Raw genomic sequence first — 56,425 nt, 5'->3', positions numbered from 1 at the left:
CGGCCTGCTCCGGTGCCGGCAGATAGCAGGCGTCATGCCGCCCGAACCAGCGATAGCGGTTGCGGGCCAGCGCACGGTACGCCGCGTCGCGCCAACTGCGCGGCAGCACGCGCAATGCACCGGTCAGGCGCCAGCCACCGCCCAGTCCTGCCAGCACGCGCAGGATCGCATCTGTATCGATCCAGGCGCCCTGTTCGTCCAGCAACAGGAACGACATCGGGTCCTGCGGGTCCAACCCGTGCGAACGCAGCAGCGCACTGCCCCGCTCGCCCTGCATTGCCGCGAAGCGATAGCGTTCCTTGCGATCAAAGCGCAGCAGGAAGCGCACCCAGCGGTTGCACAGTGCGCAGACACCATCGAACACGATCACCGCGCCGCCCGCTTCGGTGGCGGCTTCACTGCGGTTCGAGCCAGCCTTCATAGCGGATCAGGGCTCCTGCCCAGGGCAAGGTCACATCGACCAGGAAAGTGTAGCGCTGGTCATCCCAGGCCTCGCGGCAACGTACGCCACCAAACCAGCGCGTCGGCAGCGGCAGCAGGCCAAATGCCCAGACCCGCCGCACCGACCAGTCGATGCCACCGTCGCGGGCCTGCAGGTCGAATTCAAAACGCACCGCACCCAACTGCTCGCGCAGATACCCTTCGTGCACCCACAGCCTCGATACCATCGGCCAGCGGCCGAAGCGTCGTGCCCAGCGTTCACCCTGCCCGTGTGCGCTGAACGCCACCTCGGTCGGCAACGCCTCGCCATCCCTTGGCAGCCGCGCCAACGCAGCCAGCAGCGGCACCAGCCAGTGCCGCCCCCTCACGATTCGCGCCTGCCCCACGTAGCGGCAGGGCAGCGGCGCGGCATGCAGTGCCTGCACCGGTGCGGCCAGGGTGGCGAAGGCTGGCCCCAGCACGCGCGCGAACAGCGGCACGCTCAGGGCGCGATCCAGGCCAGCGTTGCCATGCGTCCGGTACGACGGTCGCGCCGGTGCGAATACAGGTCCGGATCGGCCATGGTCGACACCGTGCCGCCGTGAATCTGCGCCGGGTCCATCCCCGCCGCCTGCAGGCGCTGCCGGGCCAGGGCGAACAGGTCCACCTTCCAGTGCCCAGCACGGGTTGCCACGAATGCAGCCTCGGCGGCCGGATCGTGGCCGACGAAGGCGTGATAGACCTCCTCGCCGATCTCGTAGTCGGCAGGTCCGGCCGCCGGGCCCAGCCACGCGCGCAGCTGCGTCGGCGGGGTGTGCATGGCGGCCACGGTGGCCTCCAGCATGCCGTCGGCCAACCCACGCCAGCCGGCGTGCGCAGCGCCCACCTCGCTGCCATCGACGGCGGCGAATACCACCGGCAGGCAATCAGCGGTCAGGATCGCCAGCACCACGCCCGGCACCGAGGTCACCGCGGCGTCGGCGACCGGTTCGCTGGCACCGGCCACTGGCGGCGCGTTGAAGCGCAGTACGGTGCTGCTATGCACCTGGCGCAGCCAATGCGGTGCCGACGGCAGCGCCAGCCCCTGCTGCAGCAGCTGGCGGTTGTGCTCGACGTTGGCCGGGGTGTCGCCATCGGCCGCGTGGCGGTTGCCAAGGTTGAACTGCGCGAAGGGCGCCGGCGAGATGCCGGCACCATGCCGCCGCGTGGTCAGCGCGTGGACGCCCGCAGGCGCCGGCCAGTCCGCCTGCAGCAACGGCAGCGCGGCAGCCATCACCAGCGGTCCCGCTCGCGTGCGGCGAAGGCGTCGCTGTCTTCGCGCAGCACCTTCAGCAGGTGCAGCATGTCGGCCGGCACCGGCGCGGTGTTGCGCACCGTCTCACCGGTGATCGGGTGTACGAACTCCAGCGTCTCGGCATGCAGCGCCTGGCGCTTGAAGCCGCGCAGCGCGGCTACCAGCTCGTCGCTGGCGCCCTTGGGCAGCTTCAGCGCGCCGCCATACAGCGGATCGCCCACGATCGGGTGGCGGATGTGCGCCATGTGCACGCGGATCTGGTGGGTACGACCGGTTTCCAAACGGCATTCCAGTGCGGTATGTGCACGGAAGCGCTCGCGCAGGCGGTAATGGGTCACCGCTTCCTTGCCATCCTCGCGCACGCCCATCTTCAGGCGGTCGCGCGGGTGGCGGTCGATCGGCGCATCGGCAGTGCCGCCGGCCACCAGTGCGCCCATCACAATGGCCAGGTACTGGCGGTGCACGTCGCGTGCGGCCAGCTGCTCGACCAGCGCGGTCTGCGCCTCCAGGGTCTTGGCCACCACCATCACGCCGCTGGTGTCTTTGTCCAGGCGATGCACGATGCCGGCGCGCGGCAGCACCGCCACCGACGGGTCGCGGAACAGCAGGGCGTTGACCAGGGTACCGCTGTGGTTTCCGGCGCCGGGGTGCACCACCAGGCCGACCGGCTTGTTGATCACCAGCAGGTACTCGTCCTCGAACAGCACGTCCAGCGGGATGTCCTCCGGCTGGGCGTCGGTCTGGGTTTCCAGCACCACGGTGAGGGTGACCACCTCGCCGCCGCGCAGCGGATCGCGCGGGCGGGCCTGGGCGCCGTCCAGCAGGACATCGCCGGTCTTGATCCACTCGGTCAGGCGCGAACGCGAGTATTCGGGGAACAATTCGGCCACGACCGCGTCGAAACGGCGGCCGGCAGAGGTGTCGGGGACGATGGCCTGGCGGGCCGATTCAGAGGGTTGTTCAGACATGGCAGGGGGCATTCTTTGAAATTTTGGGGTCCCGGCGGCCGGTTTCAGTCGCTGGACAGGACACTAGGCTATCATCGACCCTTCGTATTCCAGCCGCGTCCCGCCTCGACCTCATGATCCGACGCTCCGTCATGCTCTCTGCGCCCGTCCGCCTCACCGCCCTGTTGCTGGTGCTGGTCATCGCTGCCACCGGCTGCCACCGTGGTGCCAAGAAGGGCGATCGCCCCGATGAAGGGACGCCGGTCGAACAGTTGTACGAGAAGAGCCACAAGCTGATGCAGGGTGGCAACTGGAGCGGTGCTGAGTCCAGCTTCCGCCGCCTGGTGGCCCAGTATCCGTACGGCCCGTACACCGAACAGGCGATGATCGAAACCGCCTATGCCCAGTACAAGGCCGGCAAGCACGATGACGCGGTGTCCAGCATCGACCGCTTCATCCGTACCTATCCGACCCACCGCAACATCGCCTACCTGTACTACCTGCGCGGCCTGGCCAACTCCAACCGCAGTACGGTTTTCCTGCGCCGCGTATGGTCGCTGGATGCAAGCCGCCGCGACCTGTCCACGCCGCACCAGGCGTACTCGGACTTCAACATCGTGGTCGACCGCTACCCGAACAGCCGCTACGCCGCCGATGCGCGCCAGCGCATGCTGGAGCTGCGTGACGTGTTCGCCCAGCATGAGCTGGACAACGCCCTGTACTACATGCGCCGCGGCGCCTGGGTCTCGGCCGCGGGCCGCGCCAACTACCTGCTGGAAACCTACCCGCAGAGCGCCTTCCAGTACGACGCCGTCGCCGTCCTGGCTGATTCCTACACCCACCTGGGCAACAAGACCCTGGCCGACGACGCCCGCCGCGTCCTGCAGCTGAACCAGCCGGACCACCCGTGGCTGGAAGGCAAGTGGCCGAAGTACCCGTGGATGATCCGCAAGCTGAACCCGTTCGCCGGCGAGAAGTCCGCCAGCACCGGCCAGCGCAACGCGCGACTGGAAAAGAAGTAAGAAAGGGCCCCGCAAGGGGCCCTTTCCTTTTGTAGAGTCGAGCCATGCTCGACTGCTCTCCCAGCCCGCCTCCCCGCACCGGGATCGGCATCTAGGAATTCTCCGAATCCCCGGTGGATGCGACGCCGGTCCCAATCGGCGCGGGCAAGGCCCTCCACACTGCGGCGCAACGGCCATCCCGGCCGGCAAGGAGCGCCCCATGTCCCGACCGTCCCGCCATTTGCGGCCGCTGCCCGCCCTGATCGCCTGTGCCGTGCTGGCGCTGGCCGCTGGCCCGCTGGGCGCCAGCCCGGCCGCACCCGGCGACCTGCTCTCTGCGGCGCCCTACCGCGCCAGCTGGGTGCCGTCCAAGGCCGCCCAGGCCTACAAGCTGCACTACCGCACCCCAGACCACCGTGGCCAGTTGGCCGAAGGCACCGGCCTGCTGTACCTGCCGGCCGGCGCGGCTCCGGTCGGTGGCTGGCCGGTGGTGTCGTGGGCACACGGCACCCAGGGCATCGCCGATCGCTGCGCCCCCTCCGTGTCCGGCCCCTACCAGCCTGAACGCGACGGGCGTTTCCTCGACCTGTTCCTGGCACAGGGCTATGCCGTGGTCGCCGCCGACTACCAGGGCCTCGGCAGCCCCGGTGACCACGCCTATCTGCACGTACGCACCGCCGCACGCAACGCCATCGATCTGGTCAAGGCCAGCCATCAGTACCTCGGCCGCACCACGCTGTCGCCGCGCTGGGTGTCGGTCGGCCATTCGCAGGGCGGTGCCGCCGCGCTTGCTGCCGGCCACATCGCAGATGCTTACGGCGGACCATCACTGCGGTACCGCGGCAGCTTCACCACCGGCACGCCCACCGCCGTCGAACTGACCGCGCTGGTGATGAAACCGGACAACCGCACCGCCAATCCCGGCGCGCTCAACGCCTATCACGCCTATCTGCTGGATGGCCTGCTGCAGGTCGCCCCGCGGATCGACCGCGTGCTCAGCGATGAGGGGCGTACACGGGTCGCGCTGGCGCGCAGGCAATGCCTGGGCGAACTGGCCGCCACGCTGGAAGGCGCCGATACCGGCGCGATGTTCACCGCACCGCTGACCGACGTGGCGGGCATCTGGACGTTGCTGCACGACTACCTGGGCGTGCCGCGCCGCGGTTTCAGCCAGCCGCTGATGCTGGGCCATGGCAGCGAGGACCGCGACGTGCCGTACCTGACCACCCTGCTGTATGCCGCGGGGCTGGCCCTGCGTGGAGAGCCCGTGGCATTCCGGCGCTATGCGGTCGACCACCGCGGCACGCTGGATGCGGCGGCAGCCGATGGGCTGGCGTTCGTGCGTGCGCGGTTGGGGGACAGCCCGTTCGACGAAGCCACCGAAACCGCTGGCTTCGAACAGCTGCTCGACGAAGCCCGGTAGATCCATGCCGTGCGCGGATACGCGGTGTACGGGGTTGCCGGCCAGCGGCCGGCACTACCAGATAGCGCCGGGCCATGCCCGGCGGTCTGCCTCAGCCCTTGTAGCCGTTGCTGATCGGGTAACGGCGCTCACGGCCGAACGCACGCCGCGAGACCTTCGGCCCGGGTGCGGCCTGGTGCCGCTTCCACTCACTGATGCGCACCAGGCGCAGCACGCGGTCGACCACGGCCGCGTCGTAACCGGCCGCAACGATCTCCGTGCGCGACTGCTCCTGGTCGATGTAGCGGTACAGGATGCCGTCCAGCACGTCATAGGCCGGCAGCGAATCCTGGTCCAGCTGGTTCTCGCGCAGCTCGGCCGACGGCGGGCGGCTGATCACGGCCGGCGGGATCACCGGCGCACCGCCCACGGTGTTGCGCCACTTCGACAGGCCGAACACCTCGGTCTTGTACAGGTCCTTCAGCGGCGCGTAGCCACCGCACATGTCGCCATAGATCGTGGCGTAACCCACCGCGTACTCGCTCTTGTTGCCGGTGGTCAGCAGCAGGCCGCCGAACTTGTTGGCCAGCGCCATCAGGATCACGCCACGGCTGCGCGACTGCAGGTTTTCCTCGGTCACGTCCGGGGTGGTGCCTTCGAACATCGGAGCCAGCGATTCCATCAGGCCCTTGAATGCCGGCTCGATCGACACCGCTTCCAGCTTCACGCCCAGCGCCTGGCACTGTTCGGCGGCCAGGTCGTTGGACAGGCCAGCGGTATAGCGCGACGGCAGGCGCACCGCGGTGACGTTTTCGGCACCCATCGCGTCCACGGCCATCGCCAGCACGATCGCCGAGTCGATGCCGCCGGACAGGCCCAGCCACACCTTCTTGAAGCCGTTCTTGCGGCAGTAGTCCTGGATGCCACGGGTCACTGCGCGCCACGCCAGCGCGTCCATGCTCTCGTCGCCATCGTCCATCCACACGTGCGGCAGGAAGCGGCGGGTTTCACCGTCGTACTCCACCACCAGCCACTGGTCGACGAAGGCCGCTGCGGCCGGGTGCACGGTGCCGTCGCCATCGGCCACCACCGAGGCACCATCGAATACCAGCGCATCCTGGCCACCGACCACATTGAGGTAGGCGATCGCCGCCCCGCTCTCGCGGGTACGTGCAGCCAGCACGGCGTCGCGCTGGGCATGCTTGCCGCGCTCGTAGGGCGAAGCATTCGGCACCACCACCAGCTGCGCACCTTCGCGCACGGTGTCGGCCAGCGGCTCGGCGAACCACAGGTCTTCGCAGATCAGCAGGCCCACCGGAATGCCGTTGACCTCGAACACGCAGCTGCCGCCGTCCGGGTCGACATCGAAGTAGCGACGCTCGTCGAACACCGCGTAGTTGGGCAGCTCGCGCTTGCGGTAGGTCTGCTCGACCAGGCCATCGCGCAGCACGCTGGCGGCGTTGTAGACCACCGCACCAGCCGCCTGCGGCCAGCCGACCACGGCGGTGATGCCACGGCAGGCAGTCGCGATGCGGGTCATCGCCTGCTCGCATTCGTACAGGAAACCGGGGCGCAGCAGCAGGTCCTCCGGCGGATAACCGCTCACCGCCAGCTCGGGGAACATCACCAGCTCGGCGCCGTACTCGTCGCGCGCCTGGCCGATCATCTCGATGATGCGCTCGGTGTTGCCGGCGACATCGCCGACCGGGAAGTCGAACTGCGCCATCGCGATGCGGATCGAAGCCATGGGAATCCAGCCTGTGGTTGCAATGCGCTCATTGTAGCGCTGCGCGTTCGCCGGGCATGGCCCGGCGGATGTTCGCGCGACACCAGACGCAGAAAGGCCGCCCGGAGGCGGCCCTTCTGTTTCAAGCAGCCGGCCAGCGGCCGGCTCTACAGAATCGTCTGCCAGAGGCAGTCGATCTTATTTCACCAGCTTGGCGATGGCAGCACCCAGGTCGCCCGGCGAGCGGACGGTGACAACACCAGCGGCTTCCATGGCAGCGAACTTGCCTTCAGCAGTGCCCTTGCCGCCCGAGGCGATCGCACCGGCGTGGCCCATGCGCTTGCCGGCCGGAGCCGACGCACCGGCGATGAAACCGACAACCGGCTTCTTCACGAACTGCTTGATGTACTCGGCACCGGCTTCTTCAGCGTCACCGCCGATTTCGCCGACCATGATGATGCCTTCGGTCTGCGGGTCTTCGTTGAACAGCTTCAGGCAGTCGACGAAGTTCAGGCCGTTGATCGGGTCACCACCGATGCCGATGCAGGTGGACTGGCCCAGGCCGACTTCGGTGGTCTGCTTGACCGCTTCATAGGTCAGGGTGCCCGAACGCGACACGATGCCGATCTTGCCCGGCTTGTGGATGTGGCCCGGCATGATGCCGATCTTGCACTCACCCGGGGTGATGACGCCCGGGCAGTTCGGCCCGATCAGCACGGTGTCCGGATGCGAACGGGTCAGCACGTTCTTGACGCGCAGCATGTCCAGCACCGGGATGCCTTCGGTGATGCAGACGATGACCTTGATGCCGGCAGCAGCGGCTTCCAGGATCGCGTCAGCCGCGTACGGCGGCGGCACGTAGATGACCGAAGCGTTGGCGCCGGTGCTCTGCACGGCGTCGGCAACGGTGTTGAAGACCGGCAGGTCGATGTGGGTGGTGCCACCCTTGCCCGGGGTCACGCCGCCAACAACCTGGGTGCCGTACTCGATCATCTGAGTGGCGTGGAAGGTGCCCTGCTGGCCGGTGAAGCCCTGCACGATCACCTTGGTGTTCTTGTTAATCAAAACAGACATGGGAATTCCTTGGTGTCGAATCAGGCAGCGTTCTTGACAGCTTCAACGATCTTCTTGGCGCCATCGTTGATGTTGTCAGCCGGGATGATGGCCATGCCGCTGTCACGCAGCAGCTGCTTGCCTTCTTCCACGTTGGTGCCTTCCAGGCGCACCACGACCGGAACCTTGACGCCCACTTCCTTCACGGCGGCGATGATGCCTTCGGCAATCATGTCGCAGCGGACGATGCCGCCGAAGATGTTGACGAAGATGCCTTCGACCTTGTCCGAGGACAGGATCAGCTTGAAGGCTTCGATGACGCGCTGCTTGTTGGCACCGCCGCCCACGTCCAGGAAGTTCGCCGGCTCGCCGCCGTTGAGCTTGATGACGTCCATGGTGGCCATGGCCAGGCCTGCGCCGTTGACCATGCAGCCGATGTTGCCGTCCATGGTGACGTAGTTGATGTCCAGCTCCGAAGCGATCACTTCGGTCGGATCTTCCTGGGTCTTGTCGCGCATGGCGACCAGGGCCTTCTGGCGGAACGCGGCGTTGTCGTCGCTGTCGAACTTGCCGTCCAGCGCGTACAGGTTGCCGTCGTCCAGGATGGCCAGCGGGTTGATTTCAACCAGCGCCAGGTCCTTTTCGTTGAACAGGCGGTACAGGTTCACCATGATGCTGGCGAACTGGCCGGCCTGCTTGGCGGTCAGGCCCAGCTTGAAGCCGAAATCACGGCCGTGGTAACCCTGCACGCCTTCGACGAAGTCGACGTTCAGCGAGTGGATCAGCTCCGGGGTTTCAGCAGCGACCTGCTCGATCTCCACGCCGCCTTCCGAAGAGGCGATGTAGGTGATGGTCTTGGTGCCACGGTCAACCAGCACCGACAGGTACAGTTCCTTGACGATCTCGCCAGCGGTGGTCACCAGCACCAGGTTGACCGGCAGTTCAACGCCAGCGGTCTGGTAGGTGGCCATCTTGGTGCCGAGCATCTTGGCCGCAGCGGCCTTCACGTCGTCGGTGGTCTTGCAGAACTTGACGCCGCCAGCCTTGCCGCGGCCGCCAGCGTGGATCTGCGCCTTGACCATCCAGGGGCCCTGGCCCAGGGAGTTGGCAGCGGCAACCGCTTCGTCCGGGGTCGCAGCGACCTTGCCGGCCGGGACCGGGATGCCGTACTCGGCAAGCAGTTGTTTTGACTGGTATTCGTGGAAATTCATGCGTCACCGTGGGAATAGGAACGACCGCACGCAATTCCTCAGGGCCCCGGCGGGGCGCCGGCATGGACCGCGGCGGGCCCACTATTGTGGCCGAGCCAGCGCCGGGGCGCAAAGAAGTCTGTACAAAACGCCAGACCCGGCCAGATTTCCACCATCATTCAGGCAGTTGCGCCCCGCCCGACGCTGGCCACCGGTATCCACAGCGGGCCAAATGCGCGATCCGGGTGGCTCCGGCGGCGTCCTGCCGGGGGCCCTATACTGGTCGTATCGAGCAAACTCGACGCCACATCGACGCGACGTGCCGGCCGGCTTCAGGGGACGCCAGGCAGGCCCGCCGCAGATTCCAGACCCAGGCAGCCAGAAGGGGAGTTCCGGCGTGTCACCCAGTGCTTCATTGATCGACCGCATCGAATCGATTCCGCGGCGTGAGCTGTACTTCTTCGCGCTGTACCGGGTACTGATCGCCGCAGTCATCGCCGGCCTGCTGTACAGCCCGTTGTCGGCCATGGTCGGCGAAGCCCATCACCCGCGCCTGGCCGATACCGTCGCGGCCATCTACCTGCTGCTGTCGCTGCTGGCCCTGGCCATCGGTCGCAACGAACGCTGGCTGCGCCCGATCGTGGTCAGCGGCGTACTGGTGGACATCGTCGCCGCCACCCTGCTATCGCATGCCCTGCCCGGTGCCAGCGCCGGCATCTCGATGTCGCTGCTGTTCAATATCGCCGCCGCCGCCACGCTGCTGCCACTGAGCTGGGGCCTGGGCCTGGCGATCGCCGCCAGCGTGGCCACCGGTACCGAATACCTCTGGAAAGTACTGGAAGGCGGCGACCCCACCCGCACCCTGGCCGAACTGGCGATGTTCGCCACCAGCTACCTGGCGCTGGCCTTCATCAGCTTCCAGGTGGGCAACCGCGCGCGCCGCAACCAGCAGCTGGCCAACCAGCGCGGCGATGAAGTAGCCAACCTGTTCCAGATCAACGAACTGATCATCCGCCGCATGCGTACCGGCGTGCTGGTGGTGGATGCCGACAGTCGCATCACCCTGGCCAACGAAGCCGCCTCGATGCTGCTGGGCGACAGCGATGGCAATGGCGAAAGCGGGCGCCTGGACCTGACCAGCGCCGCGCCGGAACTGGCCCGCCGCCTGCAGCGCTGGCGTAACGGCTGGGCGCAGGACGAACTGCCGCTGCAGCTCAACCCCGACCAGCCCGAGGTACAACCGCGCTTTGCCCGCCTGCTGGCCGGCAGCGAACTGGCGCTGGTGTTCCTGGATGACTCCAGCGTGGTCTCGCGCCGCGCCGAATCACTCACCCTGTCGGCGATGGGGCGCTTCTCGGCCAGCCTGGCGCACGAGATCCGCAACCCGCTGGCGGCGATCAACTACGCCGTGCAGTTGCTGGAGGAAGGTACCGGCTTCAACGAAAGCGACCGCCGCCTGCTGCAGATCATCCGCCAGCAGTGCCAGCGCACCAACGGCATCGTCGAGAGCGTGCTGGGCCTGGCCCGGCGCGAGCGCGCCACCCCCGAGAACGTGGACCTGGCCGCGTTCGTGCGCCGCTTCGTGCTGGAGTACAAGCAGGGGCAGACGCTGGAGACCGACAGCATCGAGCCGATCATCAACGACAGTTCGGTGATGGCCCAGGTCGATGCGAAGCATCTCTACCAGGTGCTGACCGTGCTGGTGCACAACGCCCTGAAGTACGGCCGCATCGGCCAGCAGCCCGCACGCGTGCGGCTGCGTGTGGCGCAGCACGAGCGCAGCGCGGTGATCGACGTGATGGACCGTGGCCCGGGTATTCCAGAGAGCGTGGCCGCGCAACTGTTCCGGCCGTTCTTCACCACCTCCGAGCATGGCACCGGCCTGGGCCTGTATATCGCCCGCGAACTGTGCCGGGCCAACCAGGCACGGCTGGACTACATTCCGGTGCCGGCGGGCGGCTCCTGCTTCCGCCTGGTGCTGCCCGGCCCGCACACGCTGTTGCCCACCTGATTCCGATTCTGTGCGTCAAACATTTGTCGCTTCCAGCCCCCTCGTTTATCTTTCACGCCCATGAACGAAACCCGCAGCGCCCTCGTCGTCGACGATGAACGCGACATCCGCGAACTGCTGGTACTGACCCTCGGCCGCATGGGGCTGCGTATCAGTACCGCCGCCAACCTGGCCGAAGCGCGCGAGCTGCTGGCCAGCAATCCGTACGACCTGTGCATCACCGACATGCGGCTGCCCGATGGCAACGGCATCGAACTGGTCAGCGAGATTGCCCAGCACTACCCGCGCACGCCGGTGGCGATGATCACCGCCTTCGGCAGCATGGATCTGGCCGTGGAAGCACTGAAGGCCGGTGCCTTCGACTTCGTCAGCAAGCCGGTGGATATCGCCGTCCTGCGCGGACTGGTCAAGCATGCACTGGAACTCAACAACGCCGAACGCCCGCAGCCCGGGCCCAACGCCGAACAGGGCGCACGCCTGCTGGGCGCTTCGCCGGCCATGGACGTGCTGCGCACCACCATCGGCAAGGTCGCGCGCAGCCAGGCGCCGGTCTACATCCTGGGTGAGTCCGGCGTTGGCAAGGAACTGGTCGCACGCACCATCCACGCCCAGGGCGCGCGCGCGGCCGGACCGTTCATTCCGGTCAACTGCGGCGCCATTCCCGGCGAGCTGATGGAAAGCGAGTTCTTCGGCCATCGCAAGGGCAGCTTCAGCGGCGCCCATGCCGACAAGCCCGGCCTGTTCCAGGCCGCACACGGCGGCACCCTGTTCCTGGACGAAGTGGCCGAGCTGCCGCTGCAGATGCAGGTGAAACTGCTGCGTGCGATCCAGGAGAAGTCGGTGCGGCCGGTCGGTGCAGCCAACGAAGAACCGGTGGACGTGCGCATCCTCTCTGCCACCCACCGCGATCTGGCCGAACTGGTCGAGGACGGGCGTTTCCGCCACGACCTCTACTACCGCATCAACGTGATCGAACTGAGGGTGCCGCCGCTGCGCGAGCGCCGCCAGGACCTGCCGGAGCTGGCCGCGGCAGTGCTGGCACGACTGGCCCGCAGCCACGGCCGCGCCACCCCGCTGCTGGCGCCGTCGGCGCTGGAGGCACTGGCCCAGTACGCCTTCCCCGGCAACGTGCGCGAACTGGAGAACATCCTGGAACGGGCGCTGGCGCTGGCCGAGGAAGACTGCATCGGTGCAGACGACCTGCGCCTGCCGCAGCATGCTCCGCGCGTCCCCGGCGGTGCCGCTCCTGTCGAAGCCGTGGCCGACCTGCAGCCTGGCAGCGCTGCCCTGCCCTCGTACATCGAGCAGCTCGAGCGCAGCGCCATCCAGCGCGCGCTGGAAGAGAACCGCTGGAACAAGACCCGCACCGCCGCACAGCTGGGCATCACCTTCCGTGCGCTGCGCTACAAGCTGAAGAAGCTGGGGATGGAGTAAGGACCGGGTCGGATCCCTTTCCGCAGGAAAGGGCTCTGACCCGATGCGCGGCACCCCATCCACGCATGGCGTGGATCCACCTACCAACCTGGCAGGGCCGGCCGCTGGCCGGCAACCTCACACATCCCGGATCCACGCATGGCGTGGATCTACTGTCGGGCCGAGCCCATGCTCGGCTGCTGTTCGGGCATTGAGCCGAGCATGGCTCGGCTCTACAGAAAGCCGCGCGGCATCAATCCTTGGTCACGCGATTGATCTCGGCCAGGCTGGTCACGCCTGCCGCCGCCTTCTTCAATGCCGACTGCCGCAGGTCATTCACCCCGATCTGCTGCGCTGCTTCCGCAATCTGCAGCGCGTTGCCGCCAGCCAGCACGATGGTGGCGATCTCATCAGTCATCGGCATCACCTGGTAGATACCGGTACGGCCCTTGTAGCCCTCGGTGCACTCATCGCAGCCCACCGCTTCATACAGCTCGATGCCCGCGTCCAGCTGCGCCTGGGTAAAGCCCTCGGCCAGCAGCGCATGCTCCGGCAGGGTCGAGCGCCGCTTGCAGTTGCCGCACAGGCGGCGTGCCAGGCGCTGGGCGATCACCAGCGTCACCGAGCTGGTGATGTTGTACGGCGCGATGCCCATGTTCATCAAGCGCGCGATGGTCTGCGGCGCGTCGTTGGTATGCAGCGTGGACAGCACCATGTGGCCGGTCTGCGCCGCCTTGATCGCGATCTCGGCCGTCTCCAGGTCGCGGATTTCGCCAACCATGATGATGTCCGGGTCCTGGCGCAGGAACGAGCGCAGCGCCGCAGCAAAGGTCATGCCGCGCTTGTTGTTCTGCTGCACCTGGTTGACGCCGGGCAGGCGGATTTCCACCGGGTCTTCGGCGGTGGAGATGTTGCGCGTCTCGTCGTTGAGGATGCCCAGCGCGGTATACAGCGACACGGTCTTGCCCGAGCCGGTCGGGCCGGTCACCAGCACCATGCCGTACGGCTTGTGGATGGCATCCTGGAACAGCTTCTGCTGGTCCGGCTCGTAGCCCAGCTTGTCGATGCCCAGCTTGGCCGCGCTGCCATCGAGGATACGCAGTACCACCTTCTCGCCGAACAGGGTCGGCAGCGTGCTGACGCGGAAGTCGATCTGCTTGCTCTTGGACAGGTTGAGCTTGATGCGCCCGTCCTGCGGCACGCGCTTCTCGGCGATATCCAGCTGCGCCATCACCTTCAGGCGCGCGGCGATGCGCTGATTCAACTTCACCGGCGCGCGCGCGACCATCTTCAGCAGGCCGTCGATGCGCAGGCGCACACGGTAATCGTCTTCGTAGGGCTCGAAATGGATGTCCGATGCACCCTTGCGGATCGCATCGACCAGCACCTTGTTGACGAACTTCACCACTGGGGTGTCGTCGCCCTTGGCGTCGATGCCGGAGTCGCCACTGCTGGTGCCGAGATCTTCGTCACCGGCCGCGACATCCAGGTTTCCCATACCGTCGTCGTCACTGCCCAGCGCGTTGCCAATGGTGTCGTGGCTGGCGTGCCACTGTTCCAGCGTGCGGCGGATCTGGTCCTCGTCCACCAGGATCGGCTCCACCACCAGGTTGGTGTGGAACTTGATCTCGTCCAGCGAGTGGGTCGGGTTGCTGGTGCCGACAAACAGCTTGCCACCCCGTTTGAACAGCGGCAGCACGTTGTGCTTGCGCAGCAGCTCCTCGCTGACCAGGCTCATCGCATTCTGGCTGGCATCGAAGGTAGAGACGTCGAACAGCGGCATGCCGAACTCGACCGCATTCGCGGCGGCCAGCTGCGAGGCATTGACCAGCTTGTTCTGCGCGAACCACGTGGGCAACGGCTGGCGGGCCGCGGCGGCCTTGGCCATAGCGTCGCGGGCGCTGGCCTCATCCAGGGCCCCATCCTGGACCAGGCGACGGGCCAGGCCGGTGATGCCGACAAGGTTGGCGGTGGTTACGGCATTCATAGAAATCCTTGGCTCATGGGTCTGGCAGCGCCGGGCACCTTCCAGGGGCACGGCACCGGGCAGCAGAACCTGCCACGACCCAACGGCCAATGGCATCGCCAATCCATGAGCAACACTGCCTTGCCCGGCACTCCCAGCCTGGCAGACACGATCCTGACTCCCCCGGGGATGATAGCCCCGTCAAGGGTCGGCCTACATCCCAGCAGAGCGCTGAAGTGTGATCAGCAGCCCGTTGGGCGATATCGCGCTTCGAAGGCGCTGCCGTCGCAGGTCCAGATGCCGTCGGCGGCTCGCTTCAGGAACAGGATCTTTCCTTTCACAGGGGGCGCTCCCGAGACAGTGCAGCCGATACTTGCTACCCCAGCATCGTCAAGTACTGCGGTCATCACAGTGCATCGAGAAGTGGGGTACAGGCCAACAAAGTCCGCATCGACCAGATCTGCGTTACGACTATCCTGTGCTACAGATTCCACCGTGGTCTTGCCGGGCCGAATATCGGCCAAGGCAGCCGTAACCTGCGATCTGGCGACGTAGGTTTGATACACCGGAACGGCAATTGCGGTCAGAACCGAGATGATCGCAACTACGATCATGAGTTCAATCAAAGTAAAGCCGGCATGCCTACGCATCGCGCCTCCCCATAGGCTCGAACAGAATTACCCACAAACTAAGAAGGCCCCGACTATGCGGGGCCTTCCTTCACTCATTGCTACGTATCAACCCTGGCAGGTGGCCGGAGCGTACTTCGGCTTGTCAGCAGCGATCAGGTCGGACTTGCAAGTCCAGTTACCGTTGGCATCGCGATCCAAGGTGATCTTCTTGCCAAGCACCTTCGGGTTACCCAGCAGTTCGCACTCGATCTTGCCAACGCCCTTGTCATCCGGCGCAGTGGCAGTGATCTTGCAACGATCACTGTTCTTCAGACCAAGATTAGCGACAGTGGTGTACTCAGTGGCGGTGGTCACACCATCGTTAACCTTGGTTTCGTAAGCAGTCTTGCCGGCCGAAACTTCAGCCATGCCAGCGGTGAACTGCGACTTGGCCACATAGTTCTGGTACTGCGGCAGCGCAATGGCAGCCAGGATAGCGATGATCGCGACAACGATCATCAGTTCGATAAGGGTGAAGCCCTTCTGGTTCTTCATATTGGTACATCCCCAAGATAGTGGTGGTTGATTTCAGAAGGCAGGATCGATCCGGCCGGAGTCGGTTGAGCGGGCTCCTGCCCCCTGCGGGTGGATCAACGCAGGTTGCGTGCCAACCCGGCACGTCTCCCCCTGGATTTCCCCGCGCCCATGATGGCAGCAATTTGGCGGATGGGAACCCCCTGAATGAGAATCTGCGATGGACGCGGCAATGTGACGCAGTGCGTCACCTTTGGTCGGCACCCGGCACGAAATTGCTAGCCGGGATGCTGACAACCTGCCCAGACGGCAATGAACCCGTTACCATCCACGGCTAGACGCCCGCCTGGGGATGGCGGGTCTTGGGGAGCCAACATGTCTGTCAGTCGCAGTGCGATCAAGAAGGAGCCCGTGGTGCGAAGCACCACGGAGTTGCAGCCGTTTGTCTGGGAGGGGACCGACAAGCGGGGTATGAAGATGAAGGGGGAGCAGGTCGCAAAGAACGCGAATCTGCTTCGGGCAGAGCTGCGACGTCAGGGCATAAATCCTGGCACAGTCAAACCCAAGCCCAAACCTTTGTTCGGCGCGGCCGGCAGCAAGATATCGTCAAAGGACATCGCGTTCTTCAGCCGACAGATGGCGACCATGATGAAGTCCGGCGTTCCTATCGTCGGCGCCTTGGACATCATCGGAAGCGGTCATAAGAACCCGCGCATGAAGAAGATGGTGGATACGGTTCGGACAGATATCGAGGGAGGCTCTTCACTCTATGAAGCAGTCAGCAGGCACCCGGTGCAGTTTGACGACCTCTACCGCAATCTGGTCCGCGCTGGCGAAGGCGCCGGCGTGCTGGAGACGGTGCTCGACACCGTCGCCACCTATAAGGAGAACATTGAGTCTCTGAAGGGCAAGATCAAGAAGGCGCTGTTCTATCCGGTCATGGTGCTGGCAGTGGCCTTGATTGTCAGCGGCATCCTGCTTGTATGGGTGGTGCCGCAGTTCGAAGACGTGTTCAAAGGCTTCGGCGCAGAACTGCCTGCTTTCACCCAGATCATCGTCAATCTGTCGCGGTTCATGGTGTCGTGGTGGTGGTTGATGGTACTGATACTGGCCGCCGCAGTTGTAACCTTCATCGCGGCTTATAAGCGCTCGCCCAAGATGCGGCACTCCATGGACAGGTTGATCCTGAAGGTGCCTGTTATCGGGCAGATCATGCACAACAGCGCCATCGCCCGCTTCTCCCGCACCACCGCCGTGACCTTCAAGGCAGGCGTACCTTTGGTGGAGGCATTGGGCATCGTCGCTGGCGCCACCGGCAACAAGGTCTATGAAGAATCCGTGCTGCGCATGCGGGACGATGTCTCGGTGGGCTACCCGGTCAACATGGCCATGAAGCAGACCAACCTGTTCCCGCACATGGTCATCCAGATGACCGGCATCGGCGAAGAGGCCGGCGCCCTGGACGCCATGCTGTTCAAGGTGGCCGAGTATTATGAACAGGAGGTCAGTAATGCGGTCGATGCCTTGAGCAGCTTGCTTGAACCGATGATCATGGTATTCATTGGCACCATCGTCGGCGGCATCGTTGTCGGCATGTACCTGCCCATCTTCAAACTCGGCGCCGTCGTCGGCTAAAGGTATCAATGGCTTTTCTCGACCAGCATCCCGGCCTCGGCTACCCCGCCGCGGCCGCCCTGGGACTGCTGCTGGGCAGTTTCCTCAACGTTGTCATCCTGCGGCTGCCCAAGCGGCTGGAGTGGCAGTGGAAGCGCGATGCGCGCGAAGTCCTGGAGGAACCGGACTTCTATGAACCACCCCCTCCAGGGATCGTGGTCGAGCCGTCACACTGCCCGCACTGCAAGCACAAGCTGAGCTGGTACGAGAACATCCCGCTGTTCAGCTGGATCATCCAGGGCGGCAAGTGCCGGCACTGCAAGGCGCCGATCTCGCTGCAGTACCCGCTGGTGGAGGCGCTGACCTCGGTGCTGGTGCTGGCCTGCGTCTGGCAGTTCGGCTTCGGCTGGCAGGGCTTCGGCGCCATCGTGCTGACCTGCTTCCTGATCGCCCTGTCCGGCATCGACCTGCGCACGCAGTTGTTACCTGACCAGTTGACCCTGCCGCTGATGTGGCTGGGGCTGATAGGCAGCATCGACAACCTGTACATGCCGGCCAAGCCCGCCCTGGTGGGTGCGGCGGTGGGTTACCTGTCGCTGTGGACGGTCTGGTGGCTGTTCAAGCAGCTGACCGGCAAGGAAGGCATGGGCCATGGCGATTTCAAGCTGCTGGCCGCACTGGGCGCCTGGTGCGGGTTGAAGGGCATCCTGCCGATCATCCTGCTGTCGTCGGTGCTGGGCGCAATCATCGGCTCGATCTGGCTGTACAGCCGGGGCCGTGACCGTGCCACACCGATCCCGTTCGGCCCCTACCTGGCCGTCGCCGGCTGGTTGTACTTCATGTGGGGCGCTCCCGTGGTGGAGCAGTACCTGGTGTTGAGCGGGCTGCGCTGAGGGGAATCCCCATGAGCCGCTATGTGGTGGGACTGACCGGCGGCATCGCCTCCGGCAAGAGTGAAGTGACCCGGCGCTTCGAGGCGCTGGGGATCGTGGTGGCCGACGCCGATCTGGCCGCACGGGCCGTGGTCGCCGCCGGCAGCCCAGCCTTGGCCCGCATCGCCGAGCGTTTCGGCGCCGACATGCTGCTGGCCGATGGCGGCCTGGACCGGGCCCGGCTGCGCGCCCACGTGTTTGCCGACCCGGCCGAGCGGACGGCGTTGGAGGCCATCACCCACCCGGCCATCCGCCTGCTGATGCAGCAGCAGTGCGAGCAGGCCGAGAGCCCCTATGCGATTGCTGCCATTCCGCTGCTGACCGAGGTGGGTGGGCGAAAAGCCTACCCCTGGCTGGACCGGGTGTTGCTGGTGGATGCGCCGGAAGCCGTCCAGCACGCCCGGCTGATGCAGCGCGATGGAATTGATGCCGCACTGGCTGACAGCATGATTGCTGCGCAGGCCAGCCGCGCGCAGCGCTTGGCGCTGGCCGATGATGTGGTGGTCAACGACGGACAGCCGGAGGACCTGCAGGTGCAGGTGGAACGGCTGCATGCGCGGTATCTGGAGTTGGCTGGGGGTTGAGGCCTGGTTGCCGGCCAGCGGCCGGCACTACCGAAGTGCATCCACGCATGGCGTGGATCTACCAGGTGCCGCGATATGGATCTACTGTAGAGCCGAGCCCATGCTCGGCTCCGGGAGCCCAAGGCAGCCGAGCACGGGCTCGGCTCTACATCGGCGGCACCTACCGCTTACAAAGGCTTCGGCGAGAACGTCAGGGTGGCGATCACGCCGCGTTCGCCGCCGGGGCGCACGCTCACCTGCCAGCCGTACAGATCGCACAGGCGGCTGACGATCGACAGGCCGATACCTCCGCCCTGCGAGTGGCCGGCATGGGTGCCGCGGTAGCCACGCTGGAACAGCTTGGCCGCGTCTTCCTCACTCAGGCCCGGGCCACTGTCGGTCACCGACACCGAGTTGGTGCCGACGAACACGCGTACTTCGCCATCCTGCGAGTACTTCACCGCATTGCCGATCAGGTTGCCCAGCGCCACCGACAGGGCGGCTTCGGGGGCATCGATCACCAGGTTGCGCTCGCCTTCCAGCAGCAACTCCAGCGGCTTGCCGCCCAGCTGCGCGCGGTGTGCATCGAGCAGCTGCTCGGCCACGCGGGCCACGTTGCTGGTGCCCTGCCCGCGCTCGTTGCGCGACAGCAGCAGCAGCGCGCCGATCAGGTCGCTGCACTGCTGTTCGGCGCGCTGGATGCGCTGCAGGCGCTGCAGCACCTTTTCGTCCAGGCCGGGCCGGGTCAGCAGCAGTTCGGTAGCGCCACGGATCACCGCCAGCGGCGTGCGCAGTTCGTGGCTGACGTCGGCGTTGAACTCACGGTCGCGCTGCACCACTTCGGTCAGCCGCGAGGAATAGTCGTCCAGCGCCTGTGCCAGCTGCCCCACTTCGTCGTCGGGGAAGCGTGGCGCCAGGGGTTCCGGGTCACTGGTGCCGCCGCGATAGGCACGCAGCCGCGCGGCCAGGTCCGACACCGGCTTCATCACCTTCGACGCCGACCACCAGCCCAGCACCAGCGACAGCACACTGAACACCAGCACCGACAGCACCAGCGCGCGGTTGAGCTGCTTGCCACCGCGCACGCTGTCGGTCATGTCATAGGCGAGGAAGAACCAGGCGTCAGGCGTCTTGCGTACCGCCAGCTTGTAGGAATACGCCTCGCCGTGCTCATCACCGCTGACGCTGTGGATGCCATCGGAGAAGCCGGCCCATTGCGCGCGCTCTTCGCGCACCCGGTCGAATTTGTCCTTGGAGTACGCGTACGCCTTGATCTGCAGCACGGGGGCATCCGGGTTGTGGCCCGGATGTTCGTAATAGCGCCGCGCGTACTCGTCGATGTTGCGGTTCATCAACTCTTCCACCAGCTGGTTTTCCACGCGAAGGCGGGCCCAGTTGGTGGCGAACGCGAACAGTGTTGTCAGGCAGAAGCCCAACAACACGAACGACACGATGATGCGGCTGCGCAGGCGCCGCCGATACGGCGTACGCCGGCGCTCCCCCTTGGCTGCCACGGAATCAGGCTTCCGGGGTGGCGATGCGGTATCCGATGCCATGGCGGGTCTGGATCAGCGGCACTTCAAACGGCTTGTCGACCACCGCACGCAGGCCATGGATATGCACGCGCAGCGAATCGGAGTCGGGCAGTTCCTCGCCCCACACGCGGGTTTCCAGCTCCTGGCGGGTCACCACGGCCGGGGCCGCTTCCATCAGCGCCTGCAGGATCTTCAGCGCGGTCGGGTTGAGCTGCAGCAGCTTGCCCTGGCGGCGCACTTCCAGCGTATCCAGGTTGTATTCCAGGTCGCCGGTTTCCAGCACGCGGGTCTGCACGCCCTTGCCGCGACGCGACAGGGCGTTCAGACGCACTTCCACTTCCTGCAGCGCGAACGGCTTGATCAGGTAGTCGTCGGCACCGGAATCGAAACCCGCCAGCTTGTTGTCCAGCGAATCGCGGGCGGTCAGCATCAGTACCGGGGTCTGCTTGCGCGCTTCATTGCGCAGCTTGCGGCACACTTCGATGCCGTCCATGCCTGGCAGGTTGAGATCCAGCACGATCGCGTCGAACTCGTGCACCACGGCCAGATGCAGGCCGGTGACCCCGTCAGCGGCGAAGTCCACCGTATGCCCGCGGTCCTCCAGGTAGTCGCCCAGGTTGGCCGCAATGTCGCTGTTGTCTTCGATTACCAGGATTCTCACTGTCACCTCTAATTGACTGTTCTGCCGGCGCGCATGACCTGGCCCATGTCCTGTTGTGCCCGTTCTTTCTGCCGGGCGCGTTCGGCAACGGTCATGCACTGCGTGGTGGTTCGGTTGGAACCAATGGGCTTTTCACGTTGGCATATTAGACGACTATCTTCACGCGCCTGTGTCAAAACTGTGTTCACGACCTGCTGATCGTTGAAGACCTGGGTTTGTACCGGTTCAGGCATGGCCTCACGCGTGGGGTACTGCTCGACCGCACCACGCATGCGCCCCAACGCCTCGCTGACGCGGGCACGCTCATCCTGCTTCAGTTCCGAATAGGTCTCGCCATCCTTGAGCTCCACCTCGATACGCGCGATCTGCTGCTGCAGCGGCTGCCCGGGCACGAAGATTTCCTTGCCCTTGGATGCCGATGCGGTACTGGCCAAGGCGAGTCCCGACACCAGGACGGCCGTCATCAAAGCCTGTTTCATGGCAAACAAATCCTTGTCTGTAGTGAATCCCGACTCTATTCGCACCGCCTTCACGCCAGCAAGTGCCAATCGGCCGGGTGGAAAGGGCCTTATCGCGAGCTGGCTGGATTGAAATTGTTGAAGGTGCGCTGGTCATTCAGAAGCGCCTTGCCCTTCTCTTCGATCCGGCGGCGCTCGGCCACGGTCAGGCAGCGGCTCTTGGGCATGTTGCTGCCGGTGCTGCGGGTGTGCTGGCAGATCTGCCGGCTGTCCTCGTGGGCGCGGGTGAGCAGGGTGTTGATCCGCTCCTGGTCATTGAAGACTTCGCCCTGCACCGGTGCCGGCAGCTCCTGCAGGCTCTGGTGGTCGCCCATCCGCGCGGTGATGCGGGCCAACGCCTCCCGCACCTGGACGCGATCGTCGGCGGAGATTTCGCTGTAATCGCCATCGTCCAGGGCCTTTTCGACCCGGCGCACCTGTTCGGCCACCGGCGACTGCCGGTCCATCTGTACCACCGATTTTTCCGGCTTGGCCGCAGCGGCCCCGGCCAGACCCAGCAACAACGCGATCATCGTGATGCGGTACATCGCCAGCCTCCGATCCATCCAGGAACGATGGGCGCACTGTACGGCCGTCACGCGGCCTCCACAAGGGGCCTTCGGCAGGCGTAAAAAAGACCCAGGCGGTGCCCCCGCCTGGGTCTGAAGTTGTATCCCGATACCGATCCTGCTGAGAGGCAGAGCTGCGGTTCGCTGAAGGCTACGCCCGCCCCGATTAAAGGCTTGTTAAAGCCGGCCTCATTTGCCCATGAGAATCACAACCAACTGAAATATCAAGGTTTTTTCATCTTCTCGACGTGTTCGATGATCCGCGTGGCCACGTCCACTCCGCAGGCGGCCTCGATCCCTTCCAGCCCGGGCGTCGAATTGATTTCGAGCACCAGCGGCCCGCGTGCGGAGCGGATCAGGTCCACCCCGCACACCGACAGGCCCAGCGCCTTGGCCGAGCGCACCGCCACCTGCTGCTCGGCACGGCTGGCCTTGGCCGCCACGGCGGTCCCCCCGGCATGCAGGTTGGAACGGAAGTCGCCTTCCGGGGCCTGCCGCTGCATCGAGGCCACCACCTGGTCGCCCACCACGAAGCAGCGCAGGTCGGCGCCCTTGGCCTCGCCAATGAACTCCTGCATCAGGAAGTTTGCGTACAGCCCACGCAGGGCCTCGACGATGCCGCGCGAGGCGCTGGCCTTCTCGGTGAGGATCACGCCACGGCCCTGGGTACCCTCGTTGAGCTTCACCACGTGCGGCGGCGGGCCGAGCATGGACAGCAGGTCGACGGTGTCGTCGGGGTTGTCGCCGAACACAGTGACCGGCATGTCGATGCCCTTGGCCGCCAGCAACTGGTGCGCGCGCAGCTTGTCGCGCGAACGCAGGATCGCATCGGACGGATTGGGGGTACGCGCGCCCATCAGCTCGAACTGGCGCAGCACGGCGGTGCCATAGCGGGTGATCGAAGCGCCGATGCGCGGGATGACCATGTCCACGCCGGTCATCGGCCGGCCCTTGTAGTGCATCGAGAAGCCATCGGCGGCGATGCGCATGTAGCAGCGCAGCGGGTCGAGGATGCGTACGGTGTGGCCGCGCGCGCGCGCCGCCTCGACCAGCCGGCGGGTGGAATACAGGGTGCTGTTGCGGGACAGGATGGCGAGCTTCATCGCAGCGGGATCGGACGGCAGGCGCGCAGCATAGCGCGGGCGTGTGGCGGGTGGATGATGCCGTGCGGCGTGGCTTGGCCGGCAGCAGCCGGCACACTGCGCGGACCTGTTCAGTGCGCATGGAGCGGCCGATGACGATCACCGTGTTTCCGCGATTTTCCGAAGTGGACGTGCTTGGCCACGTCACCAACACCGCCCTGCCCGTCTGGTTCGAGGAGGGTCGCCAGGAGATCTTCCGCCACTTCAGCCAGGAGGCCAGCATGCGTGACCTGACGCTGATCCTGCGCCGCTACGAGATCGACTTCCTGCAGCAGATCCAGGCCGGCCATGAGGTGCGCATCGAGACCCGCATCGAAGCCATCGGCCGCTCCTCGCTGTCGATCGTGCAGCAGGCGTTCCAGTTCGAGGCCCTGGTGGCCAGCGGGCGCTGCGTGATGGTGCATTTCGACTACACAGCCAACGCTTCACGCGCCATTGATGCGGAGCAGCGTCGGGCGTTGTCGGGGCTGTTTACCGAGGAGTATGCGCAGCTGATGCAAGCGGCAGGCACATGAGTCATCCGGAAATCCGATCATCCGCACTCAGTACTGCCCGCAGCCCATTTCTTCAGCTTTTCCAGCGCTTTCCCGGCCTGCATCGACGACGCATGCCGGACCCTCCTTGTTTGATTCGAAGCGGTCTAACCTGTGACTGACGGCCGCTGGTCCGCGCGGGGCAGGCGCAGCGAGAAGCGTCCATCGCGGACACGCACGGCCAGTCCGGTTTCCCGCCACTCCACCGGCAGTGCCAGTGCCGTGTGTGGCGTGGGGATGCGTGTGATCGCCTCGAACGTCCAGTGTTCCTCATAGGCTTCGCAGCGAAGCCTACCGTCATCACCGACCTCGATCACATCGATCCAGGCGCCACTCCGGGACTTGCCGCTGCCGCCCATCGCACGGCGGCCGATGGCCTGCCAACGCCCCTGCCAGTGGACGAGCCACACACCCTCGATGGGACGCAGATCCCCATCAAGTACGCTACCCGCCACCACCACGCATCGCCCGGACGGGCTGGCGATGACCGTCTCCAGATCGCAGGCGTGACGGTCACTGGCCTCGCCATCAAGGCAGAGGGCGTAAGGGCAGACGCGGGTGAACAGGGTCGGATGCGCGGTCAGGCGCAGGTCGTCGGGAAGCAGCGGGATGGCCTGCAGAACCCGGCCATCAGGCAGGACATGCCGCAATGCCTGCGGCAACCCGGCGGCCAGTGCCGGGTGTTCCTGTTCCAGCCATAGACCCCGACAGGGGCGCAGCGTGGTCACTCGACTGGGAAGATCGCGCAGCCACATCGCGGCTTCTGCATCTCCGCCAAGCTGCCGGCGCTCGTGCAGTTCCTGCCAGAACAGGCTGGGAACAATCGTCAGCAGGTGCATCACCCTCTTGTCCGCTTCGTCGTAAACGATCACGGCCTCGCTGCGATCAATGTAGCCACTGGCTACGCGCAGCGCGCTTCCTGCCAGCTCCTGCCACTCACCGCTGGCATCGTGGCTGCCGCTGGTCGATACGCCTTCAACGATGGCGCCATCGCGCAGCATCTGGGTGCTGTAGGCAGGCCCGCCCATACCCAGCTCGCCCCAGTCCAGCAGCACATCGTGCGTGGGCGGCCGAATGGCAAAGGGCAGCGTCGCCCGCGAGCGCAGCTGTGCGCCGCCTACGGCATCGCCAACCAGATCGAAGCGCTGCAGCACGCCGCCCAGAGCAAGGCATGCGGCCAGGCCAACGACCACGCCCAAGGGCGACCACCAGGCCACGCAGATGGCCGCCCAGGCCAGGAACGGCAGCCATTGGGTGTATCGGCGGAGGGTGATGCGATCAACAATCATGCGGGTGTGGTGGCTGCCACTTCGCACCAGAACGCTGATTCAAGCGCCCGGCACTCCAGGCATTCCGCCGAATCGATTCTCTTCCTCGCTTCCCGGAAGGAGCATGAGAGGAAAGAGAACGAACACACCCAACGGAATGAATGCGATCACCACGTACCAGCCGGACTCGTCGATATCGTGCAATCGCCGAACGGCCAGGGCCAGCATCGGCGGGAGGAGGACGATGACGGCAAACATCGCCACTGCCAGTCCTGCGCCCTGCAGATGCTGGGACATTTCCCCATCGTAGAGATCGGTACCGATCAGCCAGGAGCTGGCATTCATCAGAATGTAGCCCAACCCCGCCACGAACCCGGCAAGCAGGGAATACGACCAGAATTCTGTCCGGTTGGATCGCCCTGAAAAATCAAGGAATCGCCTGATGGGCATAAGTGCAGCGATCATTCTCGCTCCGGGCAGCGGACGATGGGGACCAAAAGCTAACGATCTTTTAGCATCCCCAAGCCGAGCACCGACTGAATCTGCCCGCGCGACACAGCCTGGGAGACAGCGGGCGTTGCAAGAGAGGATTTCCCGCGCAAACCCCGCACCAAGGCCAGTACGGACATGGCCACTCGGTTCACGCATGCCTATGAGATGAGCGGTCGGATATTGCCGAGCGTCAGCCTTGCGCTGACCGCTGGAGACATGGAGCGGGCGATGGGAATCGAACCCACGTCAGTAGCTTGGGAAGCTACAGCTCTACCATTGAGCTACGCCCGCATTGCGGGTGAAAGTCTATGCGGAGCGGCCGGTATTGCGCAATGGTGGCCTCTGCATCAGCGACGGGGTCAGAACCCTTTCCTTGCGGAAAGGGATCCGACCCCGCTCTGGATCAGAAGCTGCCGCTGACGGTGGCGAAGATCGAGGCATCACGGGCGCGCTTCTGCGCAGCCGTGGTGCTCAGGCCAACGTTGCCCTGCAGGCCGAACAGGTCCATACGCGCACCCAGCACGGCGGTGGCGTAGTTCTTGTCGAAGTCCAGGCCCGGCACGCGGTAGCTGCCCAGCTCCGGCAGCGTCTGCAGCCAGGCGCTGGCCTGCTTGGTGTCCTCGAACTCGTGGTCGTAGGTCACCTGCACGTACGGCTTGACGGTGCCGCCATCGAAGCGGGCCTGCCAGCCGATACGACCGACGGTGGAGTCGACGTTCTGGCGGTCGTAACCCAGGGCGGTGGCCAGCGTGCCCGCAGCGGCGCTTTCGCTGTAACCGTCGATCTTGACCTTCTGCCAGATCACCGCAGCGACCGGACCATGACGGAAGCCACCTTCGGTGCCGAACTCGTAACCGGCGTTCAGTGCGGCGGTCAGGTTGCTGCCATCCGGGGAACCACCGTGTTCGCGGGTGGCCGGGCCCAGCTGGACCTTGCGGTTCACGTCATACGACAACCAGGTGTAGCTGACCTGGCCGTTGACCCAGACGCGGTCGCCGTACCATGCCGCGAACAGGCCGGCGGTGGTGTCCTTCTGGGTGAAGTCACCACGGCTGTTGCCGAAGTCGGCATTCAGGCGGCCGAAACCGGCGAACCCGCCGACCACCACGCCGTTGCGTGCCCAGTCGATACCGAACAGGCCGGCCGGAGCGAGGCCGTCATACAGGTCTGCGTGGTCATAGCGCTGCAGGTCGCCACGCACGCCACCCCACCACGACAGGCCATCAGCCGGACGGGCACCCAGGTGATTGCTGACCTGATCGGCACGCGAGCGGCCAATGGTCTGTGCCGAGTGGCTCAGCACCTGCTGCAGGCGCGGAGCCTCCAGCACCGAGACGGCGTACTGGCCCAGCAGCTGGTGGCCGGTAACGGTGGGATGCACGCCATCTGCGAACAGATAGGTCTGGTACGCATCGGGGCTGACGTAGGTGGTCGGGTTGCAGCCGATGATGCTGCCCGTGGTGTTGGCCGGGTTGATCTTGCAGGCGGTGCCGGTGACGTTGGTGAAGCCGTACATGCCCGGGTTGGCGGTCACTTCACGCAGGATGCTGAAGGTATCGAGCGGAATGAACTCGATGCCCGCCTGCTTCAGGCCGCCATACAGCGCCTTGTTGTAGCCGACCGACATGGCGGTGGCCGCCGCCGCGTTGGGGCCACGGAACTGCGGGGTGATGCCCACGTCCGGCAGGTTCGGCACCAGCACGTACTGGGCACCGGCCTGCTTCAGGGCGCCGACCAGCGCGATCTGGTCGGTGACTGCCGCGCCGATGATGCCCTGCACCTGGGCCGGCGGCGCACCCGCACCGGCAGCGCCGGCGGCGGCAAACAGGTCGTTTGCGCCACCCCAGACGGTATACAGGGCGTTGCGGTCAGCCTTGCCACCGTTTGCAGCCAGGTAGCGGGCCGCCTGCGACTTCAACGACGGGATCGCGCCGAGGGCACCGCTGCCTTCCACCGACACGCGGGCCCCGCCGACAGCGTAGTTGTCGCCGTTCTGGCCGTTGCCGTTGGGGTCCTTGTTAAGGCCGTAGTAGTTGGCGACCTGCTGCGACCACACCCAGCCCGGGTTGGTGGTGAACTGGCCGGAGAGCCCCTGCGTGGCCTCGGGCAGCAGCGGGCGGAAGTAGCCGGCATCGGTCAGGCTGTCGCCGAAGAACACCGCCTTCGAATACGGGTTTTCGCCTGCCATGGCCGGAAGCGCGGCCAGCGCGATCGCGGCCGCCATCAGGGAGCGGATCGGGTGTTTGCTGAGCTGCATGAAGAAACTCCTGTGGGGTGAATAAGTGGGAACCCGGCGTACGTACGCCGGCGCACGGTGAATGGTTTCACCGCGCCGCCTTTTGCTCACGCTGCGCCGCCGCATGGATTGTCGCCTGAACGCCTGACAGCACGCTGTGCCGGAGCTGGCGCCCGGCGGAAGTTGCAAGCATTCCGATCCTGGCAGGCCATCAGCGACAATGGGCCGATGAACATCCAGCTCAATGGCGAACCGCGTACCCTGCCCGCTTCGGCGACCCTCCACGACCTGCTCGAGGCCGAGCAGCTGCTGCAGCGCCGGGTGGCGGTGGAGGTCAACGGCGAGATTGTCAGCCGCAGCCGCCACGGCGAGCATGTCCTGGCCGAAGGCGACGTGGTGGAGATCGTGCACGCGCTGGGTGGCGGCTGAAGCGACCGCGCTGCGCGCTCGCCGGGCATGGCCCGGCGCTACCACGCGCGCACCTCCTCGGTAGCGCCGGGCCGTGCCCGGCGGTGCAATCGCGTGACCCCATCTTCAGGCGGATAAGCGATAATCGCGCCATGAACGTTCAAGTCTCCCCCGATTCGCTGGTGATCGCCGGCAAGACCTATGGCTCGCGGCTGCTCACCGGCACCGGCAAGTTCAAGGATCTGGAAGAAACCCGCCTGGCCACCGAGGCCGCTGGCGCCCAGATCGTCACCGTGGCCATCCGCCGCACCAACATCGGGCAGAACCCGGGCGAGCCGAACCTGCTCGACGTGCTGCCGCCGGAGCGTTTCACCATCCTGCCCAACACCGCCGGCTGCTACACCGCTGAAGACGCCGTGCGCACCTGCCGCCTGGCCCGCGAGCTGCTGGACGGCCACAACCTGACCAAGCTGGAAGTGCTGGGCGACCAGAAGTCGCTGTACCCGGACGTGGTGCAGACCCTCAAGGCCGCCGAGCAGCTGGTCAAGGACGGTTTCGAGGTGATGGTCTACACCTCCGATGATCCGATCCTGGCCAAGCGCCTGGAAGAGATCGGCTGCGCTGCGGTGATGCCGCTGGCTGCACCGATCGGTTCGGGCCTGGGCATCCAGAACAAATACAACCTGCTGCAGATCATCGAAGACGCCAAGGTGCCGATCATCGTCGATGCCGGCGTCGGCACCGCTTCGGATGCGGCGATCGCGATGGAGCTGGGCTGTGATGGCGTGCTGATGAACACCGCCATTGCCGGTGCGCGCCACCCGGTGCTGATGGCCAGCGCCATGCGCAAGGCGGTCGAGGCCGGGCGCGAGGCGTTCCTGGCCGGGCGCATTCCGCGCAAGCGCTACGCCAGTGCGTCGTCCCCGATCGATGGGTTGATCGGCTGATGACCAATCCTTTCGACAGTGCCGGTTCCAAGGCCCCGCCCAAGCCCTTCACCGTCAGTGAAGGCCGCCGCGAAGTGCGCAGCTTCGTGCTGCGCCAGGGCCGCTTCACCCCCGCCCAGCAACGCGCGTTCGACGAACGCTGGCCACGCTTCGGCATCGACTACAACGGCCAGCCGCGTGACCTGGACGCGACCTTCGGCCGCCCCGCGCACAAAGTGCTGGAGATCGGTTTCGGCAATGGCGCGGCCATGCGCTTTGCCGCCCAGCACGATCCGTCGCGCGACTACATCGGCATCGAAGTGCACGCCCCCGGTGTGGGCCGACTGCTGAACGCGCTGGCCGACGACAACGCCGATCACGTGCGCCTGTACCACCACGATGCGGTGGAAGTGCTGCAGAACGAGATCGCCGATGGCGCGCTGGATGAAGTGCGCATCTACTTCCCGGATCCGTGGCACAAGAAGCGCCACAACAAGCGCCGCCTGCTGCAGCCGGCGTTCGCCGAACTGATCGTGCGCAAGCTGCGCCCGGGCGGCCGCCTGCACTGCGCCACCGACTGGGAAGACTACGCCGAGCAGATGTGGGACGTGCTCGACGCCACCGCCGGCCTGGTCAACCGCGCCGGCCCGCGTGGCAGCGTGCCTCGCCCCGACTGGCGGCCGCAGACCCACTTCGAGACCCGCGGCCAGAAGCTCGGCCATGGCGTCTGGGACCTGTTGTACGACCGCACCTGATGATCGCCTGAGGACGCTGCGCCCCACATGGATACCGCGCTGACGCTGACCACTGACATGAAGCTCGTGCTCGGGCTGGTCGGCTTCACGATGGCGATGTTCCTGTTCGAGCGCATCCGCGCCGACGTGGTTGCGCTGGTGGTGCTGGTGGTACTGGGCGTGACCGGCCTGATCGCGCCAGAGGAGATCTTCGGCGGTTTCTCCGGTAACGCGGTGATGAGCATCATCGCCACCACCATCCTCGGCGCAGGCCTGGACCGCACCGGGGCGTTGAACCGGCTCGCGGCCTGGTTGCTGCGGCGCGGCCACGGCGTGGAGCAGCGGTTGCTGATGATGACCACGGCCATCGCCGGCCTGAACTCGTCCTTCATGCAGAACCCGTCGGTGATGGCGCTGTACCTGCCGGTGGCCTCGCGGCTGGCGGCGCGCACGGGCCTGACCATGCAGCGCCTGCTGCTGCCGATTTCGGCGGCGATCGTGATGGGTGGCGCGCTGACCATGGTCGGCAACTCGCCACTGATCCTGCTGAACGATCTGCTGGCCTCGGCCAACAACAACCTGCCCTCGGGCCTGGCCACCATCGAACCACTGCGCATGTTCGCGCCGCTGCCGATCGGCGTGGCGCTGCTGATCGCTTCGCTGCTGTACTTCCGCTACTACGGCGACCGCAAGCTGGTGGAAGAGGAAAGCCTGGTCAACGACGGGGTCACTCCGGCGCGCACCGAAAGCTATTTCGCCAAGACCTACGGCATCGAAGGCGATGTGTTCGAGCTGGTGGTCAGTGCCGAAAGCCCGCTGGTCGGCATGACCCTGGGCGAGGCCGAGAACCTGCACGATGCACCGCTGTTGCTGGCGCTGAAAACCGGCAACGACACCCGCCTGGCACCACCTGCAGAGATGCGCATCTGGGTGGGCAGCGTGCTCGGCGCGATGGGCCCGCGCGAGCAGATCAACGACTTCGCGCAGAACCAGTTCCTGCGCATGTCTTCGCGGCTGAAGCATCTCGGCGACCTGTTCAACCCGAGCCGCGCCGGTATTTCCGAGGCGGTGGTGCCGCCAACCTCGAACGTGATCGGCAAGAGCGCGGCCGACCTGCGCCTGCGCAAGGAGCGCGGCATCAGCCTGCTGGCGATCAACCGCGACAAGCAGGTGATCCGCGAGGACGTGCGCGACGTGCAGCTGCGCGCCGGCGACATGCTGGTCTTCCACAGCATCTGGACCGACCTGGCACAGGCGGCCAGGAGCCGCGACTTCGTGGTGGTGACCGACTACCCGACCGGCGAGCAGCGACCGCACAAGTTCAAGATCGCGATGGCGATCTTCGCCTTGACCATCCTGATCGCGCTGACCAGCAAGCTGCCGGTGGCACTGACCCTGATGACCGGCGTAGCCGGCATGCTGCTGACCGGCGTGCTGCGCATGGACGAGGCCTACGCCTCGATCAACTGGAAAACGGTGTTCATGATGGCCGGGCTGATCCCGCTCGGCTGGGCGATGGATTCCAGTGGCGCGGCGGCGTGGGTGGCCGGCCATACCATCGACAAGCTGCCCACTGGCATCCCGGTATGGGTGCTGGAAGTGGCGTTGGCACTGCTGACCACGGCGTTCTCGCTGGTGATCAGCCATGTAGGCGCGACCATCGTGATGGTGCCCATTGCGGTGAACCTGGCACTGGCGGCGGGCGGCAACCCGACGGCGTTCGCGCTGATCGTGGCGCTGTCGGCGTCCAACAATCTGATGACGGCCTCCAACCCGGTGATTTCGATGATCACCGGCCCGGCCAACTACACCCCACGCGAGATGTGGCGGGTCGGCGGACCGTTGTCGCTGATCTACACCTGCGTGGTGGTGCTGATGATCAACCTGATGTTCTGAGGGGATTGATCGGCAGGGCTGCGATAGGTGGGTGCGGACCGTTGGTCCGCACAGGGCTTGCCTGCAACGGAGCGTGCGGACCAACGGTCCGCACCTACCTCAAGCAACATCGCCCGGCCTCAAGCCAGGTAGACCTGCCCGTCGCGCACGTCCACCGGCACCGCGCGCAGGCGGTCGCCCTTGCAGGGACCGGCGATGCAGTCGCCGCTGTCCAGCGCGAACGAGGCGCCGTGGGCGGCGCACACCAGGTGGCCTTCGCGGCTCTTGAGGAACTGGCCCGGCGCCCAGTCCAGGCGGCGGCCGGCATGCGGGCAGATGTTCAGGAACGCCCGCACCTGCGCACCGTCGCGGTACAACACCAGCGACTCGGCATCGCCATCGACCACCGCCTCGACCTCGGCAAACGCGCCATCGGCAATGGCATCAAGGGCGATCAGGGCAGCAGCGGCAGTCATGGCGAAGGCTCGGACAGTAAACGCGCATTGTCGCACGCCCACTCAGGTGACTGGCTGCAACATGAACACAAGTCATTGATTCGTAATAAGCACAGGCTATATTTAACGAGTTTTTCACTCAATGACAGTGGCACCTCCCGATACTCTGGTTTCGCTGATCCCAGCCTATCGAGCCGCCATGTTCAATCGCGCATCCGCCTTCAACCAGTTCCGCACTCTGTTCGCGCCGCGCAAGCCGCGTCACCCGCTGGTGCGCGTTGCCGTGGGCCTGCTCGGCCTGGCGATCCTGGCCGCGATGGTGTTCATCGGCGTGTTCGTCGGTGCGGCGATGATCCTGGTCGGCCTGGCGTGGAAGCTGCTGGCTTCGCGCAAGCCGGGCACTTCCCGTCCGCTCGACCCGAACGTGGTCGAGGGCGAGTTCCGCGTGGTGCGCAAGCCGGTGCTGCCGGCCTCGCGTTGATCCACGCCCTACGCGCCCGCTGACGGCGGGCGCCATGCGTTCTAGACTGCGGGCACGCCCTTCCTGGATGCCCGCATGTCCGATGTCTCCGATGTGATTCCTGCCGTAGCCCTGCCGCGTGTGCCGGTGGTGGGTGGCGGCAGCTTCCCCGTGCACCGTATCTACTGCGTCGGCCGCAATTTCGCCGACCATGCCCGCGAAATGGGCGCAGCGGTGCCGGCGGCCGACGACCGTGGCCGTCCGATGTTCTTCAGCAAGCCGGCCGATGCGATCGTGGTCGGCCACGACGATGCCATCCCCTATCCCCCGGCAACCGCCAACCTGCACCACGAAGTGGAGCTGGTGGTGGCGATCGGCCGTGATGCGCCAGCCGGCGAACTGGCCGTCGCCGATGCCGACGCGCTGGTCTACGGCTATGCCGTCGGCCTGGATCTGACCCGCCGCGACCTGCAGGCCGCCGCCAAGGACAAGGGCCATCCGTGGGATGCGGCCAAGGGCTTCGATGCCTCGGCGCCGATCAGCGAGATCGTGCATGCCGCTGAAGTGGGCGACCTGGCCGCGCTCAACCTGTCGCTGGAGGTCAACGGCGAGGTGCGCCAGCAGGCCCTGCTCGACCAGATGATCTGGAACGTGCCGGAGATCCTGCATGAGCTGTCCAAGCTGTGGCAGCTGCGTGCCGGCGACCTGGTGTTCATGGGTACCCCGTCCGGAGTGGCCGCGCTGAAGCCCGGCGACCGCTTCAGTGCCCGCCTGGAAAACGTGGCCGAGCGCCACGGCGTGATCGCCGGCTGACATCACCTGCGCTACCCTGCGCGCTGTCCACTTCCCCCACCGGAGAAAAACAACAATGGGAATGCTCACCGAGTTCAAGGAATTCGCGATGCGCGGCAACGTCATCGACCTCGCCGTCGGCGTGGTGATCGGCGCGGCCTTCGGCAAGATCGTGACCGCGCTGGTCGAGAAGATCATCATGCCGCCGCTGGGCATGCTGATCGGCAAGGTGGATTTCTCGCAGTTGGCGTGGACGTTGTCACCGGCCAGCATCGGTGCCGACGGCAAGGAAATCCCGGCCGTGGTGATCGGCTACGGCGACTTCATCAATACGCTGATCCAGTTCGTGATCGTAGCCTTCGCCATCTTCCTGGTGATCAAGGTGATCAACCGCCTGTCGCGCAAGCAGGAAGCCGCCCCGGCCGCCCCGGCCGAGGAAGTGGTGCTGCTGCGTGAGATCCGCGACAGCCTGAAGAAATAAGGTGGTAGCGCCGGGCCATGCCCGGCGGGACGCCATCTTGCCGCTGCGCTCGCCGGGCATGGCCCGGCGCTACCGCAGAAGCCTGTGAAAGCCCCGCCCCGGCGGGGCTTTCGCTTTGCCGGACGTGGCGGAAAACAGCGTTCGCGGCAGCCATGACCTCCCGCCCATGCGCCGGGCTGAACGACTGTTAAGCTCCAAGGCTTGGTCCCTTCCCGGAGCTGTCCATGCGTCGCCGCGTCCTTGCCATCGCATCCTCCCTCGCCCTGCTGGCCGCCCCGGCCTTCGCGGCGCCGCACACCACCACCCTGCCCCCGGCGTCGCTGTCCACCGCTGCGCAGCTGCGCGACCAGGCGCTGGCTGACGACACCGGCTGGAAGGTGGTTGAATCGCTCACCACCGAAATCGGCCCGCGCATCGCCGGCAGCGAAGCCGACGCCCGCGCCGTGGCCTGGGCCGAAGCCAAGTTCAAGTCGCTCGGCTTCGACAAGGTCTGGAAGGAACCGGTGACGTTCCCGAAGTGGGAGCGCCGCAGTGAACACGCCGCGGTGACCGGCAAGAACCCGCAGCCGCTGCAGATCACGGCGCTGGGCGGCAGCCCGGGCGGCACCGTTGAAGCCGAAGTGGTCCGCTTCGCCGACCTGGCCGCACTGCAGGCCGCACCGGCCGGTTCGCTGAAGGGCAAGATCGCGTTCGTTGATTACCAGATGCTGCCGTTCCGCGATGGCCGCGACTACGGCCGTGGCGGCGCGATCCGCAGCAAGGGCCCTTCCGAAGCAATCCGCAAGGGCGCGGTCGGTTTCCTGATGCGCTCGGCCGGTACTGACTCGCACCGCGTGCCGCACACCGGCATCACCCGTTTCGACGACGGCCTGACCCCGGTGCCGTCGGCAGCACTGTCGGTGCCCGACGCCGATCAGCTGGCCCGCCTGCTGGCCCGCGGCGCGACAACGGTGAAGGTCGCGCTGGACTGCGGTTGGGACGGCACCGCCACCTCGTACAACGTGATCGGCGAGATCACTGGCCGCAGCCTGCCCAAGGAAGTGGTGGTGATCGGTGGTCACCTGGATTCCTGGGACCTGGGCACCGGCGCAGTGGATGACGGTGCCGGCGTGGGCATCACCATGGCCGCTGGCCATCTGATCGGCCAGCTCAAGCAGGCGCCGAAGCGCACCATCCGCGTGATCGCCTTCGCCAACGAAGAACAGGGCCTGTATGGCGGCAAGGCTTACGCCGAGGCGCATGCCAAGGATGTGGCCCTGCACCAGCTGGCCGCCGAGAGCGACTTCGGTGCCGGCCGCATCTACGCCTTCAACACCGGTTCGCCGAACCCGGAAGGCTCGCGCGAAGCGACGAAACAGATTGCCGAAGTGATGAAGCCGCTGGGCATCGAGTACCAGGCCGACAAGGGTGGTCCGGGCCCGGACGTCGGCCCGTTGGCCGCCAAGGGCGGCGCGTGGGCATGGCTGGCGCAGGACGGCTCGGACTACTTCCACCTGCACCACACCGCCGACGACACGCTGGACAAGATCGACCCGAAGGCGCTGGCGCAGAACGTGGCCGCGTACACCGTGTTCGCGTATCTGGCCGCGGAAGCCGATGGCAGTTTCGGCAGCGAAGCCAAGGCGACCACGCCGCCGAACGAATGATGCGCCAGCGCCGGGCCATGCCTGGCGAGCGCAGCGGGAAGATCGGTGCGAACCAAGGTTCGCACCCACCGGGTAATGGCGCACCCACCGGGCGATGGTGTGGGTCAGAGCCCTCGCCGTGGCGAGGGATCTGACCCGATCCTGTCAGCCCTCCCACACGCTGGTGTTGCGCACACCCAGCAGCTTCGGATTGAACAGCGGATCCTTGCCCGCCTGGCGATGCTGTTCGTAGTCGCGCAGCGCCGCCAGCGCCGGCTTCTGCAGCAGCAGGATGGCGATGATGTTCAACCAGCTCATCAGGCCGACGCCGATGTCGCCCAGCGACCACGCGATCGTCGCACTGTTCACCGCCGAGTAGCCGGTCGCGGCCAGGAACAGCAGCTGGAACCCGCCCATCACCCACGGCGCGGGACGATCACGGCACAGGTAGCTGATATTGGTCTCGGCCATGTAGTACAGCGCCAGAATGGTGGTGAACGCGAACGGCAGGATCGCCAGCGCCACGAACGAACGGCCGAAGCCAGGCAGCGCGGACTCCACCGCGTGCTGCACGAAGCGCGGCCCGGCCTCGACGCCAGGCAGATTGCCCAGCAGCAGGCGCGCCTCATCCGGAATGCCGTTCACTGCCGGGTCGTAGACGTTGTACAGGCCCGTGGACAGGATCAGGAACGCGGTAGCACTGCACACCACCATCGTGTCGATGTAGACCGAGAATGACTGCACCAGGCCCTGCTTGACCGGATGCGAGACCTCGGCGGCGGCGGCTGGATGCGCACCGCTGCCCATGCCGGCCTCGTTGGACAGCACACCACGGCGCACGCCCCACTGGATGGCGGTGCCGATCATTGCACCGAACGCTGCATCCACACCGAATGCGCTGCGCAGCACCAGCATGATCACCTCCGGCACTTTCTCTGCATTGAGCACCATCACCAGCGCGGCCACCAGCAGATACGCCACCGCCATCAACGGCACCACCCATTCGGCCACCCGTGCGATGCGGCGCACGCCGCCGATCAGGATCGCCCCCAGCACCACCAGCAGCACCGCCGTGGTGGTCATCACCGGCACGTCCCAGGCTTCGTTCACCGCGCTGGTGATCGCATTGGACTGGGTACCGGCCAGCATCGCACCGGCCAGCACGGTGACCAGCGCAAACAGCACTGCATACCAGCGCTGGCCCAGGCCTTTTTCGATGTAGTACGCGGGGCCACCGCGGTACTGGCCCTTGGCATCGCGGTCCTTGTAGATCTGTGCCAGCGTGGATTCGATGAAGGCGCTGGAGGCGCCGAGGAAGGCGACGATCCACATCCAGAAGATCGCGCCCGGGCCACCAAAGGCGATGGCCATGGCGACGCCGGCGATGTTGCCGACGCCGACGCGGCTGGACAACGACAGCGACAGGGCCTGGAACGGTGACACACCGGCTTCGGAGCGCTCGTGCCGGAACATCAGGCGCAGCATCTCCGGCAGCGCGCGCAACTGGATGAAGCGGGTACGCACGCTGAAGTACAGGCCGGCGAGCAGGCACAGCACCACCAGGTACGGGCTCCAGACGATGCCGAGGATGGTGTTGACGATGGATTCGATGTTCATCACCTGCCCCTCAGAAGAACATGCCCAGGGCGACCTGGGGGCTGATGATGCGGCCGGTGTTGCGCCCGGCCACGGTGAATTCGACGCCGGCGATCAGGCCCAGCGACGGGCTGAAGTGATACTCCACTGCCGGCGCCAGGCTGACGTTGCGGCTGGCCGGACGGTGCTCTTCAATCCGTTCGATCGCACCACTGCCGTTGCGTGCGAAGCCGCTCAGGCGCTGGCCGGTCTCGCGGCTGGCGGCCATTTCCATCACGCCCACCCAGCGCGAATTGAAGCTGTACTCGGCGCCTACCGACAGGCCCAGTACCGAGCCGCGCGAAATGTGCCCCTGGAAGCTGTCATCGGTGCCGTACACGCTGGTGCCGGAAATGGCGGTGCGCGACGGTGCCGGCCCGGCGCTGAGCTGGGCGCGCCAGCGCACGGGGCGGTCATTGCCCAGCCACACCACCTGCTGCACGCCCAGCGCCGCGGTGGTGCGCTGTACGCCGTCGCCCTGCGCATCCAGCGGATTGCCGGTGATGCGATCGTGGCTGCCGGTGCTGAAACGCTGCACCAGCGCGACCGAGATGGCCGGACGGGTGCCATCGGCATTCGGCGCCTGCAGCAGGTACTGCAGGCGCGCGGTGGTGTCACCGGCGCGGAAGCCGCTGCTGCGCGCACTGCCGGATTCGGAGCGCGAGGCGCTGAGATTGACCTGGCCCATCACCCGGTCACTGAAGCCATAGATGATCGGCACCACCGTGGCCCAGGCGCCACTGTGCTCGGCACTGCGGCGACGATCACCGTTGTTGTCGTAGTGGTCGCGGCTGTCGACCCGCACCAGATAGGGCTCGATGTACCAGTTGCCCTGCGGCAGGCCGGCGGGATTGGGAGTGATCAGCGGTCCGGTGAAATTGACGCCATCGAGACTGCGTTCCGCGGCCTGTAGCGATGGTGCGGCAAGCGCAGCGAGTGCCAGCACCAGGCAAGTGTGACGTGTGCGGCGTTGGATTCGATGCATGGAACCACTCCTGTACGACGTTGGAAGGAACTCCACCGTGCGGCGCGGGAAACGGCCCAGCAATGAGACAAATACTAAAATCGCTTGCGTACCCATCAAGCGTGTTTGAAGCAACGTAAGCTGACGCAGATGACCCAGTTTGCTGCGCGTGCATCGTTTGCGGCCTTGCGCCGCGCAAAAGAAAACCCGGCCGCGAGGGCCGGGTCAGGAGATCAACACAGCATCAGCACGACAGGATCAGCCGTGGCGGCGGCTCGCCCACTGCGCCAGCAACACGGCCGTGGCCGAGGCCACGTTCAGGCTCTCCACCGCGCCGCTGCCGGGAATCGAGACCTGCAGGTCGCATTCGCTGGCAAGGCTGCGGTCCATGCCTTCGCCTTCGGCACCCATCACGTAGACCAGTCGTGCCGGCAGCGATGCGCGGAACACGTCCTCACCGCCCTCGACCAGTGTCGCGGCCAGCCCGAAACCGGCCGCTCGCAGCTGTGCCATGGCCTGTGCGTTGTCCGGCAACTGCACCAGCGGTACCGATTCGGCGCCACCTTCGGCCACGCGCGCAGCGGCACCAGACAGCGCCAGCGTGCTGCCGGCCGGCAGCAGCAGCGCCTTGACACCGAAGTGCGCGGCCGAGCGCAGGATTGCGCCGAAGTTGTGGGGATTGCCGACACCGTCCAGCCACAACGCCAGCGCCGGGCCTTCGCCCAGATCCTCCAGCCACTGCGCCAGCGGTACGACGGGCGCACGCAGCACGTCGGCCACCAGGCCTTCGTGATGGGTGGTGGCAGCCAGCTTGTTGAGGTCGCCCTCCTCCACCACGCGGTAGCCGACGCGGTTGGCCACGCACCACTTCAGCACCGGCTGCATGCGCGGAATCAGCGATTCCACCAGGTACAGCTTGCGCAGTGCCTGCGGGCGCTTGTCGAACAGGGCCTGCACGGCGTTCCAGCCGTACAGGCGCAGTTCGTCGTTGCCACGCCCCGGCGGTGGCGGGGTGCCGCCCTCACGCGGCGGCAGCGGGGTGGCCCGCGGCGGTCGCGACGACGGACGGCGGGCATTCTTCCAGGGATCATTCACTACGGGACAACTCCAGCTTGCGTTGACGCCAGAAATCGGCGTTCTTGATGCCCAGGGCATCGGGGTCGAAAATCGGATCCAGGCCCAGCTTCTTCTGCCGCTCGTAATCGCGCAGGGCCAGCATGGCCGGCTTCTGGATGATGAGGATGGCGATGATGTTCAGCCAGGCCATCAGGCCCACGCCGATGTCACCCAGCGCCCAGGCCAGGGTCGCATTATGGAACGCGCCGAACACCACCATGGCGATGATGCCCAGGCGCAGGCACAGCACGGTCAGCGGGCGCTTCTTGTTGTGGTTGACGTAGGTCAGGTTGGTTTCGGCCATGTAGTAATAGGCCATGATCGTGGTGAAGGCGAAGAAGAAGATCGCGATCGACACGAACGCCGAGCCCCAGCCCGGCAGCACGGCTTCAACACCGGCCTGCGCATAGCCCGCGCCTTCCGGAATACCGGCCAGGCCCTGGAAGATCGGCGCGGCACCCGGCACCGGCGAGTACACGTTGTAGGTGCCGCTGGCCAGGATCAGGAAGGCGGTGGCGGTGCACACCATCATGGTGTCGAAGTAGATGGCGAACGCCTGCACGTAGCCCTGCTTGGCCGGGTGCGAGACCTCGGATGCGGCGGCCGCGTGCGGGCCCGAGCCCTGGCCGGCCTCGTTGGCGTAGATGCCGCGCTTGATGCCCCACTCCACCGCCAGGCCCATCATCGCGCCGAATGCCGCATGGGTACCGAAAGCGCTCTTGAAGATGATGCCGAACATTTCCGGCACGCGGTCGTAGTTGATGATCATGATGACGATGGCGGTCAGGATGAACGCCGCCGCCATGAACGGCACCACCACTTCGGCGAAGTTGGCGATGCGCTTGACGCCGCCGAAGATCACCACGCCCAGCAGCAGGCCCACCACCAGTCCGATACCCAGCTTCAACGCCTGCGCCGATTCCATGCCAAAGACCTGACCATCAAGCGGGCCGCACAGCGCGGTGCCACGGCAGGCGTTGATGACGCTGTCGGCGATGGCATTGGCCTGCACGCCCGGCATCAGGAAACCGGCGGCGATGATCGTGGCGATGGCGAAGGCCATGGCATACCACTTCAGGCCCATCGCTTTTTCAATGTAGTAGGCCGGGCCACCGCGGTAGCGGCCTTCGGCGTCCTTGGTCTTGTAGATCTGCGCCAGGGTGCATTCCACGTACGAGGTGGACGCACCGAGGAAGCCCATCACCCACATCCAGAAGATGGCACCGGGGCCGCCGAAGGCGATGGCCGTGGCCACGCCGGCGATGTTGCCGATGCCCATGCGCCCGGCCATCGACATGGCCAGCGCCTGGAAGGAAGACACGCCGGCGTCGGACTTCTCACCTTTGACGGTAAGGCGGCACATCTCGACGAAGCCGCGGATCTGCATGAAGCGGGTGCGCAGGCTGAAGAACAGGCCGGCGGCCAGGCACATGAAGATCAGCGCCTTGCTCCAGATGATGCTGTTGATGAAATGTACGGTAGCTTCCACGCGCGCTCTCTCCAGTCGGCGGGTTGTGAGGACGTCCCGTCGGCTGGAAGGGACCGGTCGATTCTCCCTGATCGAAGGCCGCTGCGGTAGCGGCAGAAGGAATCCGCCGGGCATGGCCCGGCGCTACCGGCAATGACCGTGGCCCCCACGGTAGCGCCGGGCCATGCCCGGCGGCCTTTCAGGGCAGCTGCGTGCGCACCCGGGCGAAGCGGCGCAGGTCGTGCAGCACGCCGCGCTTGTAGACCGCGCAGCGGTCCACGCCCTCTTCCTGGAAGCCGTTCTTTTCCAGCACACGGGCCGAGCCGAGGTTGAAGTCGACCACCCCGGCCTGCAGCCTGAACAGGCGTAGTTCGTCCATCACCCACGGTGCGAACAGTCCGACCACGCGGGTCATCAGGCCCTGGCCCCAGTACGCCTGGCCCAGCCAGTAGCCCAGCTCCGCCATGTGCCCGCGCTCGGCATGGCCCTGCTGGGCCCCGACGCTGCCGCAGGCCTGGCCGTCGATCTCGATGGCCAGGTTGAGCGTGCCCGGCGCCAGCACGCGGCCAGCCAGGAAGGCCTCGCCATCCTCGCGCGTGTACGGGTACGGGAAACGATCGCGCAGGCCCCGCGATACCTCGGCGTCGTTGGCATGGCGCAGCAGCGATTCGAGGTCTTCATTGCGCCAGGGACGCAGGAGGAAGCCGTCGCCCTGCAGGTGTGGGGTCAGAGCCCTTTCCTCTTGGGAAAGGGATCCGACCCCGCTGGCGGTCAGGTCAGGCATGCCCACCCACCGACGGCGACTCCGCCTCCTGCTTCTCCAGCTCGCGCTTCACCGCTTCCGGCGAGCGCGTGTACGGCGCCAGCCGCGCGTAGAACGCCGGCACCACGAACAGCGACAGGAAGGTCGAGAGGGTCACGCCGAAGATGATCACGATGCCGATGGTGCCACGGCTGGCCGAACCGGGGCCACCGGCCACCACCAGCGGGACCGCACCGACCACGGTGGCGATCGAGGTCATCAGGATCGGGCGCAGGCGCACCATCGCCGATTCGATGATCGCCTCGCGCACGGTTCTCCCGTCGTCGCGCAGCTGGTTGGCGAATTCGACAATCAGGATGCCGTTCTTCGCCGCCAGGCCGACCAGCATGACGATACCAATCTGGCTGAACAGGTTCACCGTGCCACCGCTGACCCACAGGCCGACCAGCGCACCGAGCACGCCCAGCGGCACGGTCAGCATGATGGTGAGCGGGTGGATGAAGCTCTCGAACTGTGCGGCCAGCACCAGGTACACCACCAGCAGCGCCATGGCGAAGGTCAGCAGCACCGCGCCGCCGGCACTCTGGTATTCGCGCGATTCGCCCTTCCAGTTCACCTGCGCGTACTGCGGCAGCTCTTCGCGCGTGACCTGCTGCGCCCAGGCAATCGCCTCGCCCAGCGGATAACCCGGTGCCAGGCCGGCATTGATGGTGATCGAGCGCAGGCGGTTGAAGCGGTTCAGGGTGCCGGCCTCGGCCACTTCGCTGAGCGTGACCAGGTTGGACAGCGGCACCAGTTCGCCGGAGGTGGCGCGCACACGGATCGCGGCGAGGTCGGCCGGGCTGGCGCGACCATCGCGGCCGGCCTGGACCAGCACGTCGTACTCTTCGCCGTTGTCGACGAAGGTGGTGACGCGGCGCGAGCCCATCATGGTTTCCAGTGCCGAACCAATCGCGGTGACCGGCACGCCCAGATCGGCCGCACGCTGACGGTCGATGTTGACCCGCATCTGCGGGCGGGTTTCCTTGTAGTCCGAGTCTGGGCCGACCAGGCCGGGGTTGTCGGCCATGCGCAGCAGGATGCGGTCACGCCACTGCGCGATCTCGGCGTATTCCGGGCCGCCCAGCACGATCTGGAACGGCTGGCCGCCGCTGCGGACCAGGCCACCGCCGACCTGCGTGCGTACGCGCACGCCGCGGATGGTGTCCAGTTCCTTCTGCAGCTCATTGGCCACTTCCGGCGTGCCTTCGCTGCGCTGGCGCCACGGCTGCAGGAACACGCTGACGCGGCCGGTATGCATTTCCTCGCTGGCGCCCCAGCCGCCCGGCACGCGCGGGTTGGCGCGCACGATCGGTTTGTCGGCGCCCACATGCGGGGCCAGCATCGCTTCCACCTGCTGCACCTGCTGCACGGTGTAGTCGTAGCCGGCGCCTTCCGGGCCGTCGATCATGATCTGGAACGAACCGCGGTCTTCGGCCGGTGCCAGCTCCGACGGCAGCAGCTTGAGCAGGCCCCAGCTGGCGGCCAGCGCGGCCACCATCACCAGCAGGTAGATCCAGGTGCGATCGACATGGTGGTCGAGCACCCGCCCATAGGCACCGGCCAGGCGCTCCAGGTTGCGGTTGATGAAGCCATGCAGGCCACGCGGCGCCTGCCCGGTATGCGGCTTGAGCAGCTTGGAGGCCATCATCGGCGTCAGCGTGAGCGCCACGAACGCGGACAACGCCACTGCTGCGGCCAGCGCCACTGCCAGTTCGCGGAACAGCCGTCCCGTGTTGCCCTCCAGGAAACCCACCGGCAGGAACACCGCCACCAGCACGGCCGTGGTCGCGATCACCGCAAACGCCACCTGCGCGGTACCGCGTTTGGACGCCACCAGCGGCGGTTCACCCAGGTCGATGCGGCGCTGCACGTTCTCCACCACCACGATCGCGTCGTCCACCACCAGGCCGATGCACAACACCAGGGCAAGCAGGGTCAGCAGGTTGATCGAGAAGTCGAACGCATACAGCGCGATGAACGCGGCGACCAGGCACACCGGCACCGTTACTGCCGGGATCAGTGCAGCGCGGAAGCTGCCGAGGAACAGCCAGATCACTGCCAGCACCAGGATCATCGCCTCCACCAGCGTGGCGTAGACGCGGTCCACTGCGGCTTCGATGAAGGTGGTGTTGTCGAAGGCAACGAAAATCTGCGTGCCCTTGGGCAGCGTCAGCGCGACCCGCTCGGCTTCAGCGCGCGCGGTGCGTGCCACGTCCAGCGAGTTGGCGGTGGAGGTCTTGACGATGCCCAGGCCGATGCCCGGTTCACCGTTGCTGCGGTAGTAGGCGCGACGCTCGGCCGAAGCCAGCTCGATCTTCGCCACGTCGCCCATGCGCACCACGTAGCCGTCGCGGCCCTTGCCCAGCGGGATGGTCGCGAAGTCTTCGGGCTTGATGTAGTTGCGCTCCACGCGCAGGGTGAAATCGCGGTCGGTCGATTCGATGCGACCGGCCGGCAGTTCCACGTTTTCGTTGCGCAGCGCGGTTTCCACATCGCCGGTGGTCAGCCCGCGCGCCGCCAGCTGATCGCGGTCCAACCAGATGCGCATCGCATAGCGCTGGCGGCCACCGATGCGGACCTGGGCCACGCCATCGAGGCTGGAGAAACGATCGACCACATAGCGGTCGGCGTAGTCGCTCAGCTCCAGCGTGTCCATGGTCGAGGAGACCATGTTGAACCAGATGATCGGGTCGGCATCGCTTTCGACCTTGGCGATTTCCGGCGGACGTGCTTCTTCCGGCATGCGGTCGGCAACGCGGCTGACCGCATCACGCACGTCGTTGGCCGCGGCCTCGATATCGCGGTTGGAGGTGAATTCGATGCTGACCTGCGAACGGCCGTTGTTGCTGCGCGCGTTGATGGTATCGATGCCTTCGATACCGGCCAGCGCGTCTTCCAGCACCTGGGTGATGCGGCTTTCGATGACCGCCGCCGATGCACCGGTGTAGTCGACCGACACCGAGACGATGGGCGGATCGATGGCTGGTAGTTCGCGCAGGGTCAGGCGGGTGAAGGACATCACGCCCAGCACCAGCAGCAGCAGGCTCATCACCACGGCGAACACCGGCCGCTGGATGGAGGTGTCGGACAGCTTCATCCGCCGTGGCCCTCGGCCGCGACCGGCACCGGTGCATCAGCCGGTTTGGCACCCTTGGCCGGTGCCGCGTCCTTGGCGGCTACCTTCAGGCCCGGGCGCAACTTGCCGGTGCCATCGACCACGATGCGCTGGCCCGCTTCCAGGCCCTGCCTGATCTCGACCACGCCGGCACGACGCGCGCCGGTGACCACGTCCACGCGCTCGACACTGTCGTCGCTTTTGATGCGGTACACGAAGGTATCGCGGCCGACCTGCACCACCGCGATTTCCGGCACCACCAGCGCCGGCCGTTCGGGATGGAACAGGCGCACGTCCAGCAGCATGCCCGGACGCAGTGCGTGGTCGCTGTTGGCGAAGTCGGCGCGCACGGTCACTGCACGGGTCGCCGGATCGATGCGCGCATCGATGGTGCTGACCACGCCTTCGAAGGTGCGGCCTGGCCAGGCCACGCTGGACGCACTGACCTTGTCGCCGACGCCGAGCGCGGCCAGTTCCACTTCCGGCACCTGGAAATCGATGTGCATGTGCTCGATGTCGTCGAGCGTGGCGATCACCGTGGTCGGCGTCAGCAGCGTGCCCGGGCTGACCTGGCGGATGCCGAGCACGCCGGCAAACGGCGCACGCACACGACGGTCACCGATGTCCGACTGCATCTGTGCCACGCGCGCTTCGGCGGCATCGCGGATCGACTTCTGCGTATCCAGCGTGGCACTGGACACCAGCCGCTGCGTGGCCAGCTCGCGCTGGCGCTTGTACAGCTGGTCGGCCTCGTGGAAGGTGGCCTGCGCCTGCACCAGCGCGGCCTCCTGGGCCTGCCCGCGCAAGGTCACGATCGGCGCACCGGCGGCGATATGCTGGCCGCTCTCGAAGTGCACCTTCTCGACGATTTCGCTGACCTTGGCGGTGACACTGATCGATTCGCGCGCTTTGGCCGTGCCCAGCGCCTGCAGGGTGTCGCTCCACTGCGTGGGCTGCACGACCTGCGCGGTGACCGGCACTGCTTCGCCCTGCCGACCTGCGGCAGCCTCCTGTTTGCCTGCGCACCCGGCCAGCACGGCCAGGCTGAGGCCGAAGGCCAGGGTCGAAGCGATACGAGCCAACATGAACGGTCCTGATTGATCCACGGCCGCCGAGTGTAGGCAAGGGCCTGCATAAGCGATATGTGCCAAGCGTTTACCGGCGTGGAACCGGCACCGCGATAGCGCCTTCAACCGGTTCCGTGCAAGGCTGACGCTGGCAGTGTCGGCATGTGTCGGGGTGTATCCAGCGACCCATTGCCGACGTTGCCATCGTAGAGTCGAAGCTGCCCGACTGAGGGCGTCGGGCGGGGACGGATCCTGGCGGGGATCCGGCCCCGTTTTTTTGCCCGGCGCATGACGGTAGCGCCGGGCCATGCCGGTGACCCCGCGGTAGCGCCGGGCCATGCCCGGCGGATCAATACCGGTAGTTCACCTTCATCCACACGCTGCGGCCCGGCTCATTGATGCGTACCGGGTCGGCCGGGAAACCGAAATCGGCACTGCCGGCCAGGTTCAGGTGCTCGCTGTAGGCGCGGTCAAACAGGTTGTCGACACCCGCGCTGAGCTGCAGTTGCGAACTGAAGCGGTAGGCAGTGTTGAGCGCAAAGGTGGCGAAGCCGGCGCTCGGTCCCAGGTCCTGGGCGACCACGTTGCCCTGGCCATCGGCGACACGGTGCTGGTGGGTCACCGCCCGCAGCAGGGCGCCAGCACTCCAGCGCTGGCCTTCCCAGTTCGCACTCAGGCGCGCTTCCAGCGGCGGCATCTGCGGCAACGGTCGCTGCTGGTCGCGGTTCTCGCCCCAGGCATAGGCCAGCGTGCCGCCCAGTTTCCACTGTTCGGCCAGCGCCACTTCCACGCCCGCCTCGGCACCGGCAATGCGGGCATCGACGTTGCGGGCCTGGCTCATGCCCATCATCCCGCTGCCGTGGTAGGTGAACAGGATGTAGTCCTGGATCTGCCCGGCGTACGCCGAGACCCAAGCGTGCACGCGCGGACCCTTGTACTGCATGCCCACATCAAGCTGGGTGGTGCGCTCGGGCTGCACGCCGCTGAATGCATTCACCGCGCCGGCCGGTCCCTGGTTGGGCGAGAACAGCTCCCAGTAGTCGGGCATGCGCTCGCTGTGGCCGAGGCCGGCGTACCAGGTCAGGCCGTCGGCCAGATCCTGCTCGTAGCGCAGGAATCCACTGCCCAGCCATTCCTTGCGCTGCAGGCCAGCGGTCGGGTTCGGCCGGTTGCCCATCATCCCGCGCACCGACTGCCGCTCATCGCGGACGCTGGCGCGATCGATGCGCAGCCCGCTGATCCAGCGCTGGTCGGTGCCGGCGCCGAGGGTGAGTTCGGTGAAGGCACCGTAGCGGCGGAAGTTGGCATCGGTCTCCCACGCCGCCTGCCGGTAGGTGTCGCGGCCCATGCCCATGCGGCCGCGGTGACGACTGTCCTCGCCATCCACACCGGCCACCAGCTGCACATCCTGCCAGCGCCACTCGGAACTGACCCGCCCGCCCTGGGTGCGGCGGTCCACGTTCGAGGCCATCGGCATCGGCATCATGCTGTGCGGGTTCGGCGTGCGCAGCGTGTAGTTGTCCATCACGTGATCGGCCTCGTTGTAGTACACATTGGCCTGCAGCGTGTCCCACGCACCCGGCAGGTTGCGCTTCTCGAAGCGCGCCGCGTAGCTGGTGCGCTCGAACGCGGCACCGTCCATGCCACGGCCCGCGTAGCGCGCGATCGCATCGCCGGCACCGGCGGAGATTTCCAGCAGCGTGTCGGCATCCGGCGTCCAGCCGATGGCCACGTCGCCGTTCCACTTGCGCCACTTCGACGGCACCACGTCGCCATTGCCGTCCTTGTAGTCATCGGCTTCGGAACGGTTGCCGCTTGCACGCACGTAACCGGTCGGATTGCCCAGGGTCAGGTCCAGCACCTGGTCGTTGCGGTTGCGCGAACCGACCAGCGCACTGGCATCGGCACGCAGGCCCGGTTCCTCGAAGCGCGGCGTATCGCGCTCGAAACGCACGGTGCCGGCCGACGCGCCCGCGCCCCAGCGCACGCTCTGCGGGCCCTTGATGATGGTCAGCCGGTCGAAGCTTTCCGGCGCGATGTAGGACAGCGGATTGTCCATGCGCGACGGGCAGGCACCGATCAGGTTGCCATCGTTGCTGAGGATGTTCAGGCGCGAACCGAACATGCCGCGCAGCACCGGGTCGCCGTTGGTGCCACCGTTGCGGATGGCGGAGAAGCCGGGGACGGTTTTCAGGTAATCAGCACCGTCGCTGGCGGGCACCGGCTGCCGCGGCAGGCGCGGATCGGTCACCCAGTGCAGCGGCGAGGACGGTGCAGCGGCGGTCACCACCATCGTGTCGAGGGTGCGCGCCTCTTCGGCAGGCGCAGCGTGAGCCAGTGACGCGGTCACGGCCAGGCCCAGGGCAACCGGCAGGCGCGCGCAGGCGCCCGCAGGGCGGGAAGTCATTTTCATCGGAACAGCTCCAAAGTACGCACGCGCGCACGGCGCCCGGTCAGGCGTCGTGCGGCAGATTCGATAGGGACATCAGCGAACGATGGAGAAGCGCGGCGGCCCACGCGCGGCATGTGCCGGCCACCGCAGTGCCGGCAGCACCTGCTGCGACCATGGGAACGCCAGCTGCGGCCGCCACAACAGCGGCAACAGCAGCACCAGCACGGCCAGCCACGGCAGCAGGCGCATGGCCAGCACGCAGTATTCGCAGGCTTCGCCATGCATGGCGTGGGGGTCGGCCGGACGGCTGGGCGCTGCCGGCGCGGCGCCGTGTTGATCGTGCCCAGGCATGGCCATGTCGTGCATGTCATGGCCCATGGCGGCGTGGTCCATGCCTGCCATCGCGGCATGCTCCATCGGCTGCGCCTGCAGCGCGCGGCTGACCAGTGGCGCAAGCACCATCAACAGCGTCGCCAGGACGGCGAGCTGGAGCAGAAGGCGCTGCGGGCGGGACAGGCGGGTCACCCCGCTAGTGTAGAGCCGGGTCCAGGGTTACCCGTGCGACGAACCGTCGCAGGAGGGGGTTTATCGGCAGGGCTGCGCCCTGCACCCGCTGCGAGCTGGAGCAACAGCAACAGCAACAGCCGAAGCAGAAGCGGAATTCCTGTGGGTAGGCGGGGTGGGTCCGGTTGCGGGAGACGCCGTAAACCCGTCCCTGGGGGCTTGGCCGCGGCATCCATGCCGCGGACACTCCCGCAACCGGACCCACCCCGCCTTCGACAGTTTTCCGCGATCTGTCGGAACGACTCTCGGGGTCAGATCCGTTTTCCTTCGGAAAACGGATCTGACCCCAGATGTATTTCGATATCTGACAGCTTTCATCCACGCATGGCGTGGATCTACCGTGTCGACCGAGGTCGACACCTACCAACAGCCGCCAGGATCTGTCAGAGGTGGGGCGGTGTGGGCAGGCAGGACCGTTGGCGCCATGGATGGCGCCATCGAGCCCCCATGGATGGGTTTACGGCGTGTCCTGCCTGCCCACACCGCCCCGCCATCCCACAGGAAACCCGCATTTGATGTTGCTGTTGCTTCTGAGGTTGCCGGCCAGCGGCCGGCACTACCGCGGGTGCAGGGCGGCACGCCCTGCTCGACCAACCTCACACCGTGATGGTCTGGGTCAGTGACTCCCACGTCGGTGGTACCGGCCACGCCGCCGCCTGGTTGCCATCCAGCACCCTGCGCAGGTCGCGCGGATCGATCTGTGGGGCCAGCACGTGCACCAGCTCCAGCGCGTAATCGCGCAGCACGCGGTCGCGAGGCAGCACCGCCCAGGCAATGCACTCAGTGATCGGCTCCGGGGCCGGCCACGACCTCAGGTCCTCGTCGTTGGAACTGACCGCCATCTCGGCCAGCAGACCCACGCCCAGACCGGTGCGCACATAGGTCTTGATCAGATCGGCATCCAGCGCGGTCAGCGCCAGATCCGGCACCAGGCCGTTGGCGGCAAAGGCACGCTGCAGCGATGAATTCGGGCGGGTCGAGGATTCGTAGCTGATCAGCGGCTGCCGGGCCAGCGCGGCCAGGTCCGGGGTGCGGCCTGCGCGGTCCAGCGGGTGGCCCTTGGGCACCACCACCAGGCGCCGCCAGCGGAACAGCGGCACCGCAATGCCATCGGTAGGCTCGCTGCCAGCGGTGCTGATGATCGCAATGTCGGCATCGCCCTGGTTCAAGCGATCCAGTGCATCGGCTTCACCGGCCTGCTGCAGATGCACGCTCACCTGCGGATACGCCTGCTTGATCGCTGCCACCGCCGGCGGCAGCACGAAGCGCGCCTGGGTGTGGGTGGTGGTCAGGATCAGCTGGCCCTGGCTCTCGCGGCGCTGGTTGGCCGCGTAGGTGCGGATGTTGTTGGCCTCCGCCAGCACCGAGCGGGCGCGGGCGATGACCTCGGTACCGGCCGGTGTGACCGACTCCAGGCTGCGGCCCTTGCGAACGAACAGCAGGAAACCGAGCTCGTCCTCCAGCTGCTTGAGCTGCTTGGACAGGCCGGGCTGGGTGGCATGCACGCGCGAGGCGGCGAGCGTGATGTTCAGCTCGGCGTCGGCGATGGCAACCAGATAGCGCAGCTGGGTCAGCGTCATGGCAGGCGGGCGATGTGGGGGCGGAGGTCCACTCTAGGGTCAATTGCCGTCACCAGCTTATAACCAAAGGTTGTTTAAGAAAGGTATCTGGTCATTTCCGGGCGTCATATGCCGGCGCTACGGTCAGCCGGCAGCCGCTGGCCTGAACAGCCAGCCCTCCCCCTTCGCCCGCCGCAGCCCGGCGCGGCCCCTCTCCGGAGCGCTTCCATGGCCCTGTACGACTCCATCCTCGACACCGTCGGCAACACCCCCATCGTCAAGCTGCAGCGCCTGGCGCCGCCACAGGTCAGCCTCTACGCCAAGGTCGAGTCGTTCAACCCGGGCGGCTCTGTGAAGGATCGCCTGGCGCTGGCGATCATCCTCGACGCCGAAGCGCGTGGCCTGCTCAAGCCGGGCGACACCATCGTCGAGGCCACCTCGGGCAACACCGGCGTGGCACTGGCGATGGTCGCCGCCGCGCGCGGCTACAAGTTCGTGGCGACCATGGTCGAAACCTTCTCGGTGGAACGGCGCAAGCTGATGCGCGCGTATGGCGCCAAAGTGATCCTGACCCCGGCCGCCGAGCGCGGTAGCGGCATGGTACGCAAGGCGGCCGAACTGGCCGAGCAGCACGGCTGGTTCCTGGCCAGCCAGTTCGCCAACCCGGCCAACCCGGCCTACCACCGCAACACCACCGCCGCCGAGATCCTGCGCGATTTCGCCGGCAAGCGACTGGACTACTTCGTCAGTGGCTGGGGCACCGGCGGCACGCTCACCGGCGTGGGCGAAGTACTGAAGGTCGCGCGCCCGCAGACGCGCATCATCGCCACCGAACCGGCCGGTGCCGCGCTGCTGAAGGGCGATGACTGGAAGCCGCACAAGATCCAGGGCTGGACCCCGGACTTCGTGCCGGACGTGCTCAACCGCGATGTGGTGGATGAACTGGTGACGGTGGAAGATGACCGCGCGATCGCCACCGCCCGCCGCCTGGCGGCGGAGGAAGGCATCTTCGTCGGCATCTCCGCTGGCGCCACTGTTGCCAGCGCACTGGATGTGGCCGCGCGCGCCGAACCGGGCTCGGTGATCCTGGCGATGCTGCCGGACACCGGTGAACGCTACTTCTCCACGCCGCTGTTCGCCGATGTGAATGAAGGTTCCGACGACGACTGGTTGGCCGGCCTGCCGTGAGCCCAGGGTCGAATCCCGTTTTCGTTCAAGGTAGCGCCGGGCCATGCCCGGCGTTGCTGTTTCCGGCATTCGCTTCGTCCACCATCCGCCGGGCATGGCCCGGCGCTACCGCTTCGCCACCTCCCCCTTTCTGCTTCAGCCTGCGTGAAGGCGCCGCCAGCCATCGTGCGTGAAGGCCGCCGGATCGCAGCGCGTGAGACGGTCATGACGCAGTATCAATGCCCTGTCCCCTACCTTGGGAACAGCCGGCGCAGATGCTGCGCGGAACACCTCACAGGCAGGAGACGGACGCATGAAGATCGAAGTTTGGCAGGGCGACATCACGACCCTGGCGGTGGATGCGATCGTCAACGCGGCCAATGAAACACTGCTCGGTGGTGGCGGTGTCGACGGTGCGATCCATCGCGCTGCTGGCCCAGCGCTGCTGGCCGAATGCGAGCAGCTGCCGGAACTGCGCCCCGGTGTGCGCTGCCCGACCGGCGAAGTGCGTGCCACCGACGCCCATGCGTTGCCGGCGCGGCATGTGCTGCATACGGTCGGCCCGGTGTGGCACGACGGTCAACGCGACGAACCGGCGCTGCTGGCCAACTGCTACTGGAAGTCCCTGCAGCTGGCCGAATCGCTGGGCGTGACATCGATCGCTTTCCCCGCGATCAGCTGCGGCGTGTACGGCTACCCGCTGTACCAGGCCGCGCAGATCGCAGTGACCGAAACGCTGGCATGGCAGCGCAGCCATGCACAACCGATGCGAATCGTGCTGGTGGCGTTCAATACCGCTACCGCCAAGGCGTACCAGCAGGCACTGACCGCTGCCGGCCAGAACGCGGACAACGAGCCACGCAGCTCGATGCTGCCGCCATTGGGCGATACCGGATTTGCAGCCGCGCATTGAACGGCTGAAGGGATTGGAACAGAAAAGGCCGGGCAATGCCCGGCCTTTTCTGTTGCGGCCTTGAGGTCATCCACGCTGCGCTTGGATCACCTCAACGGCTGGCAGCTTCCACCGCAGCAGCGGCATCATCTGCCACTGCGGCAGCAGCGTCTGCAGCCGCGCGCGCGGCCGAGGCTGCGGCACCGTCGGCGCTGGCACCCTCCACCTGCACGCGCACTTCCACCATGCCAGCGCCATTGTTCAGGCTGGACACGTCAATGGTGTAGTGACCGGCCGGCAAGGTCTCCTCCAGGCGCGAATTGGTACCGTTGCCACCGTCGTCGTCGGTCAGCTCGACATCACCGCCGACCACGCGCAGCACCGTGTCGACCTGGCTGGAGATCGCATCCAGGCGCACGTCGGCCGGGCGGTCCAGGGTCAGCAGGAAACGACGGCGGCCATCGTTGTCGAGCATGGTGTACACGCTGCCCGACTTCGGCAGGGCGGTGCCATCGCGTTCAACCAGATTGCCCGGCAGTTCGATGCGGTTGGCGGACAGGGTAAACATGCCATTGACACCGTCGCCCAGACCGCGCGCGGTCAAGGTGTACTTGCCCGGCTTCAGCGACAGGGTCAGGCGCGAGTTGGTGCTGTCGTTGCCATCATCGTTTTCGGCCTCAACGCCCTGGCCCGACAGCTTCAGCACCGGGTCGAACACATCCGACACCAGGCGGATCTCGTACAGGCCAGCCTTGTCCACCTGGAGGGTGTAGTCCTGCGAGCTGCCGGCCAGCATGTCGGCGATCTCACCGCTGCCCACCAGCGGCTTGCCGTCATACGGCTTCAGCTTCTCGGCGCGCAGGCGATACGGACCGAAGGCGCTCGGGCCATCGGCGTTGACCGCCACCTGGTAGGTGCCGCCACCGTTGGCACGGAAGGCCAGCGAGACGTCGCCTTCGCGTTCGTAGCCGGTATTGCTGGTGGATACCAGGCTGCCGTTGTTGAACACGGCGATCGAACCGGTCAGTGCACCGGTCAGCTTCAGGCCGACCAGGTCCTTGTCTTCCAGCTTGATCTGGTACAGCTGGTGGTGGCTGCCGTCGTTGAAGTTGATGCCGCTGCGCGAGGTGATTTCGCCGGACACCGGCTTGTCGAAATCGAGCGACGCGGCCTTGCCTGCGTCACCACCGCCACCGATGCGGTTGCAACCGCCGGCGATCAGGACCGTGGCAACGGCCACTGTGATTGCTGCCAAACGCATGTTTTTTCTCCTTGGCCTTCCATGTATGTCCCGCACACCGGCCCGGTGCGTGGGGGCGGAAACGATACCCGCAAAAGCAAACGCCGGCGTGATGCCGGCGTTGCCCTGTTCATCCTGCGATGGGACGGATCAACCGTTCCACTTGCCCAGCGCGGCCAGGCCATTGTCCTTGGCGCGCTCGTACACGGTCTTCTGGGCAGCAGCGTAGTTGCCCTTCATGTCCTTGGCCCACAGCTTCAGCGCAGCCTGCTGCATCGCGCGGCCGTAGGAGAAGCTCAGCGGCCACGGCAGGTTGCCCATCTGGTTCATGGCATTGAGGTGAGCGGTGGACTGCTCGTCGCTCTGGCCACCGGACAGGAACACCACGCCCGGCAGGATCGCCGGCACGGTGCTCTTCAGGCACATCACGGTCGACTCGGCCACTTCCTCGACGTCGGCCTGCTCATCGCAGTTCTTGCCGGAGATGACCATCGAGGCCTTCAGGATGGTGCCTTCCAGCAGCACGTTCTGCTGGTACAGCGCATCGAACAGCGAACGCAGGGTCGCTTCGGTCACTTCGTAGCAGGTCTCGATGTCGTGGTCGCCGTCCATGATCACTTCCGGCTCGACCATCGGCACCAGGCCGCATTCCTGGCACAGCGCTGCGTAGCGGGCCAGCGCGTGGGCGTTGGACTCGATGCAGGTGCCCGACGGAATGCTCTCGCCGATGTTGATCACCGCACGCCACTTGGCGAAGCGCGCGCCCAGCTTGTAGTACTCCTGCAGGCGCTCGCGCAGGCCGTCCAGGCCTTCGGTCACCAGCTCGCCCGGGCAGCCGGCCAGCGGGTGCGCACCCTTGTCCACCTTGATGCCCGGAATCATGCCGTGGTCGGCCATGTACTTGGCGAACGGCACGCCGTCCTTGGTCGACTGACGGATGGTTTCGTCGTACAGGATGGCGCCGGAAATATGCTCGTTGAGCTTGGGCGTGGTCAGCAGCAGTTCGCGGTAGGCACGACGGTTTTCCTCGGTGTTCTCGATACCGACGCCGGCGAAACGCTTGGCGATGGTAGCGGTGGATTCGTCGATCGCGATGATGCCCTTGCCCGGGGCAACCATGGCCTGGGCGGTTTCAGCCAGCTGTTCGATGCTCATGTACTTCCTGTGGCGGGTGCGGGAAAAACGTAAGTATAGCCCCGCTACCCGTTGCCTCGCCGTAGAGGCCAGGCTGGAAACGATTCCAATGTCCGCACTGGACAAGGGATGTCCTGTGGCATGGGGTCAGAGCCCCTTCGGGGATCTGACCCGGGGTCGGATCCGCAACGCGGCTCGGACCCCAGGCCAACAATACTTACAGGTCGCCCAGACCGCTGGCGCGGCCGTCTTCGCCCACTTCCAGCAGGCGCAGGGTGTTGGTCGCACCCAGGGTTTCCATGTGCTCGCCGCTGGTGAACACCACGCGGTCGCCGGCCTGCAGCAGATCGGCTTCAACCAGCAGGCGGATGCTGCCGCGCGCGGCTTCGCGCGGGGTCAGGCCACGGCTGTCGAAGTTGATCGGATACACGTCGCGCATCAGCGCCATCTGCCGGCGGGCGCCGTCATGGCGGGTGACCGCGAACACCGGCGCCTTGGCGCGGAAACGCGACAGGTAGCGGGCGGTGCCACCGGATTCGGTCATCGCCACGATCGCGCGCACGCCCACGTGCTGCGACAGGAACATGGTGGCCATGGCAATGGCCTGGTCGGCACGTTCCAGGTTGCGCGGCGAGGCGTTGAAGTCGGTCTCGGTCTGGAACTGGCGCTCGGCACCCAGGCAGATCCGCGCCATCGCTTCCACGGCCTTGACCGGGTAGGCACCGGCAGCAGTTTCGGCCGACAGCATGACCGCATCGGTGCCGTCGATGACCGAGTTGGCCACGTCCAGCACTTCGGCGCGGGTCGGGATCGGGCTTTCGACCATCGACTGCAGCATCTGCGTAGCGGTGATGACCACCTTGTTCTGCGCCAGCGAGGCCTTGATGATCTTCTTCTGCAGGCCCGGCAGTTCGGCATCGCCGATTTCCACGCCGAGGTCACCGCGCGCAACCATCACCACGTCACTGGCCTCGACGATCTCTTCGAGGTTTTCGATGGCCTCGGTGCGCTCGATCTTCGACACCAGCGCGGCGTAGCAGCCGTGCGATTCAGCGATCTCGCGCGCGTCATTCATGTCCTGCGCATTGCGGCAGAACGACACGGCGATGAAGTCGACGCCGATCTTGGCGACGATGCCGATCAGTTCCTTGTCGCGCTCGGTCAGCGCGCCCAGCGACAGGCCACCGCCCTGCTTGTTCAGCCCCTTGCGGTCAGACAGCGCGCCGTCGTTGAGCACGGTGTTGATGATGCGCTCGCCTTCCACTTCGACCACCTGCAGCTGCATCAGGCCATCGTCGAGCAGCAGGACATCACCCGGGCCGACGTCCTGCGGCAGGCCGAGGTAGCTCACGCCGACCTGGGTCGCATCACCGGGGCCGGCATTGGTGCTGGCGATCAGGTCGAAACGGTCGCCTGCCTTCAACTGCACCTTGCCTTCGGCGAAGCGCTCGATGCGGATCTTCGGGCCCGGCAGGTCGGCCAGGATGCCCACTTCCACGCCGACGCGGGCCGCAGCCGCACGCACTTCGGCGGCGCGCTTGGCCTGGCCGGACGGATCACCGTGGCTGAAGTTCAGCCGCACCACGTTGACGCCGGCGCGGAACAGATCCTCCAGCACGCCCGGCGGATCAGTGGCCGGGCCGAGGGTGGCAAGGATCTTGGTGCGACGCTGACGCTCGAACATGGTGAATGGGCCTCTCCCGATAAAGAACGGAAATTAGCACATCCTTCACGCCGCATGTATACGGTTACAGCCTTGCGCTGCCTGACTTCGCGGGTCATCGAACGGACATCGGCCGGACATACGCTGGCGCAGGGTCGTGGTAGCGCCGGGCCATGCCCGGCGAGGGTTTGGTAACAACACCCCACATGGACCCACGATCCCCCCCAAAGAGGCACCCCACCCACCACCGTTCCCCCCCTCCCCGTTCGCGTTCCCAC

General features: G+C 66.3%; 50 protein-coding genes and 1 tRNA gene (1 of these 51 cut by a window edge). 18 read left to right on the top strand and 33 right to left on the bottom strand.

What is annotated here, in order from left to right:
* The 4 genes in view from AC0Z6F_RS17990 to rluD are tightly spaced (at most 2 nt apart) and all read right to left on the bottom strand, a layout consistent with a single transcriptional unit that may run on beyond the window.
* Positions 1-421 carry the 5' portion of a thiol-disulfide oxidoreductase DCC family protein gene (locus AC0Z6F_RS17990; RefSeq protein WP_065723852.1) on the bottom strand. 17 nt of this gene lie to the left of the window's left edge, so 421 of the gene's 438 nt are visible here — the first part of the coding sequence; the start codon lies at positions 419-421; its stop codon lies off the left edge, out of view.
* Positions 396-920, bottom strand: a complete 525-nt coding sequence (locus AC0Z6F_RS17985) for a DUF4166 domain-containing protein (RefSeq protein ID WP_485616986.1) — start codon at positions 918-920, stop codon at positions 396-398. The genes AC0Z6F_RS17990 and AC0Z6F_RS17985 overlap by 26 nt, the downstream gene beginning before the upstream one ends.
* Positions 921-922: 2 nt before the next feature.
* Positions 923-1,693 (bottom strand): peptidoglycan editing factor PgeF, encoded by a 771-nt coding sequence (pgeF, locus tag AC0Z6F_RS17980; protein ID WP_012511922.1) that lies wholly within the window; start codon positions 1,691-1,693, stop codon positions 923-925.
* Positions 1,693-2,682, bottom strand: a complete 990-nt coding sequence (gene rluD / locus AC0Z6F_RS17975; RefSeq protein WP_080103094.1) for a 23S rRNA pseudouridine(1911/1915/1917) synthase RluD — start codon at positions 2,680-2,682, stop codon at positions 1,693-1,695. The genes pgeF and rluD overlap by 1 nt, the downstream gene beginning before the upstream one ends.
* A 113-nt stretch (positions 2,683-2,795) precedes the next feature.
* Here rluD and AC0Z6F_RS17970 point away from each other — a divergent pair, with 113 nt between their 5' ends.
* Positions 2,796-3,683 (top strand): outer membrane protein assembly factor BamD, encoded by an 888-nt coding sequence (locus tag AC0Z6F_RS17970; protein ID WP_006386922.1) that lies wholly within the window; start codon positions 2,796-2,798, stop codon positions 3,681-3,683.
* 199 nt (positions 3,684-3,882) lie between these two features.
* Positions 3,883-5,085 carry a lipase family protein gene (locus AC0Z6F_RS17965; RefSeq protein ID WP_485616985.1) on the top strand — a complete coding sequence of 401 codons (1,203 nt, stop codon included), beginning with the start codon at positions 3,883-3,885 and terminating at the stop codon, positions 5,083-5,085.
* 91 nt (positions 5,086-5,176) lie between these two features.
* Here AC0Z6F_RS17965 and AC0Z6F_RS17960 read toward each other — a convergent pair whose 3' ends face one another.
* From AC0Z6F_RS17960 to sucC, 3 genes are all read right to left on the bottom strand, one after another.
* Positions 5,177-6,811, bottom strand: a complete 1,635-nt coding sequence (locus AC0Z6F_RS17960; protein WP_012511926.1) for an NAD+ synthase — start codon at positions 6,809-6,811, stop codon at positions 5,177-5,179.
* Between the two features lie 177 nt (positions 6,812-6,988).
* Positions 6,989-7,864: a succinate--CoA ligase subunit alpha gene (gene sucD, locus AC0Z6F_RS17955; protein ID WP_012511927.1), complete on the bottom strand. Its 876-nt coding sequence runs from the start codon at positions 7,862-7,864 to the stop codon at positions 6,989-6,991.
* A gap of 20 nt (positions 7,865-7,884) precedes the next feature.
* On the bottom strand, positions 7,885-9,054 hold the full coding sequence (sucC, locus tag AC0Z6F_RS17950) for an ADP-forming succinate--CoA ligase subunit beta (RefSeq protein WP_004154430.1): 1,170 nt from the start codon (positions 9,052-9,054) through the stop codon (positions 7,885-7,887).
* A gap of 376 nt (positions 9,055-9,430) precedes the next feature.
* Here sucC and AC0Z6F_RS17945 point away from each other — a divergent pair, with 376 nt between their 5' ends.
* Together AC0Z6F_RS17945 and AC0Z6F_RS17940 are read left to right on the top strand one after the other, a co-directional pair.
* A complete protein-coding gene (locus AC0Z6F_RS17945; protein ID WP_032972469.1) occupies positions 9,431-11,044 on the top strand; it encodes a sensor histidine kinase in 1,614 nt (537 codons plus the stop codon).
* A gap of 60 nt (positions 11,045-11,104) precedes the next feature.
* Positions 11,105-12,478 carry a sigma-54-dependent transcriptional regulator gene (locus AC0Z6F_RS17940; protein ID WP_006387002.1) on the top strand — a complete coding sequence of 458 codons (1,374 nt, stop codon included), beginning with the start codon at positions 11,105-11,107 and terminating at the stop codon, positions 12,476-12,478.
* Between the two features lie 232 nt (positions 12,479-12,710).
* On the opposite strand, the gene pilB is transcribed toward AC0Z6F_RS17940, so the two are convergent.
* The 3 genes from pilB to AC0Z6F_RS17925 form a co-directional block, all read right to left on the bottom strand.
* Positions 12,711-14,444, bottom strand: a complete 1,734-nt coding sequence (gene pilB, locus AC0Z6F_RS17935; RefSeq protein ID WP_485616983.1) for a type IV-A pilus assembly ATPase PilB — start codon at positions 14,442-14,444, stop codon at positions 12,711-12,713.
* 221 nt (positions 14,445-14,665) lie between these two features.
* Entirely contained in the window at positions 14,666-15,073 is a 408-nt protein-coding gene (locus tag AC0Z6F_RS17930) for a pilin (protein WP_485616982.1), read from the bottom strand.
* Positions 15,074-15,160: 87 nt separating this feature from the next.
* Entirely contained in the window at positions 15,161-15,589 is a 429-nt protein-coding gene (locus AC0Z6F_RS17925) for a pilin (RefSeq protein ID WP_485616981.1), read from the bottom strand.
* 354 nt (positions 15,590-15,943) lie between these two features.
* Between AC0Z6F_RS17925 and AC0Z6F_RS17920 the strand changes: the two genes are divergently transcribed.
* Genes AC0Z6F_RS17920 through coaE form a run of 3 tightly spaced genes read left to right on the top strand, consistent with a single transcriptional unit; the run spans position 15,944 to position 18,698 of the window.
* On the top strand, positions 15,944-17,203 hold the full coding sequence (locus AC0Z6F_RS17920; protein ID WP_485616980.1) for a type II secretion system F family protein: 1,260 nt from the start codon (positions 15,944-15,946) through the stop codon (positions 17,201-17,203).
* An 8-nt stretch (positions 17,204-17,211) separates the two neighbouring features.
* Positions 17,212-18,075, top strand: coding sequence for a prepilin peptidase (locus AC0Z6F_RS17915; protein WP_485616979.1), 864 nt, complete (start codon positions 17,212-17,214; stop codon positions 18,073-18,075).
* A gap of 11 nt (positions 18,076-18,086) precedes the next feature.
* Positions 18,087-18,698 (top strand): dephospho-CoA kinase, encoded by a 612-nt coding sequence (gene coaE / locus AC0Z6F_RS17910; RefSeq protein ID WP_197584991.1) that lies wholly within the window; start codon positions 18,087-18,089, stop codon positions 18,696-18,698.
* 167 nt (positions 18,699-18,865) lie between these two features.
* Here the strand turns inward: coaE and AC0Z6F_RS17905 are convergent, their stop codons facing one another.
* The 5 genes from AC0Z6F_RS17905 to rimK form a co-directional block, all read right to left on the bottom strand.
* A complete protein-coding gene (locus AC0Z6F_RS17905) occupies positions 18,866-20,233 on the bottom strand; it encodes a sensor histidine kinase (RefSeq protein ID WP_012511942.1) in 1,368 nt (455 codons plus the stop codon).
* Positions 20,196-20,873, bottom strand: coding sequence for a response regulator transcription factor (locus tag AC0Z6F_RS17900; RefSeq protein ID WP_005410804.1), 678 nt, complete (start codon positions 20,871-20,873; stop codon positions 20,196-20,198). Before AC0Z6F_RS17900 ends, AC0Z6F_RS17905 begins: the two co-directional genes overlap by 38 nt.
* Positions 20,874-20,881: 8 nt before the next feature.
* Positions 20,882-21,352: a hypothetical protein gene (locus AC0Z6F_RS17895; protein ID WP_006387227.1), complete on the bottom strand. Its 471-nt coding sequence runs from the start codon at positions 21,350-21,352 to the stop codon at positions 20,882-20,884.
* 89 nt (positions 21,353-21,441) lie between these two features.
* Positions 21,442-21,918, bottom strand: coding sequence for a hypothetical protein (locus AC0Z6F_RS17890; RefSeq protein ID WP_006387229.1), 477 nt, complete (start codon positions 21,916-21,918; stop codon positions 21,442-21,444).
* Between the two features lie 245 nt (positions 21,919-22,163).
* Positions 22,164-23,042 (bottom strand): 30S ribosomal protein S6--L-glutamate ligase, encoded by an 879-nt coding sequence (gene rimK / locus AC0Z6F_RS17885; protein WP_485616977.1) that lies wholly within the window; start codon positions 23,040-23,042, stop codon positions 22,164-22,166.
* Between the two features lie 131 nt (positions 23,043-23,173).
* Here rimK and AC0Z6F_RS17880 point away from each other — a divergent pair, with 131 nt between their 5' ends.
* On the top strand, positions 23,174-23,596 hold the full coding sequence (locus tag AC0Z6F_RS17880; protein ID WP_006387333.1) for an acyl-CoA thioesterase: 423 nt from the start codon (positions 23,174-23,176) through the stop codon (positions 23,594-23,596).
* Positions 23,597-23,721: 125 nt separating this feature from the next.
* On the opposite strand, the gene AC0Z6F_RS17875 is transcribed toward AC0Z6F_RS17880, so the two are convergent.
* From AC0Z6F_RS17875 to AC0Z6F_RS17860, 4 genes are all read right to left on the bottom strand, one after another.
* A complete protein-coding gene (locus AC0Z6F_RS17875) occupies positions 23,722-24,903 on the bottom strand; it encodes a hypothetical protein (RefSeq protein ID WP_485616975.1) in 1,182 nt (393 codons plus the stop codon).
* A 39-nt stretch (positions 24,904-24,942) separates the two neighbouring features.
* Positions 24,943-25,347, bottom strand: a complete 405-nt coding sequence (locus AC0Z6F_RS17870) for a DUF805 domain-containing protein (protein WP_100435155.1) — start codon at positions 25,345-25,347, stop codon at positions 24,943-24,945.
* Between the two features lie 244 nt (positions 25,348-25,591).
* Positions 25,592-25,665 (bottom strand) — tRNA-Gly (locus tag AC0Z6F_RS17865).
* 112 nt (positions 25,666-25,777) lie between these two features.
* The gene (locus tag AC0Z6F_RS17860) at positions 25,778-27,631 is read right to left on the bottom strand and encodes an autotransporter domain-containing esterase (RefSeq protein WP_012511946.1); all 1,854 of its coding nucleotides are present in this window, start codon (positions 27,629-27,631) and stop codon (positions 25,778-25,780) included.
* A 207-nt stretch (positions 27,632-27,838) separates the two neighbouring features.
* On the opposite strand from AC0Z6F_RS17860, the gene thiS reads away from it, so the two are divergent.
* The 4 genes from thiS (at position 27,839) to AC0Z6F_RS17840 (ending at position 31,574) form a co-directional block, all read left to right on the top strand.
* Positions 27,839-28,039, top strand: a complete 201-nt coding sequence (gene thiS, locus AC0Z6F_RS17855) for a sulfur carrier protein ThiS (RefSeq protein WP_008265079.1) — start codon at positions 27,839-27,841, stop codon at positions 28,037-28,039.
* Between the two features lie 131 nt (positions 28,040-28,170).
* Positions 28,171-28,965: a thiazole synthase gene (locus AC0Z6F_RS17850; RefSeq protein WP_006387459.1), complete on the top strand. Its 795-nt coding sequence runs from the start codon at positions 28,171-28,173 to the stop codon at positions 28,963-28,965.
* A complete protein-coding gene (trmB, locus tag AC0Z6F_RS17845) occupies positions 28,965-29,699 on the top strand; it encodes a tRNA (guanosine(46)-N7)-methyltransferase TrmB (RefSeq protein ID WP_006387461.1) in 735 nt (244 codons plus the stop codon). Before AC0Z6F_RS17850 ends, trmB begins: the two co-directional genes overlap by 1 nt.
* Before the next feature lie 27 nt (positions 29,700-29,726).
* On the top strand, positions 29,727-31,574 hold the full coding sequence (locus tag AC0Z6F_RS17840; protein WP_006387463.1) for an SLC13 family permease: 1,848 nt from the start codon (positions 29,727-29,729) through the stop codon (positions 31,572-31,574).
* A gap of 119 nt (positions 31,575-31,693) precedes the next feature.
* Here the strand turns inward: AC0Z6F_RS17840 and AC0Z6F_RS17835 are convergent, their stop codons facing one another.
* Complete coding sequence (locus AC0Z6F_RS17835; RefSeq protein ID WP_012511947.1) at positions 31,694-32,029, bottom strand: Rieske (2Fe-2S) protein; 336 nt, start codon at positions 32,027-32,029, stop codon at positions 31,694-31,696.
* 178 nt (positions 32,030-32,207) lie between these two features.
* On the opposite strand from AC0Z6F_RS17835, the gene AC0Z6F_RS17830 reads away from it, so the two are divergent.
* The 4 genes from AC0Z6F_RS17830 (at position 32,208) to AC0Z6F_RS17815 (ending at position 35,387) form a co-directional block, all read left to right on the top strand.
* Positions 32,208-32,489 (top strand): hypothetical protein, encoded by a 282-nt coding sequence (locus tag AC0Z6F_RS17830; RefSeq protein WP_032972507.1) that lies wholly within the window; start codon positions 32,208-32,210, stop codon positions 32,487-32,489.
* Between the two features lie 75 nt (positions 32,490-32,564).
* Positions 32,565-33,281, top strand: a complete 717-nt coding sequence (locus AC0Z6F_RS17825) for a fumarylacetoacetate hydrolase family protein (RefSeq protein ID WP_006387611.1) — start codon at positions 32,565-32,567, stop codon at positions 33,279-33,281.
* Between the two features lie 55 nt (positions 33,282-33,336).
* The gene (mscL, locus tag AC0Z6F_RS17820) at positions 33,337-33,741 is read left to right on the top strand and encodes a large-conductance mechanosensitive channel protein MscL (RefSeq protein ID WP_006387613.1); all 405 of its coding nucleotides are present in this window, start codon (positions 33,337-33,339) and stop codon (positions 33,739-33,741) included.
* 224 nt (positions 33,742-33,965) lie between these two features.
* Complete coding sequence (locus tag AC0Z6F_RS17815) at positions 33,966-35,387, top strand: M28 family peptidase (RefSeq protein ID WP_006388317.1); 1,422 nt, start codon at positions 33,966-33,968, stop codon at positions 35,385-35,387.
* A 144-nt stretch (positions 35,388-35,531) separates the two neighbouring features.
* Here AC0Z6F_RS17815 and AC0Z6F_RS17810 read toward each other — a convergent pair whose 3' ends face one another.
* From AC0Z6F_RS17810 to AC0Z6F_RS17765, 10 genes are all read right to left on the bottom strand, one after another.
* On the bottom strand, positions 35,532-36,983 hold the full coding sequence (locus AC0Z6F_RS17810) for an alanine/glycine:cation symporter family protein (protein WP_006388325.1): 1,452 nt from the start codon (positions 36,981-36,983) through the stop codon (positions 35,532-35,534).
* Between the two features lie 10 nt (positions 36,984-36,993).
* A complete protein-coding gene (locus AC0Z6F_RS17805; RefSeq protein WP_012511950.1) occupies positions 36,994-37,986 on the bottom strand; it encodes a hypothetical protein in 993 nt (330 codons plus the stop codon).
* 237 nt (positions 37,987-38,223) lie between these two features.
* Positions 38,224-39,060, bottom strand: coding sequence for a TrmH family RNA methyltransferase (locus AC0Z6F_RS17800; protein ID WP_006388350.1), 837 nt, complete (start codon positions 39,058-39,060; stop codon positions 38,224-38,226).
* Positions 39,053-40,570 (bottom strand): alanine/glycine:cation symporter family protein, encoded by a 1,518-nt coding sequence (locus tag AC0Z6F_RS17795; RefSeq protein ID WP_012511951.1) that lies wholly within the window; start codon positions 40,568-40,570, stop codon positions 39,053-39,055. Before AC0Z6F_RS17795 ends, AC0Z6F_RS17800 begins: the two co-directional genes overlap by 8 nt.
* Before the next feature lie 178 nt (positions 40,571-40,748).
* Complete coding sequence (locus AC0Z6F_RS17790) at positions 40,749-41,333, bottom strand: GNAT family N-acetyltransferase (protein WP_065723835.1); 585 nt, start codon at positions 41,331-41,333, stop codon at positions 40,749-40,751.
* Positions 41,326-44,451 (bottom strand): efflux RND transporter permease subunit, encoded by a 3,126-nt coding sequence (locus tag AC0Z6F_RS17785; protein WP_006388394.1) that lies wholly within the window; start codon positions 44,449-44,451, stop codon positions 41,326-41,328. The genes AC0Z6F_RS17790 and AC0Z6F_RS17785 overlap by 8 nt, the downstream gene beginning before the upstream one ends.
* The gene (locus AC0Z6F_RS17780) at positions 44,448-45,554 is read right to left on the bottom strand and encodes an efflux RND transporter periplasmic adaptor subunit (protein ID WP_485616973.1); all 1,107 of its coding nucleotides are present in this window, start codon (positions 45,552-45,554) and stop codon (positions 44,448-44,450) included. The genes AC0Z6F_RS17785 and AC0Z6F_RS17780 overlap by 4 nt, the downstream gene beginning before the upstream one ends.
* 331 nt (positions 45,555-45,885) lie before the next feature.
* On the bottom strand, positions 45,886-47,949 hold the full coding sequence (locus AC0Z6F_RS17775) for a TonB-dependent copper receptor (protein ID WP_485616972.1): 2,064 nt from the start codon (positions 47,947-47,949) through the stop codon (positions 45,886-45,888).
* A 72-nt stretch (positions 47,950-48,021) separates the two neighbouring features.
* A complete protein-coding gene (locus tag AC0Z6F_RS17770; protein WP_032972592.1) occupies positions 48,022-48,453 on the bottom strand; it encodes a DUF2946 domain-containing protein in 432 nt (143 codons plus the stop codon).
* Positions 48,454-49,088: 635 nt separating this feature from the next.
* Positions 49,089-50,072, bottom strand: a complete 984-nt coding sequence (locus tag AC0Z6F_RS17765; RefSeq protein WP_065723831.1) for a LysR family transcriptional regulator — start codon at positions 50,070-50,072, stop codon at positions 49,089-49,091.
* Between the two features lie 207 nt (positions 50,073-50,279).
* Here AC0Z6F_RS17765 and cysK point away from each other — a divergent pair, with 207 nt between their 5' ends.
* Together cysK and AC0Z6F_RS17755 are read left to right on the top strand one after the other, a co-directional pair.
* Positions 50,280-51,239 carry a cysteine synthase A gene (cysK, locus tag AC0Z6F_RS17760; protein WP_012511957.1) on the top strand — a complete coding sequence of 320 codons (960 nt, stop codon included), beginning with the start codon at positions 50,280-50,282 and terminating at the stop codon, positions 51,237-51,239.
* Positions 51,240-51,531: 292 nt separating this feature from the next.
* Positions 51,532-52,131 carry an O-acetyl-ADP-ribose deacetylase gene (locus tag AC0Z6F_RS17755; RefSeq protein ID WP_006388480.1) on the top strand — a complete coding sequence of 200 codons (600 nt, stop codon included), beginning with the start codon at positions 51,532-51,534 and terminating at the stop codon, positions 52,129-52,131.
* Positions 52,132-52,222: 91 nt separating this feature from the next.
* On the opposite strand, the gene AC0Z6F_RS17750 is transcribed toward AC0Z6F_RS17755, so the two are convergent.
* From AC0Z6F_RS17750 to pyk, 3 genes are all read right to left on the bottom strand, one after another.
* Positions 52,223-53,371 carry an iron-sulfur cluster assembly protein gene (locus tag AC0Z6F_RS17750; RefSeq protein ID WP_448123374.1) on the bottom strand — a complete coding sequence of 383 codons (1,149 nt, stop codon included), beginning with the start codon at positions 53,369-53,371 and terminating at the stop codon, positions 52,223-52,225.
* 129 nt (positions 53,372-53,500) lie between these two features.
* The gene (locus AC0Z6F_RS17745; RefSeq protein ID WP_006388532.1) at positions 53,501-54,505 is read right to left on the bottom strand and encodes a class I fructose-bisphosphate aldolase; all 1,005 of its coding nucleotides are present in this window, start codon (positions 54,503-54,505) and stop codon (positions 53,501-53,503) included.
* A gap of 196 nt (positions 54,506-54,701) precedes the next feature.
* Positions 54,702-56,168, bottom strand: a complete 1,467-nt coding sequence (gene pyk / locus AC0Z6F_RS17740; RefSeq protein ID WP_006388586.1) for a pyruvate kinase — start codon at positions 56,166-56,168, stop codon at positions 54,702-54,704.
* Between the last annotated feature and the right edge of the window lie 257 nt (positions 56,169-56,425).

This window comes from Stenotrophomonas sp. 1L-E-5-B-C3 (genome assembly GCF_057292075.1).
Note: the sequence above shows the minus strand (reverse complement) of the source record. Positions and strands in the feature narration are given on the sequence as shown.

Excerpts from the sequence above, each read along its gene's own strand:
- pgeF (WP_012511922.1), bottom strand. The coding sequence starts at position 1,693 with ATGGCTGCCGCGCTGCCGTTGCTGCAGGCGGACTGGCCGGCGCCTGCG.
- rluD (WP_080103094.1), bottom strand. The coding sequence starts at position 2,682 with ATGTCTGAACAACCCTCTGAATCGGCCCGCCAGGCCATCGTCCCCGAC.
- AC0Z6F_RS17970 (WP_006386922.1), top strand. The coding sequence starts at position 2,796 with ATGATCCGACGCTCCGTCATGCTCTCTGCGCCCGTCCGCCTCACCGCC.
- AC0Z6F_RS17965 (WP_485616985.1), top strand. The coding sequence starts at position 3,883 with ATGTCCCGACCGTCCCGCCATTTGCGGCCGCTGCCCGCCCTGATCGCC.
- AC0Z6F_RS17960 (WP_012511926.1), bottom strand. The coding sequence starts at position 6,811 with ATGGCTTCGATCCGCATCGCGATGGCGCAGTTCGACTTCCCGGTCGGC.
- sucD (WP_012511927.1), bottom strand. The coding sequence starts at position 7,864 with ATGTCTGTTTTGATTAACAAGAACACCAAGGTGATCGTGCAGGGCTTC.
- sucC (WP_004154430.1), bottom strand. The coding sequence starts at position 9,054 with ATGAATTTCCACGAATACCAGTCAAAACAACTGCTTGCCGAGTACGGC.
- AC0Z6F_RS17940 (WP_006387002.1), top strand. The coding sequence starts at position 11,105 with ATGAACGAAACCCGCAGCGCCCTCGTCGTCGACGATGAACGCGACATC.
- pilB (WP_485616983.1), bottom strand. The coding sequence starts at position 14,444 with ATGAATGCCGTAACCACCGCCAACCTTGTCGGCATCACCGGCCTGGCC.
- AC0Z6F_RS17930 (WP_485616982.1), bottom strand. The coding sequence starts at position 15,073 with ATGCGTAGGCATGCCGGCTTTACTTTGATTGAACTCATGATCGTAGTT.
- AC0Z6F_RS17925 (WP_485616981.1), bottom strand. The coding sequence starts at position 15,589 with ATGAAGAACCAGAAGGGCTTCACCCTTATCGAACTGATGATCGTTGTC.
- AC0Z6F_RS17920 (WP_485616980.1), top strand. The coding sequence starts at position 15,944 with ATGTCTGTCAGTCGCAGTGCGATCAAGAAGGAGCCCGTGGTGCGAAGC.
- AC0Z6F_RS17915 (WP_485616979.1), top strand. The coding sequence starts at position 17,212 with ATGGCTTTTCTCGACCAGCATCCCGGCCTCGGCTACCCCGCCGCGGCC.
- coaE (WP_197584991.1), top strand. The coding sequence starts at position 18,087 with ATGAGCCGCTATGTGGTGGGACTGACCGGCGGCATCGCCTCCGGCAAG.
- AC0Z6F_RS17905 (WP_012511942.1), bottom strand. The coding sequence starts at position 20,233 with ATGGCATCGGATACCGCATCGCCACCCCGGAAGCCTGATTCCGTGGCA.
- AC0Z6F_RS17895 (WP_006387227.1), bottom strand. The coding sequence starts at position 21,352 with ATGAAACAGGCTTTGATGACGGCCGTCCTGGTGTCGGGACTCGCCTTG.
- AC0Z6F_RS17890 (WP_006387229.1), bottom strand. The coding sequence starts at position 21,918 with ATGTACCGCATCACGATGATCGCGTTGTTGCTGGGTCTGGCCGGGGCC.
- rimK (WP_485616977.1), bottom strand. The coding sequence starts at position 23,042 with ATGAAGCTCGCCATCCTGTCCCGCAACAGCACCCTGTATTCCACCCGC.
- AC0Z6F_RS17880 (WP_006387333.1), top strand. The coding sequence starts at position 23,174 with ATGACGATCACCGTGTTTCCGCGATTTTCCGAAGTGGACGTGCTTGGC.
- AC0Z6F_RS17875 (WP_485616975.1), bottom strand. The coding sequence starts at position 24,903 with ATGATTGTTGATCGCATCACCCTCCGCCGATACACCCAATGGCTGCCG.
- AC0Z6F_RS17870 (WP_100435155.1), bottom strand. The coding sequence starts at position 25,347 with ATGATCGCTGCACTTATGCCCATCAGGCGATTCCTTGATTTTTCAGGG.
- AC0Z6F_RS17860 (WP_012511946.1), bottom strand. The coding sequence starts at position 27,631 with ATGCAGCTCAGCAAACACCCGATCCGCTCCCTGATGGCGGCCGCGATC.
- thiS (WP_008265079.1), top strand. The coding sequence starts at position 27,839 with ATGAACATCCAGCTCAATGGCGAACCGCGTACCCTGCCCGCTTCGGCG.
- AC0Z6F_RS17850 (WP_006387459.1), top strand. The coding sequence starts at position 28,171 with ATGAACGTTCAAGTCTCCCCCGATTCGCTGGTGATCGCCGGCAAGACC.
- trmB (WP_006387461.1), top strand. The coding sequence starts at position 28,965 with ATGACCAATCCTTTCGACAGTGCCGGTTCCAAGGCCCCGCCCAAGCCC.
- AC0Z6F_RS17840 (WP_006387463.1), top strand. The coding sequence starts at position 29,727 with ATGGATACCGCGCTGACGCTGACCACTGACATGAAGCTCGTGCTCGGG.
- AC0Z6F_RS17835 (WP_012511947.1), bottom strand. The coding sequence starts at position 32,029 with ATGACTGCCGCTGCTGCCCTGATCGCCCTTGATGCCATTGCCGATGGC.
- AC0Z6F_RS17830 (WP_032972507.1), top strand. The coding sequence starts at position 32,208 with ATGTTCAATCGCGCATCCGCCTTCAACCAGTTCCGCACTCTGTTCGCG.
- AC0Z6F_RS17825 (WP_006387611.1), top strand. The coding sequence starts at position 32,565 with ATGTCCGATGTCTCCGATGTGATTCCTGCCGTAGCCCTGCCGCGTGTG.
- mscL (WP_006387613.1), top strand. The coding sequence starts at position 33,337 with ATGGGAATGCTCACCGAGTTCAAGGAATTCGCGATGCGCGGCAACGTC.
- AC0Z6F_RS17815 (WP_006388317.1), top strand. The coding sequence starts at position 33,966 with ATGCGTCGCCGCGTCCTTGCCATCGCATCCTCCCTCGCCCTGCTGGCC.
- AC0Z6F_RS17810 (WP_006388325.1), bottom strand. The coding sequence starts at position 36,983 with ATGAACATCGAATCCATCGTCAACACCATCCTCGGCATCGTCTGGAGC.
- AC0Z6F_RS17805 (WP_012511950.1), bottom strand. The coding sequence starts at position 37,986 with ATGCATCGAATCCAACGCCGCACACGTCACACTTGCCTGGTGCTGGCA.
- AC0Z6F_RS17790 (WP_065723835.1), bottom strand. The coding sequence starts at position 41,333 with ATGCCTGACCTGACCGCCAGCGGGGTCGGATCCCTTTCCCAAGAGGAA.
- AC0Z6F_RS17785 (WP_006388394.1), bottom strand. The coding sequence starts at position 44,451 with ATGAAGCTGTCCGACACCTCCATCCAGCGGCCGGTGTTCGCCGTGGTG.
- AC0Z6F_RS17780 (WP_485616973.1), bottom strand. The coding sequence starts at position 45,554 with ATGTTGGCTCGTATCGCTTCGACCCTGGCCTTCGGCCTCAGCCTGGCC.
- AC0Z6F_RS17775 (WP_485616972.1), bottom strand. The coding sequence starts at position 47,949 with ATGAAAATGACTTCCCGCCCTGCGGGCGCCTGCGCGCGCCTGCCGGTT.
- AC0Z6F_RS17765 (WP_065723831.1), bottom strand. The coding sequence starts at position 50,072 with ATGACGCTGACCCAGCTGCGCTATCTGGTTGCCATCGCCGACGCCGAG.
- cysK (WP_012511957.1), top strand. The coding sequence starts at position 50,280 with ATGGCCCTGTACGACTCCATCCTCGACACCGTCGGCAACACCCCCATC.
- AC0Z6F_RS17755 (WP_006388480.1), top strand. The coding sequence starts at position 51,532 with ATGAAGATCGAAGTTTGGCAGGGCGACATCACGACCCTGGCGGTGGAT.
- AC0Z6F_RS17750 (WP_448123374.1), bottom strand. The coding sequence starts at position 53,371 with ATGCGTTTGGCAGCAATCACAGTGGCCGTTGCCACGGTCCTGATCGCC.
- AC0Z6F_RS17745 (WP_006388532.1), bottom strand. The coding sequence starts at position 54,505 with ATGAGCATCGAACAGCTGGCTGAAACCGCCCAGGCCATGGTTGCCCCG.
- pyk (WP_006388586.1), bottom strand. The coding sequence starts at position 56,168 with ATGTTCGAGCGTCAGCGTCGCACCAAGATCCTTGCCACCCTCGGCCCG.